The following is a 57,671-nucleotide window of genomic DNA, read 5'->3' as shown; positions in this document are numbered from 1 at the left end:
CAGCGTGCCGGCGGGCGCGTCGGTGTGCACGAAGCCGTCGGAGAGCCCCGGGAACTGGCCGCGGACGCGTGCGACGTCCAGCCTGTGTTCCCCCGGGTGCATGCGGGCGACCCTAGTTGCCCTCCCCACCCGCCCGCGCCGCCGCACCGGCCCGCGTATGGCCCGGGACCGGGCGGGGCAGGATGGTGGGCATGACGGCACCCGGGAACGGCAGCGAACGTCCGCAGCAGGTGCTGGTCGTCGGCCCCGACGGCCGGCCGGTGGGCGCGATGCCGGTGCCCGCGGCAGGCCAGGAGGACGGCGACGGGCACCCCGGCCTCGGCGACATGGTCGAGCAGCCGGCCAAGGTCATGCGGATCGGCACGATGATCAAGCAGCTGCTCGAGGAGGTGCGGGCGGCGCCTCTCGACGACGCCAGCCGCACCCGCCTGCGCGACATCCACGCGTCCTCGATCCGCGAGCTCGAGCAGGGCCTCGCGCCCGAGCTCTCCGAGGAGCTGCGGCGGATCACCTCGCCGTTCAGCGACGAGTCCACGCCGTCCGACGCCGAGCTGCGCATCGCGCAGGCCCAGCTGGTCGGGTGGCTCGAGGGCGTCTTCCAGGGCATCCAGACGGCGCTGTTCGCCCAGCAGATGGCCGCCCGCGCGCAGCTGGAGGAGATCCGGCGCGGGCGGGCGCTGCCCGGCGGCCCGAGCGCGGCCGAGCCCCGCCCGGGCGGCGGCCAGTACCTGTAGACGACGACGGCCCGGTCCCGCCATCCGCGCGCGGATGGCGGGACCGGGCCGCTGTGTCGGTGGCCGGCGTCAGACGGTGAAGCGGCGGACGGCGTCCTGCAGCTCGCCGCTCATGCGGGCGAGCTCGGCGGCGGCCTGGCGGGCGTCACCGACGCGGGCGTTGGTCTGCTGCGTCCCGTCGGCCAGGCCGGTGATCGCCGCGGCGATCTGACGGGTGCCGCCGGCGGCCTCGGCCACGTTGCGGTTCATCTCGTTGGTGGTCGCCGTCTGCTCCTCCACGGCGGCCGCGATGGTGGCCTGGAAGTCGTTGATCTCGCCGATCACCGAGCTGATCCGGCTGATCGCGTCCACGGCGCCCGCGGTGTCGGCCTGGATGGCCTCCACGCGGCGGGAGATGTCCTCGGTGGCGCGGGCGGTCTCCTGCGCGAGCTCCTTGACCTCGCTGGCCACGACGGCGAAGCCCTTGCCGGCCTCCCCGGCACGTGCCGCCTCGATGGTGGCGTTGAGGGCCAGCAGGTTGGTCTGCTCGGCGATGCCGTTGATCAGCTTGACGACGGTGGCGATCTCCTGCGACGAGTCGCCGAGCTTGCCCACGGTGCGGGTGGTGTTCTCCGCGACGCCCACGGCCTGGCCGGCCACGCGGGCGGCCTCGGTGGCGTTGTGCGCGATCTCGCGGATCGCCGTCTCCATCTGCGAGGAGCCGGTGGCCACGGTGTCGACGCTGGCGGCGACCTCGCCGGCCGAGGCGACGACGACGTCGGTCTGGTCGGAGGCGGCCCGGGAGAACTCGGCGATGCTGCCCGCCGCGGTGTCGAGCTGGTTCGAGGCGCCCTGCAGGCGGTCGGCGGACTCGCGGACCAGGGTCAGCACGCCGCCGAGGCTGTCGAGGGTCTCGTCGAGCGAGCGGGCGACCTCGCCGAGCTCGCCGCCGCCGGTGGCACCGGCGCGGACGCGGAGGTCACCGGCGGCGACCTTGCCGAGCACGTCGCGGATCCGCTGCACCGGGCCGGTGACGCTGCGCGCCACGAGGACGGCGAGCACGACGGCGACCACCAGGCCGAGGACGACCACGACGATCGTCAGGGTGCGGGCCGAGGCGTAGGCGTCGCGCGCCTCGGTGACGGTCTGCTCCGCGGTCGCGGCGGCCGAGGCGGTGGCCGTGGCCAGCGACTCCTCGATGACGGTCTCGTTCTGCTGCATGGTCTGCAGCAGCGGCAGGGCGTTCGGCGAGCCGAGCGGCAGGGCCTGCAGCTGCGCCAGCGCGGTCAGGTAGGTCTCCGACGCGGCCCGGAACTCGGCGAAGGCGGCGCGGGCGTCGTCGGACAGCGGCATGCCGTCGACGGCCTCGGCGTGCCCGGCCATGGCCTCGACGGCCTCGGCGGCGTCGCGCTGCGCGTCCTGGATGGTGGCCGGCGGCAGGGTCGGGATCGCGGCGCGGGCGGTCTGCGCGGACAGCTCCCACCAGTCCACCTGAAGGGTGCGCAGCCCGTCGAGCGGGGCGGCGCCCTCGCTGTAGACCTGGTCGGCCTTGTCGGCCAGCACCGCCATGCGGGCGATGCCGAAGAGGCCCACGCCCAGGGTGGTCAGCGCGACCACGAGGATCGCGCCGAGCATCCGCGTGTGCAGGCTCCACCCGGAGGAGGAGTCGGGAGGCGCCGCAGCGGCGCGGGGCGGGGTCTGGCTCATCGATCGCCTTCCGTGGCCGGGGTTCCGGTCGGCGTGGTGCCGTCCGGGAACTCCATCGGCAGGCGCCGGGCGGTCTTGAGCCGGGGTCAGAGTGAGGCGAGGAAGGCCGCGACGCCGTCGTCGTCGTTCGTGCCGGTGACGTCGGTGGCCGCCGCCAGCAGGTCGGGGTGGGCGTGCGCCATGGCCACCGCCCGCCCGCCGGCCTCGCGCACCCAGTCGAAGGCGGCGATGTCGTTGGGCATGTCGCCGAAGACGACGACGTCCTCCGGGCCGACGCCGTGGCGCGCGGCGACCTTGGCGATGCCGGTGGCCTTGGTGACGCCGCTGGCGGAGATCTCGGCGAGCGCGTCCGCGGAGGAGTTGGTGACCGTCGCCCGGTCCCCCACCACCCGCTCGACGAGCCGCATGAACTCGTCGCGGGGCAGGTCCTCGTGCCGGGCCAGCAGCTTGGCCGCGGGCGCGGAGACGATCTCCTCGAGCGTCGCCTCGGCCACGCCGGGCGCGTCGAGGTCCCAGCGCGGCCGGTAGACCGGCTCGTGGCGGAACTCCAGGCCGTACTCGACGGCGAACCAGGTGCCCGGCTGCTCGGCGCGCAGCCCCGCGGTCACGTCGGCGAGGACGGCCGGCGGCAGCGCGTCCTCCTCGAGGATCTCGAAGCGGCCGAGGTCGAGCAGCACCGCGCCGTTGCAGCAGACGGCGGTGCCGGTGCGCACGACCTCCCGGATCCGGCGCATCCACCGCGGCGGGCGGCCGGTGGCCAGCACCAGCGGGACGCCGTCGTCCGCCCAGCGCCGGAGCTCGGCGACGGTGGCCTCGCCGACGGTGTCGTCGGAGCGCAGCAGCGTGCCGTCCATGTCGCTGGCGATCAGCCGCGGCCGCCAGTCACTCACCGGCCAGCACCGCCTCGAGGTAGCGGGCCACGCCGTCGGCGTCGTGGCCGCTGGTCAGCCCGCCGGCGGCGGCCCGCACCGCGGGGTGGGCGTTGGCGACGGCGACCGCGCGGCCACCGGCGTCGGTGACCGCGCCGATCATCGGCAGGTCGTTGGGCATGTCGCCGAAGACGAGCACGTCGCCGAACCCGACGCCGTACCGGTCGAGCGCGACGGCGAGGCCGGTGGCCTTGGTGATGCCGGGCGGGAGCACCTCGATGAACCCGAGGCCCGCGTGGGTGACCTCGGCGTCGGCGGGGTCGGTGACCCGGCGGGCGCGGGCGAGCAGCTCGTCCTGGCCCAGCGTGGAGGAGCGCAGGAACACCTTGAGCACCGCGCCCTCGGGGATGACCGCGTGCCGGGGCAGCAGGTGCGCGGGCTCGGGGTAGGGCCACTCGAACCCGTGCTGCACCCGCAGCGGCGCGAGCGCCTCGCCCTGCTCGGCGGCGTCCTCGACGGCCAGGATCAGGTCGCCGGCGGCGTCCTCGATGCGGGCGATGACCGCCTCCGCCTGCTCGCGCGGCAGGCCGACGGTCCGCAGCACCTCGTCGCGCTCGAGGTCGACGACGAAGCCGCCCTGCGCGAGCACCGCGATGCCGCGCCCGGCCAGCGCCGTGCGCACGCTGTCGAGCAGCCGCGGGCCGCGGCCGGTGACGCCGACGACGGGGACGCCGGCCGCCCAGCAGGCCTCGAGCGCGGCGCGGGTGCGCGGGCTGACCACGCCCTCGGAGGACAGCAAGGTGCCGTCGAGGTCGGTGGCGACGAGCTTCGGCCGCCAGTCGCCGAGCTCCGCCGGCAGGCCGCCGAGGTCCACGACCCGGGTGGCGTCCGGGGAGGGCACGTGCCCGGAGAGGACCGCCCGGGGAGCGGTCCCGCTCATGCGGTGGGCACCGGGGCGGCCAGCGTCATGCCGGGGGTGAGGACCTCGTGCCCGCCCAGCCACGGGCGCAGCGCCGCGGGCACGTGCACCGAGCCGTCGGCGCGCTGGTGCACCTCGAGCAGGCAGGCGATCGTGCGGGCGATCGCGCACAGCGTGCCGTTGAGCGTGGCCGCCGGCTGCGGCCTCCCGTCCTCGTCGCGGTACCGGATGGCCAGCCGGCGCGCCTGGAAGGTGGTGCAGTCCGACGTCGACGTCAGCTCGCGGTAGGTGCCCTGCGACGGGAACCAGGCCTCGATGTCGTACTTGCGGGCGGCGCTGGTGCCGAGGTCGCCGGCGGCGATGTCGACCACCCGGTAGGGCAGCTCGAGTGCCTGGAGGAACTCCTCCTCCCAGGCCAGCAGCCGCAGGTGCTCCGCGGCGGCCTCGTCGGGCCGGCAGAAGCTGAACATCTCGACCTTGTCGAACCAGTGCACGCGGATGATGCCGCGGGTGTCCTTGCCGTAGGAGCCGGCCTCGCGGCGGAAGCAGGACGACCAGCCGGCGTAGCGGCGCGGCCCGGCCGAGAGGTCGAGCACCTCGTCGGCGTGCATGCCGGCCAGCGCCACCTCGGAGGTGCCCACGAGGTACAGGTCGTCGCGCTCGACGCGGTAGACCTCCTCGTCGTGCTCGCCGAGGAAGCCGGTGCCCTCCATCGCCTCGGGCTTGACCAGGGCCGGGGCGACGACGGGGGTGAACCCGGCGGCCACCGCGCGGGTGATCGCGAGCTGCGCCAGCGCGAACTCCAGCAGCGCGCCCGGGCCGGTGAGGAAGTAGAAGCGGGCGCCGGAGACCTTCGCGCCGCGCTCCATGTCGATCGCACCGAGCGCCTCACCGATCTGCAGGTGGTCGCGCACCTCGAAGTCGTAGGCCGGGACCTCGCCGACGGTGCGCAGGGTGACCGCGTCGTCCTCGCCGCCGGGCGGGACGTCGTCGTGCACGACGTTCGGGATGGCCAGGTGCACCGCGCGCAGCGCCGCGTCGGCCGCGCGCTGGGCCTCCTCGGCCTCCTTGACCTGCGCGGCCAGCGCCTTCGCCCGCTCCAGGACCGCCGGGCGCTCCTCCTTCGACGCGCCGCGCACGGCCTGCGAGGCGGTCTTCTGCTCGGCGCGGAGGTCGTCGGCGCGCTTGACGGCGGCGCGGCGGGCCTCGTCGGCGGACAGCAGCTCGTCGACCCGGGACTCGTCGGCGCCGCGGGCGCGCTGGCTGGCACGGACGACGTCGGGGTGCTCGCGCACCAGGCGCAGGTCGATCACGGGTCGATCGTAGGTGGGCCACCTGCCCGCACCCCGCGCACGCGGCGACGTCCACCCCGGCAGGGGGTCGGGCTGGGACACTCGGGGGCATGCGGTTCCTGAACGGCCAGCGCCCGGCGACCGACCTCACCTACGCCGACGTGTTCATGGTGCCGGGCCACAGCACCGTGGGCTCGCGCCTGGAGGTCGACCTGACGACCCCGGACCGGGTGGGCACCACCATCCCGGTCGTCGTGGCGAACATGACCGCCATCAGCGGCCGGCGGATGGCCGAGACCATCGCCCGCCGCGGCGGGCTGGCGGTGCTGCCGCAGGACATCCCGGTCGACGTCGTCGCCGAGGTCGTGTCGTGGGTACACGCGCGGCACCCCGTCTACGACACCGCGATCACGCTCGCGCCGTCGTCGACGGTCGGTGAGGCGCTGTCGCTGATGACCAAGCGCGCGCACGGGATCGTCGTCGTGGTCGAGGGCGAGGTGCCGGTCGGCGTGGTCACCGACGGCGCCTGCCGCGGGGTGGACCGCTTCAGCCAGCTCTCCCAGGTCATGGCCGAGCACCCGCTCACCGTCCCGGCCGGCACCGACCTGCCCAAGGTGTTCGACGTGCTCTCCGGCGAGCGGGTGAGCGCCGCGCCGGTGGTCGAGGGCGACCGGCTGGTCGGCGTCGTCACCCGCAAGGGCGCGCTGCGCTCCACCCTCTACACACCCGCGGTCAACGGGGAGGGGCAGCTGCTCACCTCGGCCGCGGTCGGCATCAACGGCGACGTCGCCGGCAAGGCGTCGGCGCTGCTGGCCGCCGGGGTCGACGTGCTGGTCGTCGACACCGCGCACGGCCACCAGGAGAAGGCGGTCGAGGCGGTGCGCGCCGTCCGGTCGGTGGCCGGGTCCGTGCCGGTGGTGGCCGGGAACGTGGTCACCGCCGAGGGCACCCGCGACCTGGTCGAGGCCGGCGCCGACGTGGTCAAGGTCGGCGTCGGGCCCGGCGCCATGTGCACCACGCGGATGATGACCGGCGTCGGCCGGCCGCAGTTCTCCGCCGTCGAGGAGTGCGCCGCCGAGGCCCGCCGGCTGGGGAAGCACGTGTGGGCCGACGGCGGCGTGCGCCACCCGCGCGACGTCGCCCTCGCCCTGGCCGCCGGCGCGGCCAACGTGATGGTCGGCTCCTGGTTCGCGGGCACCTACGAGAGCGCCGGCGACATCCACGACGACGGCAGCGGCCGGCTGTACAAGGAGTCCTTCGGGATGGCCTCGGCGCGGGCGGTCAAGGCCCGCACGGCGCAGCAGAGCGGCTTCGAGCGGGCCCGCGCGGGCCTCTTCGAGGAGGGCATCTCGTCCTCCCGCATGTACCTCGACCCGGCGCGGCCCGGCGTGGAGGACCTGGTCGACGGCATCGTCGCCGGCGTGCGCTCCTCGTGCACCTACGCCGGTGCCCGGACCATCGACGAGCTGCACGAGCGCGCGGTGCTGGGGGTGCAGAGCGCGGCCGGCTACGACGAGGGCCGCCCGCTGCCCACCAGCTGGTGAGGCCGCTCCCGCGCGAGGTCTTCGAGTCGCTGGTCGCCGACGCCCTCGACGCCGTCCCCGCCGAGCTCATGGCGCTGCTCGACAACGTCGTCGTCCTCGTGGAGGACCGCAACGAGGACGAGCCGGACCTGCTCGGGCTCTACGAGGGCCACGCGCTGACCGAGCGCGGCTGGCAGTACGGCGGCGACCTGCCCGACCGGATCATGATCTACCGCGAGGCCATCTGCGACGTCTGCGAGACCGCCGAGGAGGTGGTCGAGGAGGTGACGGTGACCGTCGTGCACGAGATCGCCCACCACTTCGGACTCGGCGAGCAGCGGCTGCACGAGCTCGGCTGGGGATAGCGCGCAGCCGCCCCGCGTACCGTGACCGCCGTGCCATCCGACGTCGCCAGGGGCAGCGGGCTGCCGATCAAGATGCTGCACGACCGGGTCCTGGTCGCCCTGCGCCGGGAGGACGGCGAGCGCCGCTCCACCGGCGGCATCCTCATCCCGGCGACCGCGCAGGTGGCCAAGCGGCTGGTGTGGGGCGAGGCCCGCGGCGTCGGCGCGAGCGTGCGCCAGGTGAAGGTCGGCGACCAGGTGCTCTTCTCCCCCGAGGACCAGCACGAGGTCGAGGTGCACGGCGAGGATCTGGTCATCCTGCGCGAGCGGGACGTGCACGCGGTCGCCGCCGAGCGGATCGAGGAGTCCACCGGCCTCTACCTCTGAGGTCGCAGTCCTGACGCCGTGTGCACACGGCGCGCCGACCGGGCAGGCTGCGGCGCGGTACGTGCACACGGGGAGGCACCGGATGGACGACGCGTCACTGCGCGCCGAGCTCGAGGCGATGGTCGGCGAGCAGCGTGAGCTGATGGCCCGCACCGGCGGCGGCGCGGTCGAGCAGGCGCCGGTCGACGCCCGGCGCGAGCGGCGCGCGGTCTTCGTGCGGCACGCCGACCGGCTCGAGCAGCTGCTCGCCGGCGGCTGGCCCACCGCGGACCGGGTCGGCGAGGTCGCCGCGCGCGGCGCGTGGCTGGTCGCCCAGCACGCCGACACGCAGCTGTCGGTGCAGCGCCTGGCCCTGCGACTGCTGGGCGAGGCGGTGGAGCGCGGGCGGGCGCCGGCCCAGCAGCTGGCGATGCTCGACGACCGGGTCGCCGTCACCGAGGGCCGGCACCAGACCTACGGGACGCAGGTGGCCGACGTCGTCGACGGGCGGCCGGTGCTGTGGCCGGTGGCCGACCCCGGCCGGCTCGACGAGCGGCGCGCGACCGTGGGCCTCGAGCCGCTCGCCGTCCACCTCGCCCGGTACCTCCAGGCATAGGAAGCAACACGCACGTCCCGGCGCCCGGGACGTGCGTAGAGCCTCCTATGCCTCGTGGGCGACCACGACCTCCGTCATCCCCTCCAGGAAGCGGCGGACGACGGCGAGGTCGGCGTCGGTGTAGCCCTCCATCGCGGCGAGCAGGCCCCGCTGCAGCCCGCCGAAGTACGCGCCGCCGGCGGCCATCGTCGGCTCGGTCATCTCCAGCACCACGCGACGGCGGTCGGCGGGGTCGCGCACCCGGCGCACGTGCCCGGCCCGCTCCAGCCGGTCGACCAGCGCGGTCACCGACGCCGAGCTCAGCCGGACCGCCGCGCCCAGCCCGCCGGCGGTGAGCGGCTCGCCGCGGCGCGCGGCGTCCATGATCGCGATGACCGCGCGGACATCGGTGCGGCCGAGCCCGTGCGCCTCGGCGAACCGCTCCCCCACCGCGTCGAGCTCGACGGTGAGCCGGCGCAGCAGCAGCGCGACGTCGACGCGCTGCTCCGCGTTGCGGGTCATCCCCTCACCCCCGTAATCTCTCGATCATCGAGATGATCGGTCGTCGAGAGGACCCCATCATGGCCCGCCGGGTCCGCTGGCTGCTCCCCCTGGTCGTCGTCCTCGCCTGGCTGGGAGCCGCGGCACCGCTCGGCTCGCTCAGCGGTCAGCTGACCGGGCTGCAGGAGAACGACAACGCCGCCTTCCTCCCCGACAGCGCGGAGTCCACCCGGGTCGCGGAGCTGGCACAGGCGTTCAGCCCCACCGAGGCGATCCCGGCGATCCTGCTGTGGGAGGGCGACGGCCCGCTCGACCAGGCAACGCTCGCGTCGGTCGGGCAGGCGCTCGAGGAGGCCGCCGCCGTCGCGGACGAGGCCGGCGCCCTGGCCGGGCAGCCCTCCCCGCCGATCCCGTCGGAGGACGGCGAGGCGGTGCAGGCCGTGCTGCCGCTGAGCCCCGAGCTCGGTGACGAGATCGTCGGCGTCGTCGAGGACCTGCGCGCCGCCGTCGAGGTCGAGGGCACCGACAGCTTCGTCACCGGACCCGGCGGCATCTTCGCCGACTTCGCCAACGGCTTCGCCGGCATCGACGGCCTGCTCCTGGCCGCGGCCTTCGGCGTCGTGCTGCTCATCCTGCTCGTCGTCTACCGCAGCCCGATCCTGCCGTTCCTGGTCATCGGCACCGCGGGCCTGGCGCTCACCGCCGGCAACGCCGTCGCCTACCTGCTGGCCCGCGAGGGCTGGATCACCGTCAACGGCCAGAGCCAGGGCATCGCCTCGATCCTCGTGGTCGGCGCGGCCACCGACTACGGGCTGCTGCTCGTCGCCCGGTTCCGCGAGGAGCTGCAGCGCGAGGAGAGCCGCTTCGTCGCGATCCGCACCGCGCTGCGCCGCTCCTGGGAGCCGATCGTCGCCTCCGGCGCGACCGTCGTCCTCGGCGTGCTGTGCCTGCTGTTCTCCGACCTGGCCTCCAACCGCGGGCTCGGGCCGATCTCGGCGGTGAGCGTGGCCCTCGCCGTCGTCGCCGCGCTGAGCTTCCTGCCCGCGGCTCTCGCGCTGCTCGGCCGCGCGGCGTTCTGGCCGTTCCGCCCGCACGTCGGGCAGCGGCCCCGGGAGGGCCGCGGGTGGCCGCGGGTGGCCGCGCTCGTCGGCCGCCGGCCGCGCCGGGTGCTCGCCGCGAGCGTCCTGGCCCTGGTCGCCGCGGCGGTGTTCGCGCCGAGCTACGACGCCTCGGGCATCACCTTCAGCGACGCGATCCGAGGCGAGTCGAACGCCGTGGACGGGCAGGAGGCCCTGGCCCGCCACTTCGACGCCGGCTCCGGCAGCCCGACCGTCGTCGTGACGCCGGAGGACGGCTGGCAGGACGTGGCCGCGACCGCCGCGGCGGCCGAGGGCGTGGCCTCGGTCGTGCCGTTCACCGGCGGCCCGCCCGGCGGCGACCCGGTCGTGGCCGACGGGCTGGTGCGCCTCGACGTCACCCTCGCCGTCGCCGCCGACAGCACCGAGGCCTTCGACGTCGTCTCCGGGCTGCGGGAGACGCTCGACGACGCCGACCCCGAGGCCCTGGTCGGCGGGGACACCGCCAGCAACCTCGACGCCCGCGAGACCGCCGGCCGCGACCTGCGGGTGATCGTGCCGAGCGTGCTGGTGGTCATCACGATCGTGCTGGCCCTGCTGCTGCGGTCGCTCGTGGCGCCGCTGCTGCTCATGGCCACGGTGGTGCTCAGCGTGGCGGCGACGGTCGGCGTCGCGGCGCTGCTGTTCGACGGCGTCTTCGGCTTCCCCGGCAGCGACCCCGGCATCCTGCTCATCGGGTTCGTGTTCCTCGTCGCCCTCGGGATCGACTACAACATCTTCCTCATGACGCGGGCCCGGGAGGAGTCCGTGCGGCACGGCACCCGGGACGGCGTGCTGCGGGCGCTGGCGGTCACCGGCGGGGTCATCACCTCGGCCGGGCTGGTGCTGGCCGCGACGTTCGGGGCGCTGTCGGTGCTGCCGCTGCTGTTCCTCACCCAGCTGGCCTTCCTGGTGGGCTTCGGCGTGCTGCTCGACACCTTCGTCGTCCGCTCGCTGGTGGTGCCGGCCGCGGTGGCGCTGCTCGGCGACCGCACGTGGTGGCCGAGCCGGCTGTCCCGCCGGCGCGACCCCGAGCCCGAGCGGGAGCTGGAGCCCGCCTGAGGTCCGCGCGGGTGCGCCTCAGACCTCGCCGGCGCGCAGCCGGGCCAGCCACGAGCCGGCCTCGGTGAACGCGGTGTCGGCCGCCTCGCCGGGGACCGGCCGGTTGGTGCGGCCGTCGGCGCGCGGGTAGGAGCCGAGGAAGCGCACGTCCTCGCTCACCCGGTGCAGCGCGGCCAGCGCCTCGCCCACCCGCGCCTCGGCCACGTGCCCCTCGCAGTCGAGGGAGAAGGAGTAGACCCACAGCCGGTCGCGGATGGGCCGGGACTCGATCCGGGTCAGGCTGATGCCGCGGACGGTGAACTCGCGCAGCACGTCGAGCAGCGCGCCGGTGCGGTCGGTGACCACCACGACCAGCGAGGTCTTGTCGTTGCCGGTGGGCGCGGGCAGCGCCCCCGGCCGCGTCACCAGGACGAAGCGGGTGACCGCGCCGGGGTGGTCGGCGACGTCCTCGGCCAGCGGCACGAGCCCGTAGCGCTCGGCGGCGATCGGCGCGCAGACGGCGGCGTCGTACTCGCCGTCGGCGACCGCGCGGGCGGCGACCGCGGTGGAGGTGGCGGGCAGCGTCGGCACGTCCGGCAGCAGCCCGGCCACCGTGCGCGCGGTCTGCGCGAGGGCGTGCGGGTGGCTGACGACGGTCCGCACGTCGGCCAGGGCGGTGCCCGGGCGGGCGGCGAGGACGAAGGCCACGGTGAGGAAGACCTCGCGCACGACCACCAGCGGGTCGCCGTCGGCGAGGCCGTCCATGGTGGTCGGGACCGAGCCCTCGACCGAGTTCTCGAACGGCACCAGGGCGGCGTCCGCCTCGCCCGCGCGGACGGCGGCCAGTGCCGCCGGCACGCTGGCGACCGGCTGACGCACCCCCTCGCCAGGGGGTACGGCGCTGCTGAGCGCCGCCTCGGCGAAGGTACCCTCGGGCCCGAGATAGGCGAACCGCGTCGGAGGCGTCTGGAGCACCCGACGAGGGTAGTGCGGTCGGGCAGGGGTCGAGATCCCGTCCGGGGGGAACTGCCTCGCCGTCGGCCACGCGTGGCCGGACGACCGGCGACGAGGAGGAGGGAAGCGTGACCCCCGGCTCCCCTCCCGTCACTGACGGTCACCTCGAGACTGCGCTGCGGCTCCTGCTCGCCGCCGACCGGCGCGACGACGACGCGGCGTTCCGCGCCGGGCTCGACGACGCCGAGCCCGCGCTGGCCGCCGCCGCGGAGCCCCGCTGGGCCGCCTGGCGCGCGGCGCTGGGCGCCCGCCGCGCCCTGCTCGACGGCGACCGCGACGCCGCCGCGGACGGGGTGACCGCGGCCCGCGAGGCGCTCGGCGCCTGCGCCCCCTCGGCGTCCACGGCGCTGGTGCTGGCCTACCTGGCGCACGTGGAGGCCACCGCCGACCACCTCGACGCCGCCATGCTGCTCGCCGTCGACGCCAGCCTGCTGACCGAGCAGCTCGCGCCCGCCGAGCCCGCCGCCGGCACCCCCTCGCCCGAGGTGGTCCAGGCGCACCTGTGGCTCTCCCTCACCCTCACCGCGCTCGACCTCGAGGAGCTCGCCGTCGCCCAGGCCGAGCGGGGCTGCGCGGTCGCCGAGCGGCTGCCCGACGTCGGCGAGCGCTGGCAGCTGCTGCGGCTGTGCGCCCAGCAGCGGGTCGAGCTCGCCCAGACCCTGCGCCGCCGCGGCCAGGCCGCCCGCGCCCGCGAGCTGGCCGGCGCCGCGATCGCCGCGGCCTCCGACGCCCGCGCGCTGGAGGCCGAGCCCGACCCCGACGACTCCGACCAGCTCGACGTCGTCCAGGCCTGGGCGCTGTCCTGCCACGGCGAGCCCGACGACGCGCTGGGCCCGCTGCGGTCGGTGCACCGGCGGGTGCACCGCAGCGGCAGCACCTGGCTGCGCGGCTACGCCGACCTGGCGCTGGCCCGGCTGCTCACCCGGCTGTCGCAGGAGCACAGCGGCGGTGGGGGCGGCGAGGAGGCGGCCGGCCTGCTGGTCGACGCCGCGGGCGCCTTCGCCGCCACCGCCGACCGGCGCCGCTACCGGCAGTGCTTGCTCGAGCTCGGCCAGGCCACCGCCGCGATGGGCCGGCCCGCCGAGGCCCTGTACTGGCTCGACGCCTACCGCTCCGACACCGGCCGCGCGCACGCCCGCAGCCGGGAGCTGTGGGCGGAGATGTTCGTCCGCCGCAGCCGGCTGCGCGAGGCCGAGCGGCAGGCCGCGCTGCTGCGCCGGCACGCGCTGGAGGACCCGCTCACGGGCCTGGGCAACCGGCGCAGCGCCGAGCGCCGGCTGGCCGGGCTGCGGCTGGGCGCCGAGCCGCTGTCGCTGGCCGTCGTCGACGTCGACCGGTTCAAGGAGGTCAACGACGACACCTCGCACACCCACGGCGACGAGGTGCTGCGCCGGGTCGCCGCGCTCCTGCGCGAGCACAGCCGGGCCGGCGACGAGGTGTACCGGTGGGCCGGCGACGAGTTCCTCGTCGTGCTGCCCGCGGCCACCCAGGCGCAGGCGCTGGCCGCCGTCGAGCGGCTGCGCGCCGCCGTCGCCGAGGCCGACTGGGCCGACCTGCCGCTGACCGAGCCGATCACCGTGAGCATCGGGGTGGCCACCGCCCCGGCCGCCGCCGACGACCGGTCGGTGCCGGTCGGCTGGCGGTCGCTGTTCGACACCGCCGACCTGCACCTGTTCTCCGCCAAGCGCGGCGGGCGCAACCGGGTGCGCGCGCCCGGCCTGGTCGACGGCGACGGCGGGTCCGCGGCCGCGGACCAGGCCTCCCCGGAGGCCGCGCCGTGACCGGCGCCCGGCCCGGCTGGGACGGCAGTGACGGAACGGGCGACGGGACCTCCGCCACACGACGCGCCCGCCCCGGGATGCCCGGATCCGGCCCCGACGGCGTGCACAGTGCCCTGGTGCCACCGGGAGCCCTGCACCACCGGGTGACCGCCGCCCTCGCCAACTGGCAGCTCGACGACGCCGAGCGCCTGCTGTCGGTCGTCGACTCCCCGACGCCCTACGCAGCCCCCGCCGAGGCCGGCGGCCCCGGGTCCGCCGACCGCCACGACGCGCCCGCCCTCGGCCGCGCCTGGGCCGACACCCTGCGCGCCGAGCTGCTGGTGCGCCGGCTGCGCGTGGCCGGCTTCACGCTGGTCGGCGAGCCGCTGGACGCGCCCGGGGCCACCGAGTCCCTCGACCTGCACGCCGGCGTCGCCGGGCTGCTCGACGGGGACGACGCCGAGCCCGGCGGTGGCGACCCGCGGTCGGCGTCGGCCGCGCACGCCGCCGAGGCGATCGCCCTCGTCCGCTCGGCCAAGGCCGCCTTCGACGCCAGCGACGACGAGCTGCAGCGCGCCGCGGGTCTCGCCCGGCACGCGCGCATCGAGCTGCTGTCCCGCCGGATCGACGCCGCGATGGACGAGGCGGTCGAGGCCGCCAGCCTGCTCGACCCCGCGCTGCCCCCGAGCGCCCTGCTCGTCGACACCCTGGGCACCCTCGCCGGCGTCCTGGCCGACCTCGAGCTGATGCCGCTGGCCCTGGACTACCAGCGCCGCGCGCTGGAGACCGCCGCCGCGGCCGCCGGGGCGGACGTGCTCGACGCCGGCGTCGACCCCGACGTCCTCACCGCCCGCGCGGCCACCTGCCTCGGCGAGCTGTGCGCGGAGCTCGGCGAGGCGCTGCTCGACGACGGCGACCCCGACGCCGCGCTGCCGCGGTTCGCCGAGGCGCGCGGGCTGGCCGAGCGGGCGCTGGCCCAGCTGCCGCCCGACGCCGAGGGCATCGTGGCCGCGCAGGTGGTGCACGGGTGGGCGCTGGTCGGCCTGGGCGAGCACGCCGCGGCCACCGGCCCGCTGCGCGCCGCCGTCCGCACCACCAGCGCCCGAGGCGACCGTGCGCTGCTGGCCTCCGCGCTGCTGGCGCTGGGCCGCGCGCTGCGCCGCCAGGACGACGGCCGCGGCGCCGACCAGCAGCTGGCCAAGGCGCTGGCGCTGGCCACCGAGCACGGCCTGCCGCGGCTGCGGCGGTCGGCGCTGCGCGAGCTGTGCACGCTGCACGCCGAGCTCGACGACGCCGGCCGGGCGCTGCCCTACCTGCAGGCCTACCTCGCCGACGAGCTCGACCGCGTCGACGAGCGGCGCACCCGCTGGGTGGAGCTGTTCGGTCGGCGCAAGAGCCTGCTGGAGAACGAGCGCGCCGCCGGGCAGCTGCGCCGGCAGGCCTACGAGGACCCGCTCACCCACCTGCCGAACCGGCGCTACGCCGAGGCGCGCCTCGACGGGCTGCTCGGCGCCGGCACCACGCCCGCGCTGGCCGTCGTCGACGTCGACCGGTTCAAGGCGATCAACGACGCCGTCGGCCACCCCGGCGGCGACGCGGTGCTGCGCGCGGTCGCCGAGCTGCTCATCGCCGGCTGCCGCGACACCGACGAGGTGTGCCGCTGGGCCGGCGACGAGTTCGTCGTCCTGCTGCCCGACACCACCGCCGAGCAGGCCGAGCGGGCGCTGGAGCGGGTGCGCCGTGCGGTGGCCGCCCACGACTGGGCGGCGCTGGGCCTCACCCTGCCGGTGACGATCAGCGTGGGCATCGCCTCGGCCACCCGCGGCGACGACCGGCGCACGCTGTTCGCCGCCGCCGACGGCGTCCTCTACGACGCCAAGCGCAGCGGCCGCGACCGCGTCGTCCGCCTCTCGGCGGTCACCCAGACCCGCGCGCCCGACGCCGCCCCGGAGGCCGAGCAGGCGCCGCCGGCCGGGCCCGCGACCGCGTCGGTGCAGGTGACGCCGGTGCAGACGTCGCCGCTGGACCCCGTCGGCGGGTTCGCCGCGCTGCTCGCCGCGCCCGCCCGGCCGGCCGACCCGCCGCTGTCGCTCGGCGGCCCGGGTGAGCCGGCGCTGGCGCCCGGGCCCGCGGCACCGCCCGCGCGCCCGTCCGGGCCCGACGTCATCTGGGGCGTGGGCCGCTCCACCGAGCAGGTGCTCGCGCTGGTCCGCGAGACGCGCGAGGCGCACCCCGACCGCCCCGCGCTCGTGGTGCGCGCCAGCGCCGACACGCTCGTCGCGCTGGCCTCCGCGCACCCGGGCTCCACGGTCGACGCCGCGGCGATGTCGGCCGCCGTCGGCCCGGTGCCCGAGCCGGTCGGGCGGGTGGGCGTGCTGTGCGCCAGCACCGCCGACGCGTCGGTGGCCGCCGAGGCCGCGTTCGTCGCGCGGGTGACCGGCACCGAGGTGGTGCGGGTCGACGACGTCGGCGGCAGCCGGCTGCGGCCGCTGCTCACCGACCGGACGCTGCTCGACGACGTCGACTGCCTGGTCGTGGTCGCGGGCCTCGACGCCTCGCTGGCCGGCACGGTGGGCGCGATGACCGACGTGCCGATCGTCGCGGTGCCCACCTCCACCGGGCAGCCGGGCTCCTTCGGCGGCTTCGGCTCGCTGCTGACGATGCTCAACTCCGCGTCGCCGGGCGTCGTCGTCAGCAACATCGACAACGGCCACGCCGCCGGCGTCTTCGCCGCCCGCATCGCCCGCCGCACCGGGAGGTAGGCGAGGCGAGCCGCCCCGCGAGGACGGCGGACCGCGACATCCTCGGCCTACCGGCCGACACCGCGGCCAGGAGCCGTCCCCCGGCTGCGCTGAGCCCTTCGACGACGTCCCGACCGGGAGCCTCCGGCCCCGCGGTCGGCCCGCCGTCCTGCGCGGGGCGGCTCACCTCCTGAGCGCCGTCGGCCTCAGGCCGCGGGCCACGACCGGGACCACGAGCGCGAAGAGGACCGCCACCGCGAGGGCGCCGTCGAGCGCCCAGGCGGCGAACACCAGCAGCGAGCCGAGCTCGATGCCCAGGCCGGCCACCGAGATGAGCGTCGCGCGGACGCCGGCGGGCAGCTGCTCCTGCAGCCGCGCCTCCCCCACGACCAGCACCGCCAGGTACAGGCCGTAGGACACCGCGACGGCGGCGACGGCGAGCGGGCCGTCGGCCAGCGCGCCGGCGGCGAGCAGCACCGCCGACGCGAGCAGCAGCAGCGGCAGCGCCCGCGAGGGCAGCCGCGCCGCCCGGCCGGCGAGCGCCGCGCCCGCGGCTCCGGTCAGGGCGACGACGAGGACGGCGGCCGGCACTCCCGCCGTCGGCACGCCCTGGTCGCGGGCCATGAGCGGGAAGTACTCCTCGATCGCGTCGAGCGAGCCGAGCAGGGCGACGGCGGCCACCGCGAGCGACACCCCCGGGCGGCGCAGCGCCGTCCCGGCGGCGGTGCGCAGCGGGACCTCCGGCCCGTCGTCGTCGGGGGTGCGCGGCGGCTCGGGGAACCGGGTGGCCAGCGCCGCGGCCGCCAGGCAGGTGCCGACGCTCGCCCAGCCGACCAGCGCGTAGCCGCCGGCCCGGACGAGCAGGCCGGCCAGCACCGCGGTGGGCACCTGCACGAGCAGCTCGGCCGCGGTCATGGCGCCGTTGACGCGGACGTAGGACTCCTCGGCGCCGGCCGCCGCCAGCCCGTCGTAGACGAGCGCCTCGGCCGCGCCGGACACCAGCGCGCCGCCCACGCCCCAGACGACGAAGCCGGCGGCGAAGCCGGGCAGCCCCGGCGCGACGGTCCACAGCACGAACCCGGCGGCCTCGAGCACCCCGCCGAGCACGAGCGCGCCGCGGCGGGACCAGCGGTCGGCGAGCACGCCGGTGGGCACCTCGGCCACCAGCGCGGTGAGCGACCACAGCGCGAACAGCGCGGAGACCTGCGGCTCGGTCAGCCCGGTGTCGAGGAACAGCAGCGCGTAGAGCGGGTACACCGGGGCGAGGCCGGACAGCGCGGTCCAGGCCACGGCCAGCCGGGCGAGGGCCCGGGCGGCCGGCGGGAGCGGGGCGGGTGACGGGCGTCAACGGAAGGGCACGGCGCGACCGTAACGAGCCGCACACCCCCGCGCACCGGGTTTCCCGGGCCGGCTCGGCTAGGCTCTGCCAGCGAGAAGGGGAGTAGCCCCCCCGTCCGCTGGTCGACACGCTGGCACGTCCCCCCGGGGGCGGCCCGGTCAGCGGGCCCGTGCGCGAGCGCGGGTGGGCGAGACCTTCGACCGGAGCAGTCGTGCGCGCTGCCGGTCGGAGGCGCGCGCCCCCGCCCGGCGGTGCCGAGCGGAAGAGAGCCAGCCCGTGATCGTCCTGACCGTCGTCGCGACGGCGTTCGTCCTCGTCCTGCCGGTGGAGCTGCCGGACAAGACGCTGTTCGCCAGCCTGGTGCTCGCCACCCGGTTCCCGCCGCTGCCGGTGTTCGTCGGCGTGGGCACCGCCTTCGGCCTGCAGGTGGCCATCGCGGTGACCGCCGGCAGCCTGCTGTCCCTCCTCCCCCAGGCGCTGGTCAGCGGGGTCGTCGCGGTGCTGTTCCTCGTCGGCGCGGTGCTGCTGTGGCGCAGCGCGGCGGAGGGCCCCGAGGACGGCGGGGAGGCCGCCGACACCCGGGAGCGGACGTCGTTCCTGCGGGCGGCCGCGGTCTCCTTCGGCGTGCTGTTCGCCGCCGAGTGGGGCGACCTCTCGCAGCTGGCCACCGCGGGGCTGGCCGCGCGCCTGGACTCCCCCGTGTCGGTCTTCATCGGGGCGTGGGCGGCGCTGCTCACCGTCTCGGCGCTCGCGGTGTTCCTCGGCAAGGCGCTGGCCGACCGGCTGCCGGTGGCGCTCATCCGCCGCGCGGCGGCGGTGCTGTTCGTCGTCTTCGCCGTGGTGGCCGCCGTGGAGACCGTCCGCGTCCTCACCTGATCGGGGGACGGCGCGGCCGCGGCTCCTGCGGACCGGTCCCGCAACGGCCGTTGTCAGGGCCATGAGCACGACCACGACCCCCGACCGCGCCACCGGCGTCCTCGACCTCGCCGAGCTCGGCCGCGACGCCGAGCTCGCCGCCGTCGTGCGGGTGGCCGCCGCGGTCACCGGCGTGCCGTGCGCGACGCTCAACCTGCTCGACGCCTGCGAGCAGCACCAGCTCGTGCCGCACGGGTTCCTCGGCTGCTCCTCGCCGGCCGAGGAGTCGCTGTGCGCGGTGATGACGGCCGAGGGCCCGCGCGTGCGGGTGTACGGGGACCTCGCCGCCGAGCCCCGCTACGCGGGCAACCCGTGGGTCGACGGCCGGCGGGCGGCGGTGCGCGCCTACGCCAGCGCGCCGCTGGTCGTCGACGGGATCGTCGTCGGCACCCTGTGCGTCTTCGGCACCGCTCCGCACGCCTTCCCGGCCGACGCCGGCGACCGGCTGGCCGACCTCGCCGGCGTCGTCGTCGCCCTGTTCCAGCGCAGCCGCCAGGCCCGGCAGCTCGCCGTCCTCGCCGCCGCCCGGGCCGCCGACCGCGACCAGGCGCAGGCCGCGGCGGCGCACGCCGCGCGGTCGGAGGCATTCACCCGGGCACTGCTCGAGGCCCTGCCGGTCGGCGTGGTGGCCGCGGACGCCGACGGGCGGATCACCCTGTTCAACCGGCTCGGCCGGCAGTGGCACGGCCTGCCCGAGGAGTACGCCGACCGGCCGGCCGGCGCGCAGCTCACCGAGGACGTCGTCGAGCGCTTCGGGCTCTGCACCCCCGACGGCCGCCGGCTGGCGCTGGCGGAGGTGCCGCTGGCCCGCGTCTACACCGAGGGCCGGGTGCGCGACGCGCACATGGCGATCGACCGGCCCGGGCACCCGCTGCGCGTGCTGAGCGCGTCGGGGACGCGGGTCCGCGACGACGCCGGCCGCCCCACCGGCGCGGTCGTGGCGATGATGGACGTGACCGCGCAGGTCGAGCTCGAGGCCCGGCTGCGCGAGGCCGCCCTGCACGACGCGCTCACCGGCCTGCCCAACCGGGCGCTGCTGCTCGACCGCATGGAGCAGGCGCTGCGGGTGCAGGACCGCGAGGGGCTGCCCGCGGCGGTCCTCTACTGCGACCTGGACGGGTTCAAGCAGGTCAACGACACCCTGGGCCACGCCGCGGGTGACGCCGCCCTGCTGCGGATGGCCGCCGCGCTGACCTCCGTCGTCCGCCCGGGCGACACGGTGGCCCGCATCGGCGGCGACGAGTTCGTCGTCCTCTGTCCCGCGACGGCGACGGAGACGGCCGCGCGCGGGCTCGCCGACCGGCTGTCCGCCGCGCTCGCCTCCCCCGCGGACGGCGGCCCGGCGCTGCGCTCGAGCACCGGCCTGGCGCTCTCCCGCGCCGGCGACACCCCCGACACGCTGCTCAGCCGGGCCGACGCCGCGATGTACGCGGTCAAGCGCTCCCGCCGCTGACCCGCGCTGGCCAGACCCCCGGTCCTCCGCCGGGCGCCGCCTCGCCGTCGCGCGCGGAGCCGGCGACCCGGGGGTCGCCCAGCTCGCGGGCGGCGGCCACCAGGCCGGTGAGGTGCGCGGCCACCCACGGCAGCCCGTGGCGCGCCGCCCAGGCGAGCTCGCGCGCCGGGCCGGGAGTCGGCGGCAGCGGCGGCGGGTCCGGCACCCGGACCGGCAGGCCGGCCGCGGTGAGCAGCGCGCCCGCGGCCGCGGCGATCCGGGCGTGCAGCGCCGCGGTGGGGTGCAGCCTGTCGACGTCCCAGGCCCGGCGGTCGGTGACCGACGGCACCGCCGCGAGGTCCAGCACCAGCACGCCGGGGTCGGCCGCCGCCGCGTCGACCGCGGCGTTCACCGCGCCCACCCGCCCGCGGACGGCGGCCCGCACCCCCGCCGGCAGCGGCAGCACCCGGCCGGGGTCGTGGAGCCGGCCGAGGACGACGACGGCCCCGGCGGCGCGCAGCCCGGAGACGACGGCACCGAGGTCGTCGGCCAGCGCGGCGGGGTCCAGGTCGGACCGCGCGACGTCGTTGAGCCCGGCGAGCACGGTGGCCACGTCGGGCGCCCCGGCGACGGCGGCGGCCAGCTGGCCGGCGCGCACGTCGCGGACGCGGGCGCCGGCCCGTGCCAGCAGGGTCAGCCGGGCGCCCGGGACGGCGGCGGCGAGCACCGCCGGCCAGGTGCGGGCGACCGGCACCCGCACACCGACGCCCTCCCCGCAGCTGGTGCTGTCGCCGAGCGCCGCGATCCTCATGCCGCCCGCTCCCGCGCCGCGAGGCCGTGCGCGGCGAGGAACCCCGCCACCGTCGCCGTCCACGGGAACCGCTCGGCGCGCCGCCGGGCCCGCTCGCGGCGCACGCCCGGGTCCTCCGCGAGCAGCGCCTCGACGGCGTCGGCCAGCGCGGCCGCGGTGCCGGCGGCGGCCGTCCCGGCCGGCCCGGCCACCGACGGCAGCGCGGAGTCCGCGGACACCACGACCGGCGTGCCGCAGGCCAGCGCCTCCAGCGCGGCCAGGCCGAACGTCTCCACGGGCCCGGGCGCGAGCACCACGTCGGCGGCCCCGAGCAGCCCCGCCAGCGCGGCCCGGCCCGGCACGTGCCCGAGGAGCGTGACCGGCGAGCCCGCGGCGCGGCGGGCCAGCGCCCGGCGCGCGGGCCCGTCGCCGGCGACCAGCAGCCGCACCGGCAGGCCGCGGCGGGCGAGCTCCGCCGTGGCGGCGACGGCGAGGTCGGGGCGCTTCTCCCGCGACAGCCGGGTGGCGGTCACCAGCAGCACCCCGCCGTCGCGCCGGTGGCCGGCGTCGGCGCGGGCGGGCGTGAACGTGCCGAGGTCGACGCCGAGCGGCACCACGGTCACCGGCGCCCCGACCCGGCGGTACTCCTCGGCCGCCCAGTCGGTCGTGCAGACGACGCGGCCGGCGGCGGCCAGCGCGGCGTTGGCGCGGTCGGCGAGCCGGTCGGCCGCCCGCGGTACGCCGGGTGCGGCCGGCAGCCACTGCCGCAGCCACCGGTCGAGCCGCTCGTGGCTGACCACCAGCGCCGGGACGCCGCGGTCGCGGGACCAGCCGGCCACCGCGCGCAGGGTGGTGCGGTCGTGCAGCTCGACACGGTCGGGCGCCAGGTCCGCCAGCGCCGCGAGCACCGGCGCCGGGCGCAGCAGCCGGTAGCCGGTGCCCGGCAGCGGGACGCCGGGCAGCTGCACCCGCCGTCCCCAGGGGGTGTCCTCGGTCGCCGCGCGCGGGCCGGGGACCACCTGCACCACCTCGTGGCCGGCGGCCGCGTACCCGGCGGCGAGGGAGGCGAGCGCGGTGCGCAGGCCACCGGAGGTGGGGGTGACGAAGTTGGCCACCTGCACGACCCGGCTCACGCGACGCGCTCCGGGGCGGCGGGCGCGGCGGCGCGGCCGGCGAGCGCGTCGGTGTAGTGGCCGAGCAGCTGGTCGCCGAGGGAGTCCCAGGTGCGGCCGCGCACGCTCGCCCGCGCGGCGCGGGACATCCAGGCGCGGGTGTCCGGCTCGGCCACCAGCCGGGTCACCTGCGCCCGCAGGTCGGCCGCCGACCCGGGGCGGAAGAACAGGCCGGTCCGGCCGGCGGTGACCACGTCGAGCGGCCCGCCGGCGGCCGGGGCGACCACCGGGACGCCGCTGGCCAGCGCCTCCTGCGCCGCCTGGCAGAAGGTCTCCGACGAGCCGGGGTGGACGAAGACGTCGAGCGAGGCGGTCCAGGCGCCGAGCTCCGCGCCGCCGCGGAAGCCCGCGAACACCGCGCCGGGCAGCGCCCGCTCCAGCCGCTCGCGCTGCGGGCCGTCGCCGACGAGCACGAGCCGGACGCCGGGCACCCGGTCCAGGCCCGCGAGCAGGTGCAGCTCCTTCTCCGCGGCGAGCCGGCCCACGTAGCCGACGACCACCTCGCCGCCCGGCGCGAGGCGGGCGCGCAGTTCGGGGTCGCGGCGGGCGGGTGAGAAGGCGGCGGAGTCGACGCCGCGGGCCCACAGCCGCACGCGCGGCACGCCGCGGGCGCGCAGCTCGTCGGCCACCGGGCGGCTGGGGACGAGGGTCGCCGCGGCGCCGGCGTACACCGGCCGCAGGCCCGCCCACACCATGCGGCCGACGCCGGGCAGGCCGTAGCGGGCGGCGAAGCCGACGAGGTCGGTCTGGTGGACGGCCACGACGGGCACGTCGAGGCGGCGGGCGACCCGCGCGGCCGAGGCCCCGAGCGCCGCCGGGCTCGCGAGGTGGACGACGTCGGGGGCGAACTCGCGCAGGACCCGCCCGAGTCCCGGCCAGGGGCGCCCGACGCGGAAGCCCGCGTAGCGCGGGAGCGCGAACGACGGGGACCGGACGACGGTCGCCCCGGCGTACTCCCCGGGGCCGGGGCCGGGCGCGACGACGAGCACCTGCGCGCCGTGCCGCCGCATCTGCTCGCAGACGCGCAGGACGCTGTTGGTGACGCCGTTGACCTGCGGGAGGAAGGACTCGGTGACCACTGCCACGCGCACGCCGTCAGCGTGGGTGGCCCAGGGAGAGCGCAGGTCGACGGCGCGGCCCGCTCCCGGTGAACGGTGCGGGAAGAGCGGGCGACCCGGTCCCGGGCCGGATCGGGGTCAGGGCAGGGTGGGGATCCAGTCGGCGAGGGCCCGCCCGATGGCGTGCGGGGAGTCCTCGGGCACGAAGTGCGAGCCCGGCACGGTCACCTCGGTCACCGCCGGCCACTTCCGGACCAGGGCGCGCTGCCGGCCGACCAGGATCGAGCCCGGCTCGGCGTTCAGGAAGAGCTTCGGGACGGCGCTGCCGCGCAGCCACACGCCGTACCGCGCGACGACGTCGCGGACCAGCGGCGGCACGTTGTCCAGCGGGATCTGCCGGGGCCACTCGAGGGTGGGCCAGCGGTCCTCGCGCTCGCGGAAGGGCGCCCGGTAGCGCTCGTGCGCCTCCGGGCTCAGGCCGCGCAGGGTGGAGGCCGGGAGGATCCGCTCGACGAAGACGTTCTTGTCCAGCACGACGGTCTCCCCGTCGTCGCCGCGCATCGTGCGGAAGATGCCGCGCGCGTCGGCCGGCCAGTCCGCCCAGGTCATCGGGGTGACGATCGCCTCGGTGAAGGCCAGCCCGCGCACCTGCTCGGGGTGCCGGGCGGCCCAGTCGAAGCCCAGCGCCGAGCCCCAGTCGTGCAGCACGAAGGTGACCCGCCGGTGCACGCCGACGGCGTCGAGGAACTCCGCCAGGTGCTCCGCGTGGGTGGCGAAGGAGTAGGTGCCCCGCCGCGGGTGCGGGAGCTTGCCCGACTCCCCCATCCCGACCAGGTCCGGCGCGATGCACCGGCCGAGGTGCCGCACGAGCGGCACGACGTTGCGCCACAGGTAGGACGACGTCGGGTTGCCGTGCAGGAAGACGACCGGATCCCCCTCGCCGACGTCCACGTAGGCCATCTCCGTGCCGCGGACGGTCGCCCGCTGCCGGGGGAAGGGGTCCTCGGGGGAGACGTCCTCAGCGGCCACCCGGGCATCCTCGCCCAGCCACCGCTCCCCCGCCGTCCGGGGATCGCGCTTGACCCTGACGCGACGTCAGGCTGTGCACTCGTCGCCGTCAGGGAGGAGGGACCCGGGATGAACGTGGGCGAGGTGGCGGCGCTGGCCGGCGTCACGGTGCGCACGCTGCACCACTACGACCGGATCGGCCTGCTGTCGCCGTCGGGACGCACCGCGGCCGGTTACCGCCGCTACTCGGCGGCGGACCTGGACCGGCTGCACCGGGTGCTGCTCTACCGCGAGCTCGGGTTCCCCCTCGAGGAGGTCGCGGCGCTGCTCGACGACCCGTCCGCCGACCCCGCGGCGCACCTGCGCCGGCAGCACCGGCTGCTGCGGGACCGGCTGGAGCGGACGCGGGCGATGGTCGCGGCCGTCGAGAAGGAGATGGAGGCGAGGTCGATGGGGATCGCACTGACCCCCGAGGAGCGGTTTGAGGTGTTCGGCGAGCACGACCCGGAGCGGTACGAGGCCGAGGTGCAGGAGCGGTGGGGCGACACCGACGCCTACCGCGAGTCCTCGCGGCGCACCGCGGCCTACACCAAGGAGGACTGGCTCCGGATCACGGCCGAGGGCGAGGACCTCACCGCGCGGATGGCGCGGGCGCTGGGGGACGGCGTCGCGCCGGACTCGGCGCCGGGCATGGACCTCGCCGAGGAGGCGCGGCAGCAGGTCTGCCGGTGGTTCTACGACTGCCCGCCGGAGATGCACGCGGCGCTCGGCCGGATGTACGTCGAGGACGAGCGGTTCACCGCCACCTACGAGGCCGTGGCACCGGGCCTGGCGCAGTGGGTGAGCACCGCCGTCCAGGCCAACGCCGCCCGGCAGGGCTGACGCGCCGGGAGCGGGGACGGCCGTCCCCGCTCCCGGGCGCTCACCCGCGGACGAGCAGCTCGCCGTGCAGCATGCCGAGCCAGCCGTCGTCCGCGGCGGCCCACCGCAGCCACGCGGCGGCGAGCTCGCCGAGCTCGTCCCGCGTGGCCAGGCCGTACGCCACGGCCTGCTCCGCGAACGCCGACGCCGTCGCGCGGCCGGCCCAGGAGCGGCCCCACCACTCCCGTTCGGCCGCCGAGGCGTAGCACCACGACGACGCTGACGCGGTGACGTCGCGCAGGCCCGCGGCGTGCGCCCAGGACAGCAGCCGCCGCCCGGCGTCGGGCTCGGCGTCGTTGGCGCGGGCCACGCGGCCGTAGAGCTCCAGCCAGCGGTCGAGGCCCGGGTCGGCCGGGAACCAGGTGGTGGCGGCGTAGTCGACGTCGCGGACGGCGAGCAGCCCGCCGGGCCGGCACACCCGCGCCATCTCGCGCAGCGCCGCCACCGGGTCGGTCAGGTGCTGGAGCACCTGGTGGGCGTGCACGACGTCGACCGAGTCGTCCGGCAGGTCGAGGGCGTACACGTCGCCGACGGCGAAGGTCACCGCGACGCCCTCGCGGGCCGCGAGCGCCCGCGCCTCGTCGAGCGGGTCGGCCGAGACGTCGAGGCCGAGCACCCGGCCCGGCGCCACCCGGCGGGCGAGGTCGACGGTGATCGTGCCCGGCCCGCAGCCGACGTCGAGCAGGTCGAGGCCGGGACGCAGGTGCGGGAGCAGGTACGCCGCCGAGTTCTCCGCGGTGCGCCACCGGTGCGACTGCAGCACCGGCTCGGCGTGGCCGTGCGTGTAGGTGTCCACTCCGGCCATCCTGCGCCCGCCGTCCCACTCTGCGAAACGGCGTTCCCATGTGGTGGGACGGAGGCAGAGGAAGCTATCCGCACGTCCCGCGCCTCGATACGTGCGGAATGCTTCCTATGCCTCGCCCAGGGCGTGCTCCGCGGCAGCGACGGCGCGCTCGCGGTCGGCGGCGACCAGTCCCAGGCGCACCCGGCGGTCCAGCAGGTCGGCCACCGTGCGCGCCCCCTCGGCCAGCGCGCCGAAGCGCAGTTCGCCGACCGTCTCCGGGCGGCCCTCGACCACCGGCTCGGCGCCGAGCGCGGCCACCCGCGGGGCCTCGGTGCCGTAGCGGGTCACCAGCCGGGCGGGCGCGGCCACGCGGGCCAGTTCCGCCGGCGAGGCGGCGCCCACCAGCGGCAGCCGCGCGGTCGGCGAGCGGCGGGCGCCCCGGCCCAGCCGCGCGACGACGGCGTCGACGGCCTCGGCGGCCATCGCCCGGTAGGTGGTGAGCTTCCCGCCGACCAGGGAGAGGACCGGTCCGTCCCAGCGCAGCAGGTGCCGGCGCGAGAGGTCGGCGGTGGCGTCGCCGGGCCCGGTCCCGGCCGACTCCGGCAGCACCAGCGGCCGCAGCCCCGCGTAGGCCCCGACGACGTCGTCGCGGGTCAGCGGCACCGCGAGAACCCGGTTGACCGTGCCGAGCAGCTGGTCCACCTCGGCGTCCGACGGCAGCGGGTCGTCGTCGGGGACCGGCCCGTCGACCGGCTCGTCGGTGAGCCCCAGGTACACCAGCCCGCCCGGCTGCGGGAGCGCGAACACGTACCGGGACCGGGAGCCGGGCAGCGGCACGGTGAGGGCGGCGAGCGGGTCGCCGAGCCGGCCGGCGCGGACCACCAGGTGCGAGCCGCGGGAGGGCGCCAGCCGGATCCCCGGCGCGAGCGCCTGCGCCCACACGCCGGTCGCGTTGACCACGGCGCCGGCGCGCAGCGTCACCGGCGTCCCGTCGACGACGGCGGACACCTCGCGCCCGTCGACGCCGGTGACCCGCGCGCCGGTGAGCACCCGCGCGCCGTGCGCGGCGGCCGTGCGGGCCAGCGCCACGACCAGCCGGGCGTCGTCGGACAGCTGCCCGTCCCAGAACACGGCGCCGCCGCGGCCGGGCACGACGGCGGGCGTCAGCCGCGCGACCTCGGCCGCGCCCACCCGCCGGGTCCCCGGCAGCGAGCCCGGGCCGCCCCGCACCGAGCGGCGCACCGCGTCGCCGAGCCGGCCGCCGAGCGCTCCGACGGCGCTGACGTCGCGGCCGGCGGCGTCGGGCACGAGGAACGGGAGCGCCCGCACCAGGTGCGGCGCGGTGGTGCGCATGAGGACGGCGCGCTCGCGGGCGCTCTCCCGCGCCAGCCCGATCTCCCCGTGCGCCAGGTACCGGAGCCCGCCGTGCACGAGCTTGCTCGACCAGCGGCTGGTGCCGGCGGCGAGGTCGGCCCGCTCCAGCAGCGCCACCGACAGGCCGCGCGCCGCGGCGTCGAGTGCCACGCCGGCGCCGGTCACTCCCCCGCCGACGACCACGACGTCGACGTCGGTGCTGGTCAGCGCCTCGAGGTCGGCCGCGCGGCGGGCCGGGGTGAGGTCGGGACCGCGCGGGGCCGGGCCGGTCACGTGCGGGGTCCCGGGCGGAGCACCGGCAGACTGTAGCCGTGCCCGAGCAGCCGGAACTGACCATCCAGGGATGGGGGCCCGGCAGCTCCCGCGTGGCCACCGTGGCCGACGCCGGGGAGGGGGCGGAGGAGACCGGGGGCGGCCTGGAGCTCACCCGCGACCCGGAGCTGCCGCTGCCGAAGGCGGCCCGCCGGCACCTCGCCCGCGAGCTGGGCTGGACGCCGCGCGCCACCCCGCCGGTCGCCGTCGGCGACATCCGGCTGGCGCCGTCCCGGCTGCCCGAGGACGTGCACGCCGCGCTCGTCGCCCTCCTCGGCGGGGAGCACGTGCGCACCGACCGCGAGTCCCGGCTGCGCCGCGCGGGCGGCAAGAGCTACCTGGACCTGCTGCGCCGCCGCGGCGGCGACGCCTCCGACGCCCCCGACGCCGTCGCGCTGCCCGGGAGCACCGCCGAGACCGCGGCGCTGCTGGCGCTGTGCAGCGAGCGGGACGTCGTCGTCGTGCCCTTCGGCGGCGGCACGAGCGTGGTCGGCGGGCTGGCCGGCGTCGACCCCGACGACCGTCCGTCGCTGTCGGTCGACCTGTCCCGCATGGCGTCGGTGTCCGACGTCGACGTGGCGTCCTCGCTGGTCACGGCGGGTCCCGGGATGCGCGGGCCGGCGCTGGAGGAGGCGCTGGCGGAGCACGGGCTGACGCTCGGGCACCTGCCGCAGAGCTTCGAGTTCGCCACCGTCGGGGGCTACGCGGCCACGCGCTCGGCCGGGCAGGCGTCGACCGGCGTGGGGCGCTTCGACGACCTCGTGGCCGGCCTGACCCTCGCCACCCCGTCGGGCGTCCTGGAGCTCGGGCACCCGCCGGCGTCGGCGGCCGGGCCGGACCTGCTGGGCCTCGCGCTCGGGTCGGAGGGCGCGCTCGGCGTGATCACCGAGGTGCGGCTGCGGGTGCGGCCCCGCCCGCGGACCGCCGTCTACGAGGGCTGGTCGTTCCGCACCTGGGAGGACGGGCTGGCCGGCCTGCAGCGGCTGGCCCGGCACGACCTGCTGCCCGACGTCGTCCGGCTGTCCGACCCCGAGGAGACCCGGGCCAACCTGCTCAACGCCGGCGGCGCCGGGGCTCGGCTGCTGCGCGGCGCGCTGCGGGCCCGCGGCCGCGCCGAGGGATGCCTGCTGGTCGTCGGCTGGGAGGGGCTGCCGCCGCTGGTGCGCGCCCGCCGGCGCGCGGCGGTCGGGGTGCTGCGCGAGCACGGCGCGGCCCGCGTGGGCCGGCGGGTGGGCGAGTCGTGGCGGCGGCACCGGTTCGCCGCGCCCTACCTGCGCGACCGCCTCATGGACGCGGGGCTCCTGGTGGAGACGCTGGAGACGGCGGCCACGTGGAGCGCGCTGCCCGCGGTGTACGACGCCGTCCGGCGGGCGCTGCGCGGGTCGCTCGGCGCGCCGGGGCGGCAGCCGCTGGTGATGGGCCACGTCTCGCACGGCTACGCCACCGGCGCGTCCCTCTACGTCACCGTGCTCGCCGACCGCGACGACGACCTGCCGCTGCAGCAGTGGCTCGGGGCCAAGCGGGCGGCCACCGACGCGCTGCTGGCCGCCGGCGGGACGCTCACCCACCACCACGCCGTCGGGGCCGACCACCGCCCCTGGCTGGAGCGGGAGGTCGGCCCCCTCGGCGTCGACGTGCTGCGCGCGGTCAAGCAGCGGCTGGACCCGCGCGGCGTCTGCAACCCCGGCGTCCTGCTGCCGGACTGACCCCGCACGACCAGCCGGACTTCCCGCAGCGCGTCCTGGCTCACCGCAGCGCGTCCTGGCTCACCGTGGGAGGTGAGCCAGGACGCGGCACGATCAGGTCAGCTGATCATGCGGGCGGGGTCCAGTCCGGCGGCGGCACCGACGGCGGGATCCCGCCGCGGCGGCGCAGCGACCGGGGCAGCCGGGGCGCGCGCTCAGGCACCGGAGCCCCCGCGCAGGGCGTGCCCCCCGGAGAAGACGTCCCCCGGGTCGACCGCGCGCTTGACGGCGAGCAGCCGCTCCCCCGTCTCCGCGTCCCACGCCGCCAGCACGCCGGCCGGACCGTCGACGTCGCCGATGAAGTTGAGCAGCGCGCCGGGCGCCGTCCACGGCCCGAGCGCGGCCAGCACGCCCCGGCCCACCACCGGCACCACCTCGGTCAGCCCCGGCACCATCGGGCCGATCACGAACGCCGACCACGGCGCCCCGCGCCCGGACACCGCGCTCGGCGCCTCGCCCGGCCGGCCGAGCGCCCCGCCGAGCTGGCGCACCTCGACCATCGCCAGCGGCACCTCGACCTGCGGGCCCGCCGCGGCGAGCAGCGCGTCGACCGTCTCCTCCGTCAGGTCCGACAGCAGCACGCCCTTCTCCCAGCCGGGCATCGGGTCGGTCGGGTCCATGTGGACGGCGTCCAGCGCGGTCGGCGGCAGCGGCTCGATGCCGCCGAGCAGGACCTCGCCGGTGCCGCGCATCGGCTCGACGAGGGCCGCGGCGGCCGCGGGGTCGTCACCGGCGTAGAGGAAGCGCAGGTGCACCACCGTCTGCCCGCGCAGCGGCGGCGGCAGGAACTCCAGGGGCGGCAGCCGCAGCACGGCCACCGACGTGCTCGCCTCCTCCGGCAGGGTCGGCGCCCAGGTGCGGAAGGCGTGCAGGACCGAGGCGGCGTCGCGGCCGGCGAAGAACAGGCCGCCGCCGACCAGCGCCGGCACCGCGTACAGCCGGAACTCCAGCGCGGTCACGATGCCGAAGCTGCCCTTGCCGCCCCGCACGGCCCAGAACAGCTCCGGGTCGGACTCGGCGGTCACGGTGCGCAGCTCGCCGTCGGCGGTGACCATCTCGATCTCCAGCACGGAGTCGGCCGCGGCGCCGAAGCGGCGGCCGAGCGGGCCGATGCCCCCGCCGAGGGTGTAGCCGACGACGCCGACGTCGGACGACGAGCCGCACAGCCCGACCAGGCCGTGCGGCGCGGCGGCCGCGAGCACCGTCGCCCACTTGACGCCGGCCTCGACGCGGGCGGTGCGCCGCTCGGGGTCGACCCGCACGCCCTGCATGCGCGAGGTGGTCACCAGCACCGCGCCGTCGGCGTTGCGGACCGGGCCGTGCCCGGTGGCCTGGACGGCGACCGGCAGGCCGTGCGCTGTGGCGAACCGGACGGCGGCCACGACGTCGGCGGCGCACACCGCCCCGACGGCCACCGCGGGCGTGTGGGTGACCGCGGTGTTCCAGGTGGCCACCTCCGCGGCGAGCCCCTCGTCGCCGGCGGCGAGGACGGGGCCGCGGACCTCCAGGCGGAGGTCGTCGACGGCGGGGAGCGGCGGGAGCGGGCGGGAGGCGACCTCGGGCAGGGTCATGGCGGGTTCCTCGGGGGTCCGGAGCGGCGGTGATCGGGTCGGGGACGACCCTGGCGACGCCGCCTTGACCGCCACTTGCGCGTGACTTGAGAGGAGCGCACCCCTCCCGCTGGGGCCGCGAACCTGGGACGATCCCGCGTCGTGCGGTACCGCGTCCTCGGCCCCCTCGAGGTCACCGGTCCCGACGGGCGGCCGGTCGACGTCGGCGGCGCCAAGCCGCGCGCGCTGCTGGCCCTGCTCCTCGCCGAGGCCGGACGGGTGGTCGCCGTCGACCGCATCGTCGAGGCGCTCTGGGGAGAGCAGCCGCCGCCCACCGTGACCGGCACCCTGCAGGCATACGTCTCCCACCTGCGGCGGGTGCTCGAGCCCGAGCGCGGGCCGCGCGAGCCGGCGAAGGTGCTGCTCACCCGCGCGCCCGGCTACCGGATCGACGTCGGCCCCGAGGACCTCGACAGCCTGCGCTTCGCCCGGCTCGTCGAGGAGGGCGACCGCGCCGCCGACACCGACCCGGCCGCCGCCGTCGCCGCGCTCGAGCGGGCGCTGGACCTCTGGCGCGGCGAGCCGCTGCCGGAGCTCGGCGAGGGTCCCGGCGCGGCCGACCGGCACCGGCTGACCGAGCTGCACGTCCGCGCGCGGGAACGCCGCTGCGACGCACTGCTCGCCGCCGGCCGCGCCGACGCCGCCGTCAGCGACCTCGAGCGGCTGGTCGCCGAGCACCCGCTGCGCGAGCGGCTGTGGGCCCGGCTGGTCACCGCCCTGTACGCCGCCGACCGGCAGGCCGACGCGCTGGACGCGCTGCGCCGCTGCACCGAGCTGCTGCGCGAGGAGCTCGGCATCGACCCCGGCCCCGAGCTGCGCGAGCTCGAGCGGGCCGTGCTGCGGCAGGACCCGGCCCTCGCCCGCCGCGCCCGCCCGGTGCTCACGGTGGTGCCCCCGCCGCCGCCCGCGCCGGCCCCGCTGGCTCCCCCGGCCGACGACGGGCTGGTCGGCCGGCAGGAGGAGCTGGCGCGGCTGCGCGGGGTCGCCGAGTCCGCCGCCTCCGGGCGCCCCGCCGTCGTCGTGCTGGGCGGCGAGGCCGGCATCGGCAAGACCCGGCTGGCCGAGGCGGTCGCCGCGATGAGCCGGGCCGCGGGGTGGGCCGTGGCCGAGAGCCGCTGCGCCGACGACGCGGGCGCGCCCCCGCTGTGGCCGTGGACCCAGGTGCTCGAGCAGCTGGACCAGGAGCCGCCGGATCCCGGTGACGGCGACGACGACGCCGACGCCGCCCGGTTCCGGCTGTTCCAGGCGCTGCGGGCGCGGCTGGCCGCGGCCGCGGCGGCCCGCCCGGTGCTCGTCGTCCTCGACGACCTGCAGGGCGCCGACGCCACCTCCGTGCAGCTGCTCGGCCTGCTGGCCCGCCACCTGCCGCGGGTGCCGCTGCTGGTCGTGGTGACCGTGCGCAGCGTCGGGGAGGACCTGCCCGAGGCGGTCACCGACTGCCTGGCCCGGCTGGCCCGCGAGCCCGCCGCCACCACCCTCGCGCTCGGCGGCCTGGCCCCCGACGACGTCGCCTCGCTGCTCACCGCTCAGCTCGGCCGCGCCGGCGACGCCCGCCTGGCCGCCACCGTGCACGACCGCACCGCCGGCAACCCGTTCTTCGTCGTCGAGCTGACCCGGTGGATGCGCGGCGCCCGCGACCTGTCGCTGGCCCGCGTGCCGGTGCCGCCGTCGGTGGTCGAGGTGCTGCGCACCCGGCTCTCGCGGCTGCCCGCCGGCGCCCGGCCGGTGCTCGAGCTGGCCGCGGTCGCCGGGCGCGAGGTGACGCTGGACCTGCTGCGCGCCGCCGGGGAGGACGCCGAGGCCGCGCTCGCCGCGCTGGACGCCGCGGCCGCCGTCGGCCTGGTCGGCGAGGGGTCCGCGCCGTGGAGCTGGCGGTTCACCCACGCGCTGGTGCAGGAGGTGCTCGCCGACGACCTGCCGGCGCTGCGCCGCGCCCAGCTGCACGCCCGGCTGGGCGCGGCCCTGGAGCAGCGGGCGCCCGGCGGCCGCGCCGACGACGCCCTGGCCGAGCGGCTGGCGCACCACTTCGTCGAGGCGGCGCCCGTCGTCGGGCCGGCGTCCGGGCTGCGCTGGTCGTCGGTGGCGGCCGGTGTCGCGCGGGCCCGGCTGGCCGACGGCGAGGCCGCCCTGCACACCCGGCGGGCGCTGCGGCTGCTCGACCCCTCGGCGCCCGACGCCACCCGCACCCGGCACGACCTGCTCACCGCGCTCGGCAACGACCTGCTGCGCAGCGGCCAGCGCACCGAGGCCCACGAGGTGGTGGGCGAGGCCCTGGCACTGGCCCGCGAGCTCGGCGACCGGCGCTGCATGCTCGAGTCGGCCGCGGTCTGGGGCGAGGTCACGCTGTGGAACTGGCGCCCGCACGGCGTCGTCGACGGCGAGATGGTGGCGCTGCTGGAGGAGCTGCTCGAGCACTCCGACCAGATCGCGCCGGAGGCCACCGACGCCGAGCGCGACCGGCTGACCGCCCGCCTGCTCGGCACCCTCGGCGTGGAGCTGGCCTTCAGCGAGGACCTGCAGCGCGGCGTGCGGTACGCCGAGCGGGCGGTGGCGCTGGCCCGCGGCGTCGGCGACCCGGAGCTGCTGGGCCGGACGCTGAACAACTTCTCGCTCGCGGTGTGGGGCCGGCCCGGCGCCGCCGAGCTGCGGCTGGCCGCCACCGACGAGGCACTGGCCCTGGCCGGCCGGGGCCTGCCGCGGCGCACCGAGTTCTACGCCCGGCTGCACCGCGCGGCGATCCGGCTGCACCTCACCGACCGCGCCGGCTTCGAGGCCGACCTGGAGGCCGGGCGCCGGCTGGCCTTCTCGCTGTCGGGGCCCGAGGTGCGCCCGCACGTGCTGTGGCAGCAGGCGGGCGCCTCGTGGCTCGCCGGCGACGCCGCGCGGGCCGAGGAGCTGACCACCGAGGCGCACGAGCTCTACCGCCGGGTCACGCCGCACTCGCGGCACGCCTACGCCGCGCACCAGTTCGCGCTGCGCCGCGGCGACGGGCGGCTGCCCGAGGCGATCGGCCTGCTCGTGGAGACCGGCGACGAGGGCAACCCGCTGCTGCAGCTCATGGCCGTGGTGGCCGCCGCGGAGTCCGGCGACCTGGCCGAGGCCCGGCGGCTGCGCGCCCGCTGGGGCCGCACCCAGATCCGCGACTGGGCCAGCGACGTCGCCACGCTGCTGCAGGCCGAGGCCGCGCTGCACCTCGGCGACGAGGCCGAGATCACCATGGCCACCGTCGCGCTGCTGCCCTTCCGCGGCCGGCAGGCGGTGCTCGGCACGCCGGCGTTCAGCCTCGGCGCCTACGACGAGCTGCTCGGCCGGATCGCCGAGCAGACCGGCGACACCGTGGCCGCGCGCGACTGGTGGACCGGCGCCCGCGAGCAGGGCCGGCGGGTCGGCTCGCCGCACCAGGTGGCGCTGGCGGAGTCGCACCTGGAACGGGTGCCGGCCGAGGGCGCGCACCGGCCGCCGCGGCGCCGCCGGACCGACCGGAGCGCTCCCCCGCTCCCCCGCGCGGCCCGGGACGAACCGGCGCGGGGGCGCCCGGCCTGATCAGAGGGTGGTCGCGCGGCCGCCGTCGACGGGGAGGACGGCGCCGGTCACGTACGCCCCGGCCCGGCTGGCCAGGTAGACGACGACGCCGGCCATGTCGTCGGGGCGCCCGATGCGGCCCAGCGGCGAGCTGGCGGCGATCTCGTCGCCGCGGGCGGCCAGCGTGGCGGCCATCATCTTCGACTCGAACGGGCCCGGGGCGACGGCGTTGACGGTGATCCGCCGCGGCCCGAGCTCCTTGGCGAGGTGCCGGGTCAGCTGGTGCACCGCGGCCTTGCTGGAGGAGTAGGAGTAGGTCGGCAGCACCGGCACGTGCAGCCCGTCGATGCTGCCGACGTTGACCACGCGGGCCGGGTCGTCGTCGGTGGCCGCGGCCTCCAGCAGCGGGAGCATCGCGCGGGTGAGGAAGAACGGCGCCTTCACGTTGAGGTCGAGGACCTTGTCCCACGCCGAGGCGGGGAAGGTCTCCAGCGGCTCGCCCCAGGTGGCGCCGGCGTTGTTGACCAGCACGTGCACCCGCTCCTCGCGGCGGCCGACCTCCTCGGCCAGCCGGACGCACTCGGCCTCGGTGCTGATGTCGGCGGGGATCGACTCGACCCGGCCGAACGCCGACAGCTCGGCCACCGCCTCGTCGCCGGCCTCCGGCTTGCGCGAGCTGACGTAGACCGACGCGCCCGCCTGGAGCAGGCCGCGGGCCATCATCAGGCCGATGCCGCGGGTGCCGCCGGTGACGACGGCGACCTTCCCGGTGAGGTCGAACAGGTCCACGCGGTGCCTCCTCTGGGTGGGTGCCGTGCGACGGCCCGGCCACTGTGCCAGCCTCTCCCCCCGTGACCTCCGGAGCCTCCCCGTCCCTCGGCGCGACCAGCGAGGTGGGCCGGCTGCGCACCGTCGTCCTGCACCGGCCGGGCGCCGAGCTGCGCCGGCTGACCCCGCGCAACAACGACCAGCTGCTCTTCGACGGCGTGCCGTGGGTCGCCCGCGCGCAGGAGGAGCACGACGCCTTCGCCGCGGCGCTCACGGCGCGGGACGTCGAGGTGCTCTACCTCGGCCGGCTGCTGGCCGAGGTGCTGGAGGTGCCCGCCGCGCGCGAGGAGCTGGTGGCGGCCGCCGTCGACGACCCGCGGCTGGGCGCCACCCTCCAGCGCGCCACCACCGCGCACCTGGCCGGGCTCGCGTCCGACGACCTCGCCGCCACGCTGATGGCCGGCCTCGCCCACGACGAGCTGCGCGGCGGCCGCGGGCTGGCCTACGAGCTCATGGACCGCGGCGACTTCGTCGTCCCGCCGCTGCCCAACCTGCTGTTCACCCGCGACTCGTCGGTGTGGGTGGGCGACCAGGTGGCCATCACGTCGCTCGCGATGCCCGCGCGGCACCGGGAGAGCTCGATCACCCGGGCGATCGCCACCCACCACCCGCGCTTCGCCGGCACCGGCCAGCTCTACGACGCCTCGCTGGAGCACCTTGAGGGCGGCGACGTGCTGCTGCTCGCCCCGGGCGTGCTCGCCGTCGGCGTGGGCGAGCGGACGACGCCGGGCGGCGCGGAGCGGCTGGCCCGCCGGGTGTTCGCCCGCGGGCTCGCGCACACCGTGCTCGTCGTCCCGATCGCCCAGGAGCGGGCGACCATGCACCTGGACACGATCGCCACGATGGTCGACGTCGACGCGATGGTCATGTACCCCGCCGTCGCCGACTCCCTGGTGGCCTGGACGGTCACCGCCGAGGAGACGCCGGACGACGACGACACCACCGACCTGGTCGTGCGCGGCCCGCAGCCGTTCGTCGTCGCCGCCGCGCAGGCCATGGGCATCGACCGGCTCCGCGTGATCGACACCGGCCTGGACCCGGTCACCGCCGAGCGCGAGCAGTGGGACGACGGCAACAACACCCTGGCGCTCGCGCCGCGGCTCGCGGTGGCCTACGAGCGCAACACCGTCACCAACGCCGCGCTGGAGGCGGCCGGCATCGAAGTGGTCCGGATCGCGGGGTCCGAGCTCGGCAGCGGCCGCGGCGGACCGCGGTGCATGTCCTGCCCGGTGTGGCGCGACGAGCTGTGACCGATCCCGCGCGGCGCACCGGCCGCATCGCCGGGCTCGGCGGCGGGCTGGTCGGCTGGCTGGTCTTCGTCGAGTTCACCAGCGGCGTGCTGCAGGGGTACTACGTCCCGCTGCTGACCGACGTCGCCCGGCACCTCGACGTGCACGACGCCGACGTGAACTGGCTCGAGGCCGCCCAGCTCATGCTCTCGGCGATCGCCGTGCCGGTGCTGGCCAAGCTCGGCGACCTGTACGGCCACCGCCGGATGCTGCTGCTGTCGGCGGCCCTGGTCGCCGCCGCCACCGGGGTGCTCGCCGTGGCGCAGGACTTCGGCGTCTTCCTCGCCGCCTGGGCGGTGCAGGGCGTCTACGCCGCGTGGCTGCCGCTGCAGGTGGCGCTCATCCACTCCCGCTCGCGCGGGCAGGCCGACGCCGCGGCCCGCACCCGCCGGGCCACCGGCCTGATCGTCGCCGCGCTGCAGGCCGGGGCGATCGTGGGCGCGCTCGGCGGCGGGCAGATCGGCGGCGCGCTGGCCGGGCGGTTCTGGCTGGTGCTGCTGGTCCCCGGCCTGCTGGTCGCGGGCGTCGTCGCCGTCGTCGCGCTGCGGGTGCCGGAGAGCACCGGCCGGCAGGACGGCGAGGTCGACGTCCCCGGCGTCGCGCTGCTCAGCGTGGTGCTGCTCGTGATCACCGGCGGGCTGACGTTCGTGCGGGTCAACGGCGCCGGCGAGCTCTGGCCGTGGCTGGTCACCGCGCTGGGCGTGCTGCTCGTGGTGCCGTTCGTGCGCTACGAGCTGCGCCGCACCGACCCGCTGGTCGACTTCCGGGTGCTGCGCTCGCCGAGCATGTGGCCGGTGCAGCTGACCGCCGGGCTCTTCGGCGTCAGCGTGCTGGGGGCGCAGGGGCCGCTGTCGACCTTCGCCCGCACCGACCCCGCGGTCCACGGCTACGGCCTGGGGCTGTCCACCAGCGAGGTGTCGATCGTCATCGGCGGCTACGTGGTGTCGATGCTGCTCGGGGCCAGCCAGTTCTCGCGGGTCTCGGCGGCCACCACGCCGCGGGTCACGCTCATCGGCGCCGCCACGCTCACCGGCCTGGGCTACCTGCTGCTCGTGCCGCTGCACGACACGCTGCCGCAGGTGCTCGGGGCGATGGTGGTCGCGGGGCTCGGCTCCGGCGCGCTGGTGGCGGCGCTGCCGGCCGCGGCGGCCGCGGCGGCGCCGGCCGGGCGCACCGGCGTCGCGACCGGGCTGACCAACACGACGAAGGTGCTCGGCGGCAGCCTCGCGTCGGCCGTGTTCGCCGTGGCGCTGGCCTCGGGCGCGCAGGGCACCGCCGGGTCGCTGTCCGGCTACGTGACCGTGTGGGTGGTCTGCGGGGTCACCGCGTGGCTGGCCGCGCTGTCGCTGGCGTTCGTGCCGCGGCTGGCGTTCTCCGACCGGCCCGAGGCCGCCGGCGTGCGGGAGGTCGCGTGAGGACCGCCCCGCTGCTGGCCGGCGCCACGGCCGCGGGGGTGGCGGCCGGGGGCGCGGCGCTCGCCCGCCGGGTGACCCGCTTCCGGCCCGCGCCGGCCGCCGTCCCGCCCGCCGACGCCGCCGGCCTGGACGCCGACGCCGCGGCCGCCCGCCTCGGCGAGCTCATCCGCATCCCCACCGTCTCCGCGCGCGACCGGGCCCTCGTCGACGCGGGCGCCTTCGCCCGGTTCCGCGAGCGCCTCGCCGAGCTCTACCCGCACACCCACCGGGTGCTGGAGCGAGAGGTGCTCGGGCACGGGGCGCTGCTCTACCGCTGGCGCAGCGGCACCGACCGGCCGCCGCTGGTGCTCATGGCGCACCACGACGTCGTCCCGGTGACCGGGCAGGCGTGGACCCGCGACCCGTTCTCCGGCCTGGTCGAGGACGGCTGGGTGCACGGGCGCGGCGCCGTCGACGACAAGGGCTCGCTCGTGGCCGTGCTCGAGGCGGTGGAGTCGCTGGCCGCCGCCGGGCACACCCCCGCCCGCGACGTCTACGTCTTCTCGGGCGACGACGAGGAGGTCGCCGGCGTCGGCGCGCAGCTGGCGGTGCAGGCGTTCCGCGACCGCGGGATCACCCCGTGGGCGGTGGTCGACGAGGGCGGCGCCGTGGTGAGCGGCGTCTTCCCCGGCGTGCCCGGCCCGATCGCCGTCGTGGGGCTGGCGGAGAAGGGCCTGCTCGGCGTCGACCTGGTGGCCACCGACCCCGGCGGGCACGCGTCCTCCCCCACCCCGGGCGGGGCGCCGGCGCGGCTGGCGCGGGCCGTCGTGCGGCTGGACGCCGCCCCGTTCCCGGCGCGGCTGCACGACGTCGTGCTCGGCATGGTCGACGCCGCAGGGCGGCACGCGCCGGGCGCGTACCGGGCGCTGTTCGCGAACGCCCGGGCGCTGCGGCCGGTGCTGGCGACGGCGCTGGCGCGGGCCAGCCGGGAGGCCAACGCGCTGGTGCGCACGACGGTCGCCGTCACCGAGCTCGAGGGCAGCAGCGCGCAGAACGTGCTGGCCACCCGGGCGCGGGCGCACTTGGACATCCGGATCGCGCTGGGCGAGACGGTGCGGTCGACGGTCGACCGGCTGCGGCGGGTGATCGCCGACCCCACCGTGGAGGTGCGGGTGACCGGCGGCAGCGACCCGTCGCCGGTGTCGCGCACCGACACCGAGGCCTACGCGGCGCTGGGTGCCGCGGTGCGGGCGGTGTACCCGGAGGCCGTCGTCGCGCCGTACCTGATGGTGCAGGCCAGCGACGCGCGGCACTTCGCGCAGATCAGCGACGCGGTCTACCGGTTCATGCCCTTCGACCTCTCCCGCGGCGAGCTCGACGCCCTGCACGCGGCCGACGAGCGGATCAGCGTCGCGGCGCTGCACCGGGGCGCGGTCTTCTTCCGGCACCTGATCCGCTCGCTCTGAGCGGTGCACGTCCCTCCCGGGACAGGTGTCCTCCCGGGCGGGGTCGTGCTCTGCACGCAGTCGTGTGCAGAGCACGAGCCGCCGCGGGAGGGCACACGGCCTCCCGGGCGCGGTCGTGCTCTGCCCCGTCCGGCGGGGCAGAGCACGACCCGGCTCAGCGCAGGGTGACCTGGCGGGACAGCAGCCCGGCGCGGGCACGGCGCTCGTCGGCCGACAGCGGGCCGGAGGCGGCCAGCGCCTGCTCCAGCCGGCCGGCGAACTCCCCGGCCGGGCCGTTCCACTCCTCCGCCGGGGTGTCGGCGGGCAGGTCCCACACCGGCACGACCAGCCCGTGGGCTCGGAAGGCGCCGGCGTAGCGGGTGCCCTCGCCGAGCACCAGCTCGTCGGCGGCCGACAGCCGGGCCAGCGCGTCGAGCAGCGGCTCCTCGGCCTCGGGCCGCACCCAGCGCAGGTGCGCCCGCTCGCTGCCCGGGCGCACCCAGTACGCGGCACCCAGCCCGTCGAGCCGGACGGTCGGCAGCACCGCCTCGTTGGCCTGCTGGAGACCGGCCATGGCGGCGGCGCCGGCGTCGGTGCCCTCCAGCCAGAAGCCGAAGTCCTCGTGCACGGTCACCTCGAGCGGCTTCTCCAGGTCCAGCAGCTCCTGCAGCCGGGGGCCGGCCGAGCCCGCGGCGCCGATCGGGCCCGGGTCGACCGGCGCGCCCGCCGGGGCCTCGAGCGCGGCGGCCAGCGCCGTGCCGAGGTCGCGGCTCACGTCGTCGGAGGAGGCGGTGAGCTGGACGCCGAGCAGGATCTCGCCGTTGCTGCGCACCAGCGCGGGCGCGCCGCCGGGCAGCACGCTCGCGAGGGTGACGTCGCGGCCGTCCGTCGTGGTGAGCGGCGCGGTGGCGGCGGGCACCAGCTCGCGCAGCGCCACCCAGTCGGGCTCGCCGGGCAGGCCCTCGAACGGACGGGTCACCGGCGGCGCGTAGCCCGAGCCGTGGCAGTGCTTGTAGCGGCGGCCGGACCCGCAGGGGCAGGGGGCCTTGGGGTTGATCTCACCGGCGGCGGGCGCGGGCGCGGGACGGCGGCGGGTCGCGGAACGGGCCATGCGGCCCAGCGTAGAGAAGGGACCTCGCGCCCTAGGCTTCCCGCCGTGACCTCGCCGGCCGTCCCCCTCGACCTGACCGACGCGGCCGTCGTCGCCGATCCCTACCCGGCCTTCGCGGCGGCCCGCGCCACCGCGCCGGTGCAGTGGGACGAGCGCCTGGGCCTGTGGCTCGCCTTCACCCACGCCGAGAGCAACGCCGTGCTGCGCGACCGCCGGCTCGGCCGGATCTGGCGGGACCGCACGCCGGAGGAGCGGTTCGGGCAGTTCAACCTGATCCACCGCAACGCCATCCTCGAGATGGAGCCGCCCGAGCACACCCGGCTGCGGCGGCTGATCAGCGCGGCGTTCGCCCGCGGGCACGTCGAGCGGCTGCGGCCCTGGGTGCAGGAGCTGGCCGACTCGCTGGTCGACGGCCTGGTCGAGCGCTCCGGCGGCACCGCGGAGGTCGACGTCCTCTCCGAGATGGCCGAGGAGCTGCCGGTCGCCGTCATCGCCGAGCTGCTCGGCGTCCCGGCCGCCGACCGGCCGCTGCTGCGGCCGTGGTCCAACGCCATCGTGAAGATGTACGAGTACGGCCGCACCGACGCGGTGGAGGACGCCGCCGAGCGGGCCGCCGCCGAGTTCGTCGCCTACCTGCGGGAGCTCGCGGCCGAGCGGCGCCGCGCGCCCGGCGAGGACCTGCTCACCCACCTGGTCACCGTGCGCGACACCGACGGCGACCGGCTGACCGAGGACGAGCTGGTCACCACCTGCATTCTGCTGCTCAACGCCGGCCACGAGGCCACGGTCAACGTGAGCGGCAACGGCCTGCTGGCGCTGCTGCAGCACCGCGACCAGCTCGCGCGGCTGCGCGCGGACCCGGCGCTGCTGCCCACGGCGATCGAGGAGCTCATGCGGTTCGACTCGCCGCTGCAGCTGTTCGAGCGCACCGCCACCGAGGACGTCGAGGTGGGCGGCGTGACCGTCCCGGCAGGGGCGAAGGTCGCCGCGCTGCTCGGCGCGGCCAACCGCGACCCCGCCGTCTTCCCCGACCCGGACACCCTCGACGTCGGCCGCACCGACAACCCGCACATCTCCTTCGGCGCCGGGGTGCACTTCTGCATCGGGGCGCCGCTGGCCCGCGTGGAGCTGCAGGCCTCCTTCGGCGCGCTGCTGTCCCGCACCTCGGACCTGCAGCTGGCCCGCCCGGCGCGGCGCCGTCCGGAGTTCGTCATCCGCGGCCTGGCCGAGCTGCCCGTCGTCCTCACCCGGTGACCGACGCCGCGGCGGTGCTCGGCCGGCTCCACGAGCTGGCCGACCCGGCGCGGCTGGCCGGCATGGCCCGCACCGGCGTCGGCGGCACGCGGACCCTCGGCGTCACGGTGACCGAGCTGCGCGCCCTGGCCCGGGGGCTCGGCCGCGACCGCGCGCTCGCCGCGGCGCTGTGGGACACCGGCGTGCACGAGGCCCGGATCCTCGCGAGCATGGTCGAGGACCCGGCGGCGGTCGACGCCGCGCAGCTCGACGCGTGGGCCGCGGGGTTCGACGCGTGGGACCTGTGCGACCAGGTGTGCCAGAACCTCGTCCGGCACACCCCGCTCGCCGGGGACCGCGCCCTCGCGTGGGCCGCGCGGCCGGAGCCCTACGTCAAGCGGGCCGGGTTCGCCGTCATGGCCGGTCTCGCGGTGTCCGAGAAGCGGGCCGGCGACGACCGGTTCGAGCCGTTCCTCCGGGCGGTCGCCGAGCACGCCGACGACGACCGGCCGGTGGTCCGGAAGGCGGCGAGCTGGGCGCTGCGCCAGATCGGCAAGCGCAGCCCTGGCCTGCACGGACGCGCCGTGGCGACCGCCGAGGGCCTGCGCTCCGGAGGCCGCGGCGCCCGCTGGGTCGCCGCCGACGTCCTGCGCGAGCTGGGCCGGCGTACTCCCCGGTAGATCGTGAGCGCCGTCACTGGCACGATGCCGCCATGCGCGGGCTCATGCAGGACTTCCCCCTCACCATCGACGCGATCTTCCGGCACGTCGAGCAGCACTACGGCGACGGGACGATCGCGACCAACAGCCCCACCGGCGTCACGCGGGTGACCTACGCCGAGTGGGCCGAGCGCACCCGGCGGCTGGGCGGCGTCCTGGACACCCTCGGCATCAGCGCCGACGGCCGGGTGGGCACGTTCGGCTGGAACAGCCAGCGCCACCTGGAGCTGTACTTCGCCGCGCCGTCGACCGGCCGCGTCCTGCACACGCTCAACATCCGGCTGTTCCCCGAGCAACTGACCTACATCGCCAACCACGCCGAGGACGAGGTCGTGTTCGTCGACCGCTCTGTGCTGCCGCTGCTGTGGCCGCTGATCGACACGATGAAGACCGTCCAGCACGTCGTCGTCATGGACGACGGCGGCGACAACGAGATCCCCGACGACCCGCGGGTGCGCGACTACGAGACGCTGCTCGCCGACGCCTCGCCCGTCGACTTCCGCGTCACGGACGAGAACAGCGCCGCCTCGATGTGCTACACGTCGGGCACAACGGGCAACCCCAAGGGCGTCGTCTACAGCCACCGCTCGACGTTCCTGCACACCATGGGCGTGCTGCAGCGCAACGCCTTCGGCCTGGGCATCCAGGACGTCGCGATGCCGGTCGTGCCGATGTTCCACGCCAATGCCTGGGGCATCGCGCAGGCCGCCCCGGCCGCCGGCGCCTCGCTCGTCATGCCCGGCCCGATGATGCAGCCCGAGGCGCTGGCCAAGCTGATCGTCGACGAGGGCGTCACGTTCACCGCCGGCGTCCCGACCATCTGGCAGGGCGTGCTCCCGCACCTCGCCGGCAAGCCGCACAAGCTGCGCGACATCGGCTGCGGCGGCTCGGCGGTGCCCAAGGCGCTGTCGGAGGCCTACCGCGAGCAGGTCGGCCTGCCGATCCTGCAGGCCTGGGGCATGACCGAGACCCACCCGGTCGCCTCCTCCGGCATCCTGCCGCCGCGGTTCGCCGACGCCGACGACGAGACCAAGGCCGACCAGCGCGCCCGCGCCGGCATCCCGTTCCTCGGCGTCGAGGCGCGGATCGTCGACGCCGAGACGCTCGAGCCCCAGGCGTGGGACGACAAGGCCACCGGCGAGCTGCAGGTCCGCGGGCCGTGGTGCGCGCAGGACTACTACAACCCCGACGCCGGCGTCGTGCTCAGCACCGACGACGGCTGGATGCGCACCGGCGACGTCGCCGCGATGGACGCGTTCGGCTCGATCCGCATCGCCGACCGCACGAAGGACCTCATCAAGTCCGGCGGCGAGTGGATCAGCTCGGTCGACCTCGAGAACGTGATCATGAGCCACCCGAAGGTGAAGGAGGCCGCCGTCGTCGGCATCCCGCACCCCAAGTGGGACGAGCGCCCGCTGGCCTGCGTCGTCCTCAAGGAGGGCGAGACGGCGACCGAGCAGGAGATCCTCGAGTTCCTCCAGCCGAAGGTGGCCAAGTGGTGGCTGCCCGACGCCGTCGAGTTCATCGACGAGGTGCCCAAGACCAGCGTCGGCAAGTTCTCGAAGAAGGACCTGCGCAGCCGGTTCGCGGAGTACGCGCCGAGGTCCTGAGCCGGGGCGTGTGCACCTCCGCGGACGTGCACACGCCCTACCGCACGAAGGGCGGCTGGCCGGTCTCGCTCACCAGGGGCCGGCCCGCCGCCTCCCACGCGCCCATCCCGCCGCCGACGTTCACCGCGTCGTAGCCGTTCTGGTTGAGCCAGGCGGCCACCCGGGCCGAGCGCCCGCCGCTGCGGCAGACGACGTAGAGCGGGTCGCCCTCGGGGACGTCGTCGAGGCGCGCGGGCACCTGGCCCATCGGGATGTGGGTGGCGCCCTCGGCGTGGCCGGTGACCCACTCGTCGTCCTCCCGGACGTCGAGGAGGACGGCGTCGGCGGGCAGCTCGTCGGCGGGCACGGTCGGGACCTGCTGCGGCATCACGGCGCCCATCCTCCCAGCCCGGGCGCGCGGGCCGCCCTCCGCGCGGTCCTGGGAGGATGGGCCGTGATGTCCGCCGCCCCCGCGCCCCCGGTGTCCGAGCCGGCCTGGTCGCTCTCGCGCTCGGCGATCTGGCTCTGGGTGACCGAGGGGATCGTCGGCACGCTCGTCTACGGCGCGGTCGTCACCGTCGCCGTGCTCCTCGTGCCGGGCTCGGTGGGTGGCCCGGTGCCGGTGCTGCGCTGGCTGCTGCCGGTGCTGGTCGGCGTCTACGCGGTCGTGGCGATCGGGATCCGGCCGTGGATCCGGTACCGCGTGCACCGCTGGGAGGTCACCGCCGAGACGGTGCACACCCTCACCGGCTGGCTGACCCGCACCTGGACGCTCGTGCCGGTCGCCCGGATCCAGACCGTCGACGTCACCCGCGGCGTGCTGCAGCAGCTCTACGGCCTGGCCAGCGTCGCGGTGCTGACCGCGTCGTCGCAGGGCACCGTCCGCGTCCCGCACCTGGAGGTGGCGGTGGCCGAGCGGGTCGCCGAGGACCTGGCCCGCCGGGCCGAGCAGGTGCGGGACGAGGCCACGTGACGGAACCCTGGGCGGCGCCCGCCCCGCCGGTGGCCGCGCCGCCCGCACCGCCGCCGCCCGCGCGCCGCACGTCGCCCCTCGTGGTGCTGCTGCACACCGTCACCTTCAAGCAGGCCCGGCAGGTCGTGCCGGCGGCGATCCCGGTGGTCGCCGCGGTCGGCATCGACGGACCCGGCGTCGTCGTCGCGCTCGTGGTGGCGGTGACGGCGCTGTCGCTGCTCTTCGCCGCCCTCACGTGGTGGCGCACCACCTACGCCGACACCCCCGCCGCGGTGGTGGTCACCCGGGGCCTGCTCGCCCGGTCGGTGCGCACCGTCCCCAACGACCGCATCCGCGGCGTCGAGGTGGAGGCGCCGGCGCTGCACCGGCTGTTCGGCCTGGTCCGCGTGCGCATCGACGCCGCGGCCGGGGTGGGCACCGACGGTGACGAGGAGGTCGTCGTCGACGGCGTCCCGCGGGCCGAGGGCGACCGGCTGCGCGTCTCCGTCCTCACCCACCGCCGCTCGGCCCGGCCCGTGGCGCCGGGCGCCGACCCGGAGGCGCCGTCCGAGGAGCCGCCGGAGGAGGAGCTCGCCCGCTTCGACCCGCGCTGGCTGCTGTACGCGCCGCTGGTCGCGAGCTACCTGGCGGTGCCGCTGGCCGCCGTGGGGGCGCTGTCGCGGCTGCTGCAGGAGCTCCCGCGCGACCTGCGGCCCGACCTCGACGGCCCGGAGCTGACCGGCGGCGTGGTGGCCGTCGGGGTGGCCCTCGCGCTGGCGCTGCTCGCCGTCGGGGCGGTGCTCGGGGCGGCGGTGGTCAACTGGGGCTTCCGGCTGGTGCGCCGCGGCGGGTCGCTGGTGGCCGTGCGCGGGCTGCTCACCCGCCGGCACACCGAGCTGGAGGTCGACCGGGTCCGCGGCGGCACGCTGGCCGAGGGCCTGGGCATGCGCCTGGTGCGCGCGGCCCGGGTGAACGCGCTGGTCACCGGCCTGGGCGCGGCCAACCGGCGGGGGCAGCTGTTCCCGCTCGGCCCGCGGCCGGAGGCGGTGCGGCTGCTCGGCGTGCTGGTCGACGACCCCGGCCCGCTCCGGCCGCACCCGCCGGCCGCGCGGCGGCGGGCCGTGTCCCGCGCGGTCCTGTCCGGCCTCGTGGTCACCGCGGGCGGGGCCTGGCTGTCGGCCGGCACCGGCTTCTGGGGCCTGCTCGCCGCCGGGATCGTGCTCACCGTGCTCGGCGTGCCGCTGGGTCTCGGGCGCTACGCCGCGCTCGGGCACGCCGCCGGGCCGCGGTCGTTCAGCGTGCGCAGCGGCCTGCTGGTGCGCGAGCAGGCGGTGCTGCAGCGCCGCGCCGTCGTCGGCTGGACCGTCCGGCAGACGGTCTTCCAGCGCCGGGCGGGCCTGGCCACGGTCACCGCCTGCGTGGGCGCCGGGGCCGGCGGCTACGCGGCGGTGGACATGGCCGCCGCCGAGGTCGCGGCGTTCACCGTGGCGGCGTCCGGCCCGTGGGCCGCCGCGGCCGCGGCCGCGGCGCCCCCTCCCGCCGGCTGACCCCCGGCGTCCCGCTGGCCCGTCGGGGCCACCTTCCGGAACGCGGGCGTGTCGATCACGCGCCCGGGTAGCGGGGGCGCGATGCCCCCCGCACCGCCGGCTCCTGCTCAGCCCGGCCCCTCGGTCCCCTTCCGGAGGCCTGCGCGGCCGGCGAGCGCCGCCGCCTCCACGCGGGTGGCCACGCCCAGGCTGCGCAGCAGCGAGGCGACCAGCCGCTTGGCCGTGCGCTCCGAGACGTGCAGCGTCGTGGCGATGTCGACGGTGCTCGTGCCGTCGGCGACCAGCCGCCACAGCCGGCGCTCGTCGCTGGTCAGCCGGTCGGCGACGGTCTGCTCCCCGGTCGGCGCGGCCTCGTCGAGCAGCTGGCGCAGCAGCGCCTCCGGGACGACCGACCAGCCGTCGAGGACCGCCAGCAGCGGGCGGACGAGGTGCTCGGGGTCGGCGGTCTTCGGCAGGAAGCCGGCCGCGCCCGCGCGCAGCGCCTCCAGGGCGGCGTCGGCCTCGGCGAGCCCCGACAGCGCCACCACCCGCACCATCGGGTCGGCGCGGCGGATGGCCGCGATCGCCCGCACCCCGCCCGGCGGCGGCATGTGCAGGTCCACGACGGCGACGTCGGCGTGGTGCCGGCTGACCATGGCCGCGGCGGCCGAGGCGTCGTCGGTGGTGGCCACGACGCGCACCCGGCCCTCGCTCACCCCCGGCAGCAGCAGCGACAGCCCCCGGCTGAACAACGGGTGGTCGTCGACGACCACCACGTCCACGTGCCCGCCCATCTGCCCGTGGCGCCCAGCCCCGGCGTCGGTCGACCCCACGACCCTCCCGTCCTCCGCGGCCGGCCTCCGCCGTCCGCACGCACCCCGGAGGTGCCCGTGACCCTCGCCCCCGACACCCCCCGCACGCAGCGGCCCAGCGGACTCCTGCCCGACCTCGCCCGGGTGGTGCGCGACCACGTCGTGCGCGCCGCCCGCCGCCGGCGCCCGGAACCGGAGCTGCCCCCCACCCCGGAGACGGCGCTGCTCCGGGCGATGTGCCACGACATGCGCAGCCCGCTGGCCTCCCTGGAGGCGCTGCTGGGCACGCTCGACCGCGTCCCCGCCGACCGTCCGGAGCTGCTGGAGCTCGCCCGCGCGCAGACCGCGCACCTGTCGTCGATGCTGCGCACCGCGGACGCCACGGGCGGGGCGACCCGCCGCACGGGTGGCCGGCTGCTCGGCGACGTCGTCCGCGCGGCCGTGTCCGCCTCCGGCCTGCCGGCCGGGCAGCTGTGCCTCGCCCTGCAGGACCGGGCCGCCGACGTCCGCGTGGCCGACGCCCGGGTGCAGCGGATCCTCACCAACCTGCTGGAGAACGCCCACCGGCACGGCGACGGCGCCCCGGTGGTGCTGGCGGTGACCAGCCGCGGCGGCGTGGTCCGGCTGTCCCTGACCCAGGCCGTCGCACACCCGCAGCGCGTCGTGCAGTACCTGCGCCGCGGCGTCCCGCCGGTGGACCTGACGGGGCTGGGGCTCTGGTCGGTGCAGCGGCACACCCACGACCTCGGCGGCGCCGTCGTCTGGGCGGTGACCGGCGCGGGCCTGACCCTCCGGGTGGACCTCCCGGACCGCTGAGGGGAGTTCCGGACGATCTGGCACCGGGGGGCCACGGGACGGCACGGGCGGGCCACCGGGGGCGGGCAGATCCAGGGGGTCACCGCAGCGGCGGCGACGCGACGACGCCCCGAGGAGAGCCCGTGTTCACGCACACCCACGCCCTGCAGTACGAGGCCAAGCCCGACGGTCCGGACCCGGACTTCGCCCGCAAGATGCAGGAAATCCTCGGCGGCCAGTGGGGCGAGATGACCGTCGCCACCCAGTACCTGCTGCAGGGCTGGAACTGCCGGCTGCCCGGCAAGTACAAGGACATGCTCCTCTCGATCGGCACCGAGGAGCTGGCCCACGTCGAGATGATCATCACGATGATCGACCGGCTGCTCGACCACGCGCCGCTCAAGCCGGACGCCGCCGACCGCACCAAGGAGGCCGCCGCCGGCTACGGGCAGCACAACCCGCAGCACCTCATCGTCAACGGGCAGGCGGCGTCCTACCAGGACAGCATGGGGAACCCGTGGACCGGCGCGTACGTGACCGCCAGCGGCAACCTCTACGCCGACTTCATGTACAACGCGACGGCCGAGATGCAGGGCCGGCTGCAGGTCGCCCGCATCTACAACATGACCGACGACCCGGGCGTCAAGGACATGCTCCGCTTCCTCATCACCCGCGACCACATGCACCAGCAGCAGTGGCTCGCCGCGGTCGAGCAGCTCAAGGAGGACGGCATCGAGGGCCTCCCGGTGCCGGAGGCCTTCCCGCTCGACGAGGAGATCGGCGACCTGGGCTACACCTTCATCCAGGCCTCCGACGGCCCCGAGGCCGCCAACGGCCGCTGGGCCTCCGGCCCGTCGATCGACGGCCGGAGCGAGTTCCGCGCCGCCGCCATCGAGGCCACCGCCGACGCCCCGGTCCTGCCCCCGGGCGACCCGCGGCTCTACAGCACCCCGCAGACCGAGGCCCACACGATGCTGCAGAAGGCCAAGGACCTGCTCAAGTGAGGCGCTGACCTCGCATCCCCCGTGCCGTCGCCGCGCCGGTGGCCGGGCTGTCCGCAGCCCGGCCGCCGGCCCGGCGGGCGCGTCCCCCGCTCGACCGGCAGTCCCCCGGAGGTCCCCCGTGCACCTGCCCTCCCCCGCCGTCCTGCTGACGGCGGTCCACGCCGCGGCGCTCGCCGTCGCCGTGGCGGCCGCCGCCACCGGCTCGGTCCGCGAGGCCCTGGCCGGCCTCGTCGTCGCCGCCGCCCTCGGCATCCGATTCGCGGTGCACCGCTCGCGCCGCGCCGCCCGCTCGACCGGCTCGGCCATCACCGCCGTCGACGCCGCGCTGCCGGACGCCCTGCCCGACGCGCTGGCCGCCCCCCTGCCCGACGCGGTCCCCGCCGTCCGCGCGGCCTGACCCCGGCCCGGACGCGCGAGGCGCGCGCCCCCGGGTGGGGACGCGCGCCTCGGCCGGTGCTGCGGGGCCCGCAGGGCCTCCGCTAGTGCTGGACGGCCTTCTCGGCACCGATCCCGGTGAGGGAGCGGACCTCGAGCTCGGCGTTCTTGTCGAGGTCCGGCTTCTCCTTGGACAGGATCGAGCCGAGCCAGCCGAGGAAGAACGACAGCGGGATCGACACGATGCCCGGGTTGTTCAGCGGGAACCAGTGGAAGTCCACGTCCTGGAACAGCGACGGGGACAGCCCGGTGGCCGGGTTGACCGGGGCACCGGACACGACCGGCGAGAAGACGATCAACACGATGCACGCGATGAGGCCGCCGTACATCGACCACAGCGCGCCCTGGGTGGTGAACCGCTTCCAGAACAGCGTGTAGAGGATCGTCGGCAGGTTCGCCGACGCGGCCACCGCGAACGCCAGCGCCACCAGGAAGGCGATGTTCAGGCCCGCCTGCAGCGCCAGGATGCCCAGGCCGATCGAGATGGCCCCGATGACGATCGCGGTGATGCGGGCGACCTTCACCTCCCCGTTCGGCGACACCTGGCCCTTCTTGATCACCGACGCGTAGACGTCGTGCGCGAAGGAGGCGGAGGCGGTGATCGTGAGCCCGGCGACCACCGCGAGGATCGTCGCGAAGGCGACGCCGGCGATGATGCCGAGCAGGATCGTCCCGCCCAGCTCGAAGGCCAGCAGCGGCGCGGCGGAGTTGACCGCACCCGGGGCGCCGAGGATCCGCTCGGGGCCCACGAGCGCGCCCGCGCCGTAGCCGATCACCAGGCTGAACAGGTAGAAGACGCCGATCAGCCAGATCGCCCAGACCACCGAGCGACGGGCGTCCTTCGCCGTCGGCACGGTGTAGAAGCGCATGAGCACGTGCGGCAGGCCCGCCGTGCCGAGCACCAGGGCGAGGCCCAGGGAGACGAAGTCGAGCTTCGAGGTGCCGGTGGCGCCGTACTGCGCGCCGGGGGCGAGCACGTCGCGGCCCTCGACCGCCACGGACTGCGCGTCGCCGAGCAGCGAGGACAGGTTGAAGCCGAACTCCGTCAGCACCCACAGGGTCATCACCAGGGCGCCCGCGATGAGCAGCGTGGCCTTGATGATCTGCACGTAGGTGGTGCCGCGCATGCCGCCGACCAGCACGTAGATGATCATCAGCGCGCCGACCAGGACGACGACGAGCGCCTGCGCCGCCTCGCCGGTGACCCCGAGCAGCAGGGTGACCAGCCCGCCGGCGCCGGCCATCTGGGCCAGCAGGTAGAACAGCGACACCGCGAGCGTGGAGATCGCCGCCGCGGTGCGCACCGGGCCCTGCCGCATCCGGAAGGCCAGGACGTCGGCCATCGTGTACCGCGCAGTGTTGCGCATGAGCTCGGCGACGAGCAGCAGCGCGACGAGCCAGGCGACGAGGAAGCCGATCGAGTAGAGGAAGCCGTCGTAGCCGTAGACGGCGATCGCGCCGGCGATGCCCAGGAACGACGCCGCGGACAGGTAGTCGCCGGCGATGGCCAGGCCGTTCTGCGTGCCGCTGATGTTGCGGCCGGCGGCGTAGTAGTCGGCCGCGCTCTTGTTGTTGCGGCTGGCGCGGAACGTGATCACCAGGGTGATCAGCACGAACGCGCCGAAGATCGAGATGTTGACGGCGGGGCTGCCGATGGTGGCGTCCGCCGCGAGCACGGTGGTGTCAGGCACGGGTGGCACCGCCCTTGCTGATGTCGGTGCCCCTGCGGCCGGAGCCGGCGTACTGGTGGCTCTCGAGCCGCTCGCGCATCTCGTCGGCGATGGGGTCGGTCCTGCGGTTCGCGTGCGCCACGTACAGGTGGGTGATCACGAACGTGGAGACGAACTGCCCCAGCCCCAGCAGGACGCCGAGGTTCACGTTGCCGAAGACCTGCGTGGACATGAAGTCCGGCGCGTAGGTCGAGAGCAGGACGTAGAGCAGGTACCAGGCCAGGAAGGCCACGGTCATCGGGAAGGCGAAGCGCCGGAAGCGCCTGCGCAGCTCGGTGAACTCCGGCGAGTCCTGCGCCTGCCGGTACTCCTCCGGCGTCAGCAACCGCCGTTCGGCGGGTTCTGTCACGGGTTGCTCCCTCGTCGATCCGGAACGCCACTGGTCTTGTGACCGCGCTCACCTTAGGGGTCGAGAGGTTGCGTCGCGCACCACCGAAACTTTCGAGGCCGGGCCGTGACCTGAGCTTCTTCCCGGCGGAACGCGGCGGTAGCGCGGCGGCGCTGCAATGGGTCATGACCGCGACGCGGATGCCGTCGACCGCACGGACGGCGGGCTGGTTCCCGGTGGCGCGCGCCGCCGAGGTGGGGACGACGCCGGTGCCGGTGGGCGCCGGCGGCCGGTCCTGGGTCGTCGTCCGGCTGCGGCCGGGCGCGGAGGTGAGCGCCTTCCCCGCCCGCTGCCCGCACCGCCTGGTGCCGCTCGCGGCGGCCACGGTGGTGGAGGGCCGGCTGCAGTGCCCGTACCACGGCTGGCGGTTCGACGGCGACGGCCGCTGCGTCGACGTGCCGTCGCTGGGCCCCGACGGCGCCGCACCCCCGCGCGCGGACCTCGCCGTCCCGTGGGCGGTCGAGGAGCGGCACGGCTGGGTCTGGCTGGCGCCCGAGCGCACCGCCGTCGGCCTGCCCCCGGCGCCGTCGGCCGCCCCCGTCCCGGAGCCGGCGCCGGCCCCCGCGCCGCCGGCCGGCCCGGTGCTCGGCAACCTGCACCCCGCCCTCGAGCACGCCTGGCACCCCGTCGCGCTGTCCCGGGAGCTGCGCCCCGGCGGCTGGCTGCAGGTGCGGCTGCTCGGGCGCACGTGGACGCTGTCGCGCACCGCCGCCGGCGTGACCGCCGACCCGCCGGCCTGGGGCGTGCGGGAGCGGCTCGGCGTCGTCTGGCTGGCGCCGGCCGAACCGCGCGGCGCCGACCTGGTGGTCCCCGAGGACGGCGACCGGCGGTTCGTGCGCGGCTGGCTGCCGCCGGCGCGGTCGGCGGGCCCTGCCGCGACGCTCGCCGACGCGCTCCTCGACGTCGCCCACCTGCCCTTCGTGCACGCGGACGGCGGCGATCCGGAGGTCGCCGGCGGCACGGTCACCGCGGAGCCCGGCGGCTTCACGGTCGAGCGGTCGGCGGGCGGGCAGCGGGTCACCGCGGTGTTCCGCGTCCCGTTCCTGCTCCGGCAGCGGACCGACCTCGGCGACGGCGCGGCCCGGACGCTGCTGGTCCTCCTGCAGCCCGAGGACGCCGACTCCACCCGCGTGCACGCCTGCGTGCTGCTCGCCGCGCCGCCCGGGGCACCGCTGCCCGGGCCCGACGACGTCGCGGCCGCGGTGGCCGCCGAGGCCCGGGCGCTCGACGAGGACCTCGACCTGCAGGCACAGCTGGAGAGCCCGGGCCTGCCGCTGGACCTGCGCGCGGAGCTGCACGTCCGCGCCGACGCCGCCGGGGTGGCGCTGCGCCGCACCCTCGCCGACCTCGCCGCCGGACGCTGACCTCGCCGCCCGCCGCCCGCCGCTGACCTCGCCGCGTGGTGCCCGACCTCGCCCCGCAGCGCGAGGTCGGGCACCACGGCGCGAGGTGGAGTACGGCGGTGAGCCGGGACGCCACCGGAGGGAGCCCGGACGGGCGTCAGCCGGCGGGGAGCTCCTCGCCGCACGCGGGGCAGCGGGTGGGCGGATCCTCGTCGGCGAGCCGGCCGCACGCGGGGCACACCCGCGCCAGCCAGCACGCCGGGTCGCCGCCGTCGTCGGCGGGCGCGCGCGGGACCGGGGCGGTGACGACGTCGAGCCCGACGCCGGCCGTGAACTCGGCGAGCGCCTCCAGCACCGCCGCCCGCCGCTCCGGCGGCACACCGTCGAGCGCCGCGCGCAGCTCGGCCAGGCGCAGCGCGTCGTAGCGCGCGACGAGGTCCTCCCCCGCCGCCGTCAGCCGCAGGCTCACCGTGCGGCGGCTCGCCGGCGAGGGCCGCCGGTCGACCCAGCCCGCGGCGACCAGCCGGTCGACCAGGCGGCTCGTGGTGGACACGCCCCCGCCGACGCCGCGGGCGAGCGCGGCCAGCGCGAGGTCGGGGCGCTGCCGGAGCACCGTGAGCGCCCGCAGCTGCACCACCGACACGGTCCCCAGCTCGCCGGCCGCCCGGGTGGAGACGCCCACCAGCGCCCGCGCCAGCCCGAGCAGGACGTCGTCCGCCTCCACGACCCCTCCCTGATGTTGCAGTACGGCAACAGTTGGCATGCAACAGGTCTTTCCCGGGGCAGACGCTACGCACCCGACCGCCCGCACGAGGAGGACGCGTGTCCCGCACCGCACTCGCCGCCCCCGCGGCGCTGCTGCTCGCCGTGGCCGCCTGCACGACCGGGGAGCCACTGTCCACACCGGGCCCCGAGGTCGTCGGCGGCGCCGTCGGGCCGGACGAGGCCGTGACCGGCGACCTCTCGGTCCTGCAGGTCCAGTTGGAGTACCCGCTCGACGGCGTCCACGACGAGGGGGACGACGCCCGGCTGTTCCTCGGGATCGCCAACAGCGGCACCGCCGACGACGCGCTCGTCGACGTCACCGGGCCCGACTTCGCCGACGCCGTCGACGGGGACGGCGGGGAGGTCGACGTCCCCGTCCCGGCCGGCGACAACGTCTACGTCGGCGCCGAGGGTGCGCCGACGGTGACCCTCGTCGACCTCGGGCGCGAGCTCCGCAGCTCCCAGTCGATCCCGGTCACCCTGGTGTTCGCCGAGGCCGGCGAGGTGACGATCGACGCCGTCGTCGCCGCCGAGGGGCAGGACCCGCTCCCGCCGTTCGACTTCCCCGACCCCGCCGAGGACGTCGATCCGTGACGACGGCCTCCCTCCGGCGTCCGGCCCCCGTCCAGGGAGGGCTGGGATGCTGGAGGGCGTGCCGTCCCCGCGCCGAGCCCGTCGCCTCGCCCTGACCGCCGCCCTCGCCCTGCCCGCCGGCTTCCTGGCCCGGGCCGCGTGGGGCCTGCCGACGGCGATCGGCGCCGGGCGCCGCGAGATCCGCCCGACGGTGGCCGGCTCGCCGCAGTGGTCGGCCGGCCGCTTCTCCAACACGCTGCCCACGCCGGCGCTGCCGCCGCCCAACGCCCGCCGCGGGCTGCTGCGCCAGTGGCACGACGACCGGCACGTCGGCCTGCCCGCCCGCCCGGTGCCGCTGGCCCGCCCGGAGATCCCGGCCGAGGCCGGCGAGCTCGCCGTCACCTGGTTCGGGCACTCGAGCGCGCTGCTGGAGGTCGACGGCGCCCGCGTGCTGGTCGACCCGGTGTGGGGCCACCGCGTCTCGCCGTCGCCGGTGTTCGGCCCCACCCGCCTGCACGAGCCCCCGGCCCCGGTGGAGACCCTGCCCCGCGTCGACGCCGTGCTGATCTCGCACGACCACTACGACCACCTGGACCTGCCCACGGTGCGGGCGCTGGTCGAGCGGCAGGACGCGCCGTTCGTCGTCCCGCTGGGCGTGGGCGTGCACCTGCGGCACTGGGGCGTCCCGGCCGACCGCGTCGTCGAGCTGGACTGGGACGGCGCGACGACGGTCGGCGACCTGACGATCACCTGCACGGAGGCGCGGCACTTCTCCGGCCGCTACCTCACCCGCGACACCACGCTGTGGTCGTCCTGGGTGGTGGCCGGTCCACGGCACCGCGTGTTCTTCGGCGGCGACACCGGCTACACGCCCGCGTTCGCCGGCATCGGCGCGCGGCTGGGCCCCTTCGACCTCACGCTGCTCCCCATCGGCGCCTACAACGACGCGTGGGCGCACATCCACATGGACCCCGAGCAGGCGGTGCGCGCGCACGGCGACCTCGGCGGCCGCGCCCTGCTGCCGGTGCACTGGGCCACGTTCAACCTGGCCTTCCACCGCTGGGCCGAGCCGGTGCAGCGGCTGCTGGCCGCGGCCGCCCCCGACGTGCCGGTGCTGGTGCCCCGCCCGGGCCAGCGGGTCGACGTGCTCGCCCCGCCGCCGCTGGAGGACTGGTGGACCGCCGTCGACGCGGCCGGGGAGGACCGGCCCGACGACGACGCCGGCGCCGGCGGTGCGGCGCTCGCCCGGCTGCTGTCGCGCCTGACCTCGCTGCTCGCCGGCTGACGGTCAGGCGCTGCGGCGCAGGACCAGCTCGGAGGGGAAGAACAGCGTCCCGTCCGCCCGGGCGCCGGTCAGCACCGCCCGCACGGCCGCTCCGGCGATCCGCTCGACCGGGTGGGTCGCCGTCGTCAGGTCGGTGACCTCGGCGAGCGGCGCGTCGTCGAAGCCGGTGACCGCGACGTCGCCGGGCACCTGCCGGCCGTGCCGGCGCAGGACGGCGAGGACGCCGAGGGCGACGTCGTCGCAACTGCCGAGAACGGCGTCGGTGTCGGGCCAGCGGGCGAGCACCTCCTCCGCGCCGGCCGCCCCGGCCGCGGCGTCGAAGCCGCCCGGGACCGTGCGCACCGGCAGCCCCGCCGCGGCGACGGCGGCGCGGAAGGCCGCCACCGGCCGCCGGGTGCACGGCAGCCACTCCGGGCCGGTGACCATCGCGATCCGGCGGCGCCCCGACCGGACGAGGTGGGCGACCGAGGCGGCGGCCGCCGCGGCGGCATCGACGTCGACCGAGGGGACGACGGCGCTGCCCACCCCGATCGACACGACCCGGCCGCGCAGCTCCCGGGGCACCGCGGCCAGCTCCTCAGCGGTGGTGTTGACCAGGACGACGCCGCCGACGGTGCGGTCGCGCGCGAGCGCGTCGAGCTCGGCGGCGGGCGCGTGCAGGGGCAGCCGGCGCAGCGCCACGCCCAGGCCCTCGGGGGCCAGCAGGCGGGCGGCGGTGCTCAGCACCCGGCCGGTGTAGGCGCAGTCGAGCACCGCGTCGGAGGTGCCGGTCATGGCGACGACGAGCCGCGTGCCCGTGCCGCGGGCCAGCGCCCGGGCGATCGGGTCGGCCACGTAGCCCAGCGCCTCGGCGGCGGCGCGGACCCGGCGCAGGACGTCGGCCGACACCGGCCCGGAGCCGGTGACCGCGCGGGACACCGTCGCGCGCGAGACCCCGGCCGCGCGTGCGACGTGCTCCAGGGTCACCACCGGGGGCGGCCGCTCTGCCACGGCTCCGTCGTACCACGCCGCGGCCCCCGGCGGACCCCCTCCGCGGGCTGGGACCGCTCTCAGCGCAGCAGCTTGCTCATCCGGCGGTCGGCCAGCGGCTTGCCGCCGGTCTGGCAGGTCGGGCAGTACTGCAGCGAGGTGTCGGCGAAGCTGACCTCGCGGACGGTGTCCCCGCAGACGGGGCAGGGCAGGCCGGTGCGCGCGTGCACCTGCAGGCCCGAGCGCTTCTCGCCCTTGAGCGTCGCCGCCTGCTGCCCGACCTGGCGCTGCAGGGCGTCGGTCAGCACCGCCCGGACGGCGTCGTGCAGCCGCAGGACCTCGTCGTCGGTGAGCTTGTCGGCCATCTTGAACGGCGAGAGCCGGGCGACGTGCAGGATCTCGTCGGAGTAGGCGTTGCCGATGCCCGACAGCAGCGTCTGGTCGGTCAGCGCACCCTTGACCTGGCCGGAGCGGCCGGCCATCAGCCGGGCGAAGGTGTCGCCGTCGACCTCGAGGGCGTCGGGGCCGAGCCGCTCGATCCCCGGCACCTCGGCCGGCGAGCGGACGACGTGGACGGCGAGGCCCTTGCGGGTGCCCTGCTCGGTGAGGTCGAAGCCGTTCCCGTCATCGAGGTGCACGCGCAGGGCGAGCGGCCCCTTGCCGGGCTTGGGCGGCGCGGCGGGCAGGGCGGTGCGCCAGTGCAGCCACCCGGCGCGGGCCAGGTGGACGACGAGGTGCAGGCCGGAGACCTCGAGGTCGAGGAACTTCCCGTGCCGGGAGGCGCCGGTGACCTCCAGGCCGGACAGCGCCGACAGCGGCGGGTCGAACGTCTTCAGCGCCTGCAGGCCGGTCAGGTCGGTGCGCGCGACCACCCGGCCGACGGCGTTCTCGCGGAGGAACGCCGCCAGGGCCTCCACCTCGGGCAACTCGGGCACGACGACATCGTCGTCCTCCGGACGACACCGCGGCCAATCACCGTCCCCCACCCGGGTGGAGCCCCTCGT

General features: G+C 77.2%; 51 protein-coding genes (1 of these 51 running past the window's edge). 27 read left to right on the top strand and 24 right to left on the bottom strand.

All coding sequences use genetic code 11. The annotated features are described in order from the left end of the window. Positions 1-102 carry the 5' end (the start) of a cysteine desulfurase-like protein gene (locus WA616_RS22495; RefSeq protein WP_073417849.1) on the bottom strand. Its footprint begins 1,122 nt before the window's first position, so 102 of the gene's 1,224 nt are visible here — the first part of the coding sequence; its start codon is at positions 100-102; its stop codon lies off the left edge, out of view. Positions 103-191: 89 nt separating this feature from the next. On the opposite strand from WA616_RS22495, the gene WA616_RS22490 reads away from it, so the two are divergent. Continuing rightward, positions 192-734, top strand: a complete 543-nt coding sequence (locus WA616_RS22490; RefSeq protein ID WP_336033348.1) for a bacterial proteasome activator family protein — start codon at positions 192-194, stop codon at positions 732-734. 69 nt (positions 735-803) lie between these two features. Here the strand turns inward: WA616_RS22490 and WA616_RS22485 are convergent, their stop codons facing one another. From WA616_RS22485 to serS, 4 genes are all read right to left on the bottom strand, one after another. After that, the gene (locus WA616_RS22485) at positions 804-2,420 is read right to left on the bottom strand and encodes a methyl-accepting chemotaxis protein (protein WP_336033347.1); all 1,617 of its coding nucleotides are present in this window, start codon (positions 2,418-2,420) and stop codon (positions 804-806) included. Positions 2,421-2,506: 86 nt separating this feature from the next. Beyond that, positions 2,507-3,310, bottom strand: a complete 804-nt coding sequence (locus tag WA616_RS22480) for an HAD hydrolase family protein (protein WP_336033345.1) — start codon at positions 3,308-3,310, stop codon at positions 2,507-2,509. Then, positions 3,303-4,229: an HAD family hydrolase gene (locus WA616_RS22475; protein WP_336033343.1), complete on the bottom strand. Its 927-nt coding sequence runs from the start codon at positions 4,227-4,229 to the stop codon at positions 3,303-3,305. Before WA616_RS22475 ends, WA616_RS22480 begins: the two co-directional genes overlap by 8 nt. Then, positions 4,226-5,521 (bottom strand): serine--tRNA ligase, encoded by a 1,296-nt coding sequence (serS, locus tag WA616_RS22470; protein ID WP_336033341.1) that lies wholly within the window; start codon positions 5,519-5,521, stop codon positions 4,226-4,228. The genes WA616_RS22475 and serS overlap by 4 nt, the downstream gene beginning before the upstream one ends. Positions 5,522-5,610: 89 nt before the next feature. On the opposite strand from serS, the gene WA616_RS22465 reads away from it, so the two are divergent. The 4 genes from WA616_RS22465 to WA616_RS22450 all read left to right on the top strand — a co-directional run bounded on the left by WA616_RS22465 (position 5,611) and on the right by WA616_RS22450 (position 8,349). Beyond that, positions 5,611-7,044: a GuaB1 family IMP dehydrogenase-related protein gene (locus tag WA616_RS22465; RefSeq protein ID WP_336033339.1), complete on the top strand. Its 1,434-nt coding sequence runs from the start codon at positions 5,611-5,613 to the stop codon at positions 7,042-7,044. Continuing rightward, positions 7,041-7,388: a metallopeptidase family protein gene (locus WA616_RS22460; protein WP_336033337.1), complete on the top strand. Its 348-nt coding sequence runs from the start codon at positions 7,041-7,043 to the stop codon at positions 7,386-7,388. Before WA616_RS22465 ends, WA616_RS22460 begins: the two co-directional genes overlap by 4 nt. A 30-nt stretch (positions 7,389-7,418) precedes the next feature. After that, positions 7,419-7,754: a GroES family chaperonin gene (locus WA616_RS22455; RefSeq protein WP_336033335.1), complete on the top strand. Its 336-nt coding sequence runs from the start codon at positions 7,419-7,421 to the stop codon at positions 7,752-7,754. A gap of 82 nt (positions 7,755-7,836) precedes the next feature. Further along, positions 7,837-8,349, top strand: a complete 513-nt coding sequence (locus WA616_RS22450) for a DUF6624 domain-containing protein (protein WP_336033333.1) — start codon at positions 7,837-7,839, stop codon at positions 8,347-8,349. Positions 8,350-8,394: 45 nt separating this feature from the next. Here the strand turns inward: WA616_RS22450 and WA616_RS22445 are convergent, their stop codons facing one another. Next, positions 8,395-8,850 (bottom strand): MarR family winged helix-turn-helix transcriptional regulator, encoded by a 456-nt coding sequence (locus WA616_RS22445; RefSeq protein WP_336033331.1) that lies wholly within the window; start codon positions 8,848-8,850, stop codon positions 8,395-8,397. Positions 8,851-8,909: 59 nt separating this feature from the next. Between WA616_RS22445 and WA616_RS22440 the strand changes: the two genes are divergently transcribed. After that, positions 8,910-11,006 carry an MMPL family transporter gene (locus WA616_RS22440; protein WP_336033329.1) on the top strand — a complete coding sequence of 699 codons (2,097 nt, stop codon included), beginning with the start codon at positions 8,910-8,912 and terminating at the stop codon, positions 11,004-11,006. 18 nt (positions 11,007-11,024) lie between these two features. Here WA616_RS22440 and pheA read toward each other — a convergent pair whose 3' ends face one another. Then, positions 11,025-11,960 (bottom strand): prephenate dehydratase, encoded by a 936-nt coding sequence (gene pheA / locus WA616_RS22435; RefSeq protein WP_336033327.1) that lies wholly within the window; start codon positions 11,958-11,960, stop codon positions 11,025-11,027. Positions 11,961-12,067: 107 nt separating this feature from the next. Here pheA and WA616_RS22430 point away from each other — a divergent pair, with 107 nt between their 5' ends. Both WA616_RS22430 and WA616_RS22425 read left to right on the top strand, forming a co-directional pair. Beyond that, positions 12,068-13,780, top strand: a complete 1,713-nt coding sequence (locus WA616_RS22430) for a GGDEF domain-containing protein (RefSeq protein WP_336033325.1) — start codon at positions 12,068-12,070, stop codon at positions 13,778-13,780. Between the two features lie 116 nt (positions 13,781-13,896). Beyond that, positions 13,897-16,521, top strand: coding sequence for a diguanylate cyclase domain-containing protein (locus tag WA616_RS22425; protein ID WP_336033324.1), 2,625 nt, complete (start codon positions 13,897-13,899; stop codon positions 16,519-16,521). A 162-nt stretch (positions 16,522-16,683) separates the two neighbouring features. Here WA616_RS22425 and WA616_RS22420 read toward each other — a convergent pair whose 3' ends face one another. Beyond that, positions 16,684-17,790: an MFS transporter gene (locus WA616_RS22420; RefSeq protein WP_336033322.1), complete on the bottom strand. Its 1,107-nt coding sequence runs from the start codon at positions 17,788-17,790 to the stop codon at positions 16,684-16,686. Positions 17,791-18,115: 325 nt separating this feature from the next. Between WA616_RS22420 and WA616_RS22415 the strand changes: the two genes are divergently transcribed. Further along, a complete protein-coding gene (locus WA616_RS22415) occupies positions 18,116-18,715 on the top strand; it encodes a TMEM165/GDT1 family protein (RefSeq protein ID WP_336033321.1) in 600 nt (199 codons plus the stop codon). Between the two features lie 61 nt (positions 18,716-18,776). Beyond that, complete coding sequence (locus WA616_RS22410) at positions 18,777-20,207, top strand: diguanylate cyclase domain-containing protein (RefSeq protein WP_336033320.1); 1,431 nt, start codon at positions 18,777-18,779, stop codon at positions 20,205-20,207. Here the strand turns inward: WA616_RS22410 and WA616_RS22405 are convergent. The 4 genes from WA616_RS22405 to WA616_RS22390 all read right to left on the bottom strand — a co-directional run bounded on the left by WA616_RS22405 (position 20,188) and on the right by WA616_RS22390 (position 24,235). After that, positions 20,188-20,997, bottom strand: a complete 810-nt coding sequence (locus WA616_RS22405; protein WP_336033318.1) for a GDSL-type esterase/lipase family protein — start codon at positions 20,995-20,997, stop codon at positions 20,188-20,190. The two genes, WA616_RS22410 and WA616_RS22405, sit on opposite strands and share 20 nt — an antisense overlap. Then, positions 20,994-22,109, bottom strand: a complete 1,116-nt coding sequence (locus tag WA616_RS22400; RefSeq protein ID WP_336033316.1) for a glycosyltransferase — start codon at positions 22,107-22,109, stop codon at positions 20,994-20,996. Before WA616_RS22400 ends, WA616_RS22405 begins: the two co-directional genes overlap by 4 nt. After that, entirely contained in the window at positions 22,106-23,239 is a 1,134-nt protein-coding gene (locus WA616_RS22395) for a glycosyltransferase family 4 protein (RefSeq protein ID WP_336033315.1), read from the bottom strand. Before WA616_RS22395 ends, WA616_RS22400 begins: the two co-directional genes overlap by 4 nt. 105 nt (positions 23,240-23,344) lie before the next feature. Next, positions 23,345-24,235, bottom strand: coding sequence for a haloalkane dehalogenase (locus WA616_RS22390; protein ID WP_336033313.1), 891 nt, complete (start codon positions 24,233-24,235; stop codon positions 23,345-23,347). Between the two features lie 108 nt (positions 24,236-24,343). Here WA616_RS22390 and WA616_RS22385 point away from each other — a divergent pair, with 108 nt between their 5' ends. Beyond that, complete coding sequence (locus tag WA616_RS22385) at positions 24,344-25,096, top strand: MerR family transcriptional regulator (RefSeq protein ID WP_336033312.1); 753 nt, start codon at positions 24,344-24,346, stop codon at positions 25,094-25,096. A 40-nt stretch (positions 25,097-25,136) separates the two neighbouring features. Here WA616_RS22385 and WA616_RS22380 read toward each other — a convergent pair whose 3' ends face one another. Both WA616_RS22380 and WA616_RS22375 read right to left on the bottom strand, forming a co-directional pair. Further along, positions 25,137-25,940, bottom strand: a complete 804-nt coding sequence (locus WA616_RS22380) for a methyltransferase domain-containing protein (protein ID WP_442902019.1) — start codon at positions 25,938-25,940, stop codon at positions 25,137-25,139. A 105-nt stretch (positions 25,941-26,045) separates the two neighbouring features. Next, positions 26,046-27,566 (bottom strand): glycerol-3-phosphate dehydrogenase/oxidase, encoded by a 1,521-nt coding sequence (locus tag WA616_RS22375; protein ID WP_336033308.1) that lies wholly within the window; start codon positions 27,564-27,566, stop codon positions 26,046-26,048. Between the two features lie 38 nt (positions 27,567-27,604). On the opposite strand from WA616_RS22375, the gene WA616_RS22370 reads away from it, so the two are divergent. Then, complete coding sequence (locus tag WA616_RS22370) at positions 27,605-29,311, top strand: FAD-binding oxidoreductase (RefSeq protein WP_336033307.1); 1,707 nt, start codon at positions 27,605-27,607, stop codon at positions 29,309-29,311. Positions 29,312-29,505: 194 nt separating this feature from the next. Here the strand turns inward: WA616_RS22370 and WA616_RS22365 are convergent, their stop codons facing one another. Continuing rightward, positions 29,506-30,921, bottom strand: a complete 1,416-nt coding sequence (locus WA616_RS22365) for an FAD-binding oxidoreductase (protein ID WP_336033306.1) — start codon at positions 30,919-30,921, stop codon at positions 29,506-29,508. Between the two features lie 141 nt (positions 30,922-31,062). Between WA616_RS22365 and WA616_RS22360 the strand changes: the two genes are divergently transcribed. Then, the gene (locus WA616_RS22360) at positions 31,063-34,503 is read left to right on the top strand and encodes a BTAD domain-containing putative transcriptional regulator (RefSeq protein ID WP_336033305.1); all 3,441 of its coding nucleotides are present in this window, start codon (positions 31,063-31,065) and stop codon (positions 34,501-34,503) included. Here WA616_RS22360 and WA616_RS22355 read toward each other — a convergent pair whose 3' ends face one another. Beyond that, complete coding sequence (locus WA616_RS22355) at positions 34,504-35,271, bottom strand: SDR family oxidoreductase (RefSeq protein WP_073417804.1); 768 nt, start codon at positions 35,269-35,271, stop codon at positions 34,504-34,506. 62 nt (positions 35,272-35,333) lie between these two features. On the opposite strand from WA616_RS22355, the gene WA616_RS22350 reads away from it, so the two are divergent. Genes WA616_RS22350 through WA616_RS22340 form a run of 3 tightly spaced genes read left to right on the top strand, consistent with a single transcriptional unit; the run spans position 35,334 to position 39,459 of the window. Further along, positions 35,334-36,560, top strand: a complete 1,227-nt coding sequence (locus WA616_RS22350; RefSeq protein ID WP_336033302.1) for an arginine deiminase — start codon at positions 35,334-35,336, stop codon at positions 36,558-36,560. Next, positions 36,557-38,014, top strand: a complete 1,458-nt coding sequence (locus tag WA616_RS22345; protein WP_336033300.1) for an MFS transporter — start codon at positions 36,557-36,559, stop codon at positions 38,012-38,014. Before WA616_RS22350 ends, WA616_RS22345 begins: the two co-directional genes overlap by 4 nt. Next, on the top strand, positions 38,011-39,459 hold the full coding sequence (locus WA616_RS22340; protein ID WP_336033298.1) for a M20/M25/M40 family metallo-hydrolase: 1,449 nt from the start codon (positions 38,011-38,013) through the stop codon (positions 39,457-39,459). The genes WA616_RS22345 and WA616_RS22340 overlap by 4 nt, the downstream gene beginning before the upstream one ends. A 154-nt stretch (positions 39,460-39,613) precedes the next feature. Here the strand turns inward: WA616_RS22340 and WA616_RS22335 are convergent, their stop codons facing one another. Further along, complete coding sequence (locus WA616_RS22335; RefSeq protein WP_336033296.1) at positions 39,614-40,549, bottom strand: DUF5926 family protein; 936 nt, start codon at positions 40,547-40,549, stop codon at positions 39,614-39,616. Positions 40,550-40,594: 45 nt separating this feature from the next. On the opposite strand from WA616_RS22335, the gene WA616_RS22330 reads away from it, so the two are divergent. The 3 genes from WA616_RS22330 to WA616_RS22320 are packed head-to-tail and all read left to right on the top strand — an operon-like array spanning position 40,595 to position 44,111. Then, the gene (locus tag WA616_RS22330) at positions 40,595-41,803 is read left to right on the top strand and encodes a cytochrome P450 (RefSeq protein WP_336033294.1); all 1,209 of its coding nucleotides are present in this window, start codon (positions 40,595-40,597) and stop codon (positions 41,801-41,803) included. After that, positions 41,800-42,462, top strand: a complete 663-nt coding sequence (locus tag WA616_RS22325; protein WP_336033292.1) for a DNA alkylation repair protein — start codon at positions 41,800-41,802, stop codon at positions 42,460-42,462. Before WA616_RS22330 ends, WA616_RS22325 begins: the two co-directional genes overlap by 4 nt. 32 nt (positions 42,463-42,494) lie before the next feature. Continuing rightward, positions 42,495-44,111: a long-chain fatty acid--CoA ligase gene (locus tag WA616_RS22320; RefSeq protein WP_336033290.1), complete on the top strand. Its 1,617-nt coding sequence runs from the start codon at positions 42,495-42,497 to the stop codon at positions 44,109-44,111. A 37-nt stretch (positions 44,112-44,148) separates the two neighbouring features. On the opposite strand, the gene WA616_RS22315 is transcribed toward WA616_RS22320, so the two are convergent. Beyond that, on the bottom strand, positions 44,149-44,478 hold the full coding sequence (locus tag WA616_RS22315; protein ID WP_336033521.1) for a rhodanese-like domain-containing protein: 330 nt from the start codon (positions 44,476-44,478) through the stop codon (positions 44,149-44,151). Positions 44,479-44,547: 69 nt separating this feature from the next. On the opposite strand from WA616_RS22315, the gene WA616_RS22310 reads away from it, so the two are divergent. Beyond that, complete coding sequence (locus WA616_RS22310; RefSeq protein ID WP_336033288.1) at positions 44,548-45,063, top strand: PH domain-containing protein; 516 nt, start codon at positions 44,548-44,550, stop codon at positions 45,061-45,063. Then, positions 45,060-46,589 (top strand): PH domain-containing protein, encoded by a 1,530-nt coding sequence (locus WA616_RS22305; protein ID WP_336033286.1) that lies wholly within the window; start codon positions 45,060-45,062, stop codon positions 46,587-46,589. The genes WA616_RS22310 and WA616_RS22305 overlap by 4 nt, the downstream gene beginning before the upstream one ends. Before the next feature lie 107 nt (positions 46,590-46,696). On the opposite strand, the gene WA616_RS22300 is transcribed toward WA616_RS22305, so the two are convergent. Further along, a complete protein-coding gene (locus tag WA616_RS22300) occupies positions 46,697-47,401 on the bottom strand; it encodes a response regulator transcription factor (protein WP_336033284.1) in 705 nt (234 codons plus the stop codon). A 57-nt stretch (positions 47,402-47,458) separates the two neighbouring features. Between WA616_RS22300 and WA616_RS22295 the strand changes: the two genes are divergently transcribed. From WA616_RS22295 to WA616_RS22285, 3 genes are all read left to right on the top strand, one after another. After that, entirely contained in the window at positions 47,459-48,196 is a 738-nt protein-coding gene (locus WA616_RS22295) for a sensor histidine kinase (protein ID WP_336033282.1), read from the top strand. 122 nt (positions 48,197-48,318) lie between these two features. Further along, entirely contained in the window at positions 48,319-49,179 is an 861-nt protein-coding gene (locus WA616_RS22290; RefSeq protein ID WP_336033280.1) for a manganese catalase family protein, read from the top strand. A 118-nt stretch (positions 49,180-49,297) separates the two neighbouring features. Next, positions 49,298-49,576: a hypothetical protein gene (locus WA616_RS22285; protein WP_336033279.1), complete on the top strand. Its 279-nt coding sequence runs from the start codon at positions 49,298-49,300 to the stop codon at positions 49,574-49,576. A gap of 82 nt (positions 49,577-49,658) precedes the next feature. Here the strand turns inward: WA616_RS22285 and WA616_RS22280 are convergent, their stop codons facing one another. Further along, positions 49,659-51,305, bottom strand: coding sequence for a solute symporter family protein (locus WA616_RS22280; RefSeq protein ID WP_217651084.1), 1,647 nt, complete (start codon positions 51,303-51,305; stop codon positions 49,659-49,661). Further along, complete coding sequence (locus WA616_RS22275) at positions 51,298-51,693, bottom strand: DUF485 domain-containing protein (protein WP_336033278.1); 396 nt, start codon at positions 51,691-51,693, stop codon at positions 51,298-51,300. The genes WA616_RS22280 and WA616_RS22275 overlap by 8 nt, the downstream gene beginning before the upstream one ends. Positions 51,694-51,857: 164 nt before the next feature. Between WA616_RS22275 and WA616_RS22270 the strand changes: the two genes are divergently transcribed. After that, entirely contained in the window at positions 51,858-53,096 is a 1,239-nt protein-coding gene (locus tag WA616_RS22270) for a Rieske 2Fe-2S domain-containing protein (protein WP_336033276.1), read from the top strand. 136 nt (positions 53,097-53,232) lie between these two features. Here WA616_RS22270 and WA616_RS22265 read toward each other — a convergent pair whose 3' ends face one another. Beyond that, complete coding sequence (locus WA616_RS22265) at positions 53,233-53,799, bottom strand: MarR family transcriptional regulator (protein WP_336033274.1); 567 nt, start codon at positions 53,797-53,799, stop codon at positions 53,233-53,235. A 98-nt stretch (positions 53,800-53,897) separates the two neighbouring features. Between WA616_RS22265 and WA616_RS22260 the strand changes: the two genes are divergently transcribed. Both WA616_RS22260 and WA616_RS22255 read left to right on the top strand, forming a co-directional pair. Next, positions 53,898-54,434, top strand: a complete 537-nt coding sequence (locus WA616_RS22260) for a hypothetical protein (protein ID WP_336033272.1) — start codon at positions 53,898-53,900, stop codon at positions 54,432-54,434. A gap of 58 nt (positions 54,435-54,492) precedes the next feature. After that, positions 54,493-55,698: an MBL fold metallo-hydrolase gene (locus WA616_RS22255; RefSeq protein ID WP_336033270.1), complete on the top strand. Its 1,206-nt coding sequence runs from the start codon at positions 54,493-54,495 to the stop codon at positions 55,696-55,698. Between the two features lie 3 nt (positions 55,699-55,701). Here the strand turns inward: WA616_RS22255 and WA616_RS22250 are convergent, their stop codons facing one another. Together WA616_RS22250 and WA616_RS22245 are read right to left on the bottom strand one after the other, a co-directional pair. Next, on the bottom strand, positions 55,702-56,688 hold the full coding sequence (locus tag WA616_RS22250; RefSeq protein WP_336033268.1) for a LacI family DNA-binding transcriptional regulator: 987 nt from the start codon (positions 56,686-56,688) through the stop codon (positions 55,702-55,704). A 59-nt stretch (positions 56,689-56,747) separates the two neighbouring features. Further along, complete coding sequence (locus WA616_RS22245) at positions 56,748-57,602, bottom strand: Fpg/Nei family DNA glycosylase (RefSeq protein WP_336033266.1); 855 nt, start codon at positions 57,600-57,602, stop codon at positions 56,748-56,750. Between the last annotated feature and the right edge of the window lie 69 nt (positions 57,603-57,671).

The organism is Geodermatophilus sp. FMUSA9-8 (genome assembly GCF_037034165.1).
Taxonomy (GTDB): Bacteria; Actinomycetota; Actinomycetes; order Mycobacteriales; family Geodermatophilaceae; genus Geodermatophilus; species Geodermatophilus nigrescens.
The sequence above is the reverse complement of the archived record's forward strand: the minus strand, read 5'-3'. Positions and strand labels throughout refer to the sequence as shown.

Excerpts from the sequence above, each read along its gene's own strand:
- WA616_RS22490 (WP_336033348.1), top strand. The coding sequence starts at position 192 with ATGACGGCACCCGGGAACGGCAGCGAACGTCCGCAGCAGGTGCTGGTC.
- WA616_RS22485 (WP_336033347.1), bottom strand. The coding sequence starts at position 2,420 with ATGAGCCAGACCCCGCCCCGCGCCGCTGCGGCGCCTCCCGACTCCTCC.
- WA616_RS22475 (WP_336033343.1), bottom strand. The coding sequence starts at position 4,229 with ATGAGCGGGACCGCTCCCCGGGCGGTCCTCTCCGGGCACGTGCCCTCC.
- WA616_RS22465 (WP_336033339.1), top strand. The coding sequence starts at position 5,611 with ATGCGGTTCCTGAACGGCCAGCGCCCGGCGACCGACCTCACCTACGCC.
- WA616_RS22450 (WP_336033333.1), top strand. The coding sequence starts at position 7,837 with ATGGACGACGCGTCACTGCGCGCCGAGCTCGAGGCGATGGTCGGCGAG.
- WA616_RS22445 (WP_336033331.1), bottom strand. The coding sequence starts at position 8,850 with ATGACCCGCAACGCGGAGCAGCGCGTCGACGTCGCGCTGCTGCTGCGC.
- WA616_RS22440 (WP_336033329.1), top strand. The coding sequence starts at position 8,910 with ATGGCCCGCCGGGTCCGCTGGCTGCTCCCCCTGGTCGTCGTCCTCGCC.
- WA616_RS22410 (WP_336033320.1), top strand. The coding sequence starts at position 18,777 with ATGAGCACGACCACGACCCCCGACCGCGCCACCGGCGTCCTCGACCTC.
- WA616_RS22405 (WP_336033318.1), bottom strand. The coding sequence starts at position 20,997 with ATGAGGATCGCGGCGCTCGGCGACAGCACCAGCTGCGGGGAGGGCGTC.
- WA616_RS22385 (WP_336033312.1), top strand. The coding sequence starts at position 24,344 with ATGAACGTGGGCGAGGTGGCGGCGCTGGCCGGCGTCACGGTGCGCACG.
- WA616_RS22380 (WP_442902019.1), bottom strand. The coding sequence starts at position 25,940 with ATGGCCGGAGTGGACACCTACACGCACGGCCACGCCGAGCCGGTGCTG.
- WA616_RS22365 (WP_336033306.1), bottom strand. The coding sequence starts at position 30,921 with ATGACCCTGCCCGAGGTCGCCTCCCGCCCGCTCCCGCCGCTCCCCGCC.
- WA616_RS22335 (WP_336033296.1), bottom strand. The coding sequence starts at position 40,549 with ATGGCCCGTTCCGCGACCCGCCGCCGTCCCGCGCCCGCGCCCGCCGCC.
- WA616_RS22320 (WP_336033290.1), top strand. The coding sequence starts at position 42,495 with ATGCGCGGGCTCATGCAGGACTTCCCCCTCACCATCGACGCGATCTTC.
- WA616_RS22315 (WP_336033521.1), bottom strand. The coding sequence starts at position 44,478 with ATGCCGCAGCAGGTCCCGACCGTGCCCGCCGACGAGCTGCCCGCCGAC.
- WA616_RS22310 (WP_336033288.1), top strand. The coding sequence starts at position 44,548 with ATGTCCGCCGCCCCCGCGCCCCCGGTGTCCGAGCCGGCCTGGTCGCTC.
- WA616_RS22270 (WP_336033276.1), top strand. The coding sequence starts at position 51,858 with ATGACCGCGACGCGGATGCCGTCGACCGCACGGACGGCGGGCTGGTTC.